Source organism: Pseudomonas sp. N40(2020), assembly GCF_014472415.1.
GTDB lineage: Bacteria > Pseudomonadota > Gammaproteobacteria > Pseudomonadales > Pseudomonadaceae > Aquipseudomonas.
Genome location: NZ_JACSZV010000013.1, coordinates 1 through 57671, shown reverse-complemented (window position 1 = coordinate 57671; position 57671 = coordinate 1). Strand labels below are relative to the sequence as shown.

At 60.2% G+C, this 57671-nt stretch carries 43 protein-coding genes (1 of these 43 running past the window's edge); 24 read left to right on the top strand and 19 right to left on the bottom strand.

The genetic code is table 11. The annotated features are described in order from the left end of the window. Both IAI51_RS11115 and IAI51_RS11110 read left to right on the top strand, forming a co-directional pair. On the top strand, positions 1–5728 hold the 3' portion of the coding sequence (locus IAI51_RS11115; protein WP_316249763.1) for a TcdA/TcdB pore-forming domain-containing protein. It extends 1238 nt beyond the left edge of the window; the window shows 5728 of its 6966 coding nt (coding positions 1239–6966); its start codon lies beyond the left edge, outside the window; it ends in the stop codon at positions 5726–5728. Positions 5729–6013: 285 nt separating this feature from the next. Continuing rightward, positions 6014–13075, top strand: coding sequence for a TcdA/TcdB pore-forming domain-containing protein (locus tag IAI51_RS11110; protein ID WP_187678527.1), 7062 nt, complete (start codon positions 6014–6016; stop codon positions 13073–13075). Positions 13076–13154: 79 nt separating this feature from the next. On the opposite strand, the gene IAI51_RS11105 is transcribed toward IAI51_RS11110, so the two are convergent. The 13 genes from IAI51_RS11105 to gcbA form a co-directional block, all read right to left on the bottom strand. Then, a complete protein-coding gene (locus IAI51_RS11105) occupies positions 13155–13751 on the bottom strand; it encodes a MarC family protein (protein ID WP_187678526.1) in 597 nt (198 codons plus the stop codon). Between the two features lie 64 nt (positions 13752–13815). After that, entirely contained in the window at positions 13816–16593 is a 2778-nt protein-coding gene (locus tag IAI51_RS11100) for a hybrid sensor histidine kinase/response regulator (protein WP_187678525.1), read from the bottom strand. Between the two features lie 99 nt (positions 16594–16692). Next, a complete protein-coding gene (gene purD, locus IAI51_RS11095) occupies positions 16693–17988 on the bottom strand; it encodes a phosphoribosylamine--glycine ligase (protein WP_187678524.1) in 1296 nt (431 codons plus the stop codon). 147 nt (positions 17989–18135) lie between these two features. Beyond that, positions 18136–19743, bottom strand: a complete 1608-nt coding sequence (purH, locus tag IAI51_RS11090; protein ID WP_187678523.1) for a bifunctional phosphoribosylaminoimidazolecarboxamide formyltransferase/IMP cyclohydrolase — start codon at positions 19741–19743, stop codon at positions 18136–18138. A gap of 82 nt (positions 19744–19825) precedes the next feature. Beyond that, positions 19826–20146 (bottom strand): DNA-binding transcriptional regulator Fis, encoded by a 321-nt coding sequence (fis, locus tag IAI51_RS11085; protein WP_003221275.1) that lies wholly within the window; start codon positions 20144–20146, stop codon positions 19826–19828. Then, positions 20143–21153: a tRNA dihydrouridine synthase DusB gene (dusB, locus tag IAI51_RS11080; protein WP_187678522.1), complete on the bottom strand. Its 1011-nt coding sequence runs from the start codon at positions 21151–21153 to the stop codon at positions 20143–20145. Before dusB ends, fis begins: the two co-directional genes overlap by 4 nt. 185 nt (positions 21154–21338) lie before the next feature. Continuing rightward, a complete protein-coding gene (locus IAI51_RS11075; RefSeq protein WP_187678521.1) occupies positions 21339–22619 on the bottom strand; it encodes a DUF3426 domain-containing protein in 1281 nt (426 codons plus the stop codon). Positions 22620–22649: 30 nt separating this feature from the next. Continuing rightward, positions 22650–23528, bottom strand: a complete 879-nt coding sequence (gene prmA / locus IAI51_RS11070) for a 50S ribosomal protein L11 methyltransferase (protein ID WP_187678520.1) — start codon at positions 23526–23528, stop codon at positions 22650–22652. A 239-nt stretch (positions 23529–23767) separates the two neighbouring features. Next, complete coding sequence (gene accC, locus IAI51_RS11065; protein ID WP_159813513.1) at positions 23768–25126, bottom strand: acetyl-CoA carboxylase biotin carboxylase subunit; 1359 nt, start codon at positions 25124–25126, stop codon at positions 23768–23770. Between the two features lie 17 nt (positions 25127–25143). Next, positions 25144–25605, bottom strand: coding sequence for an acetyl-CoA carboxylase biotin carboxyl carrier protein (gene accB / locus IAI51_RS11060; protein ID WP_187678519.1), 462 nt, complete (start codon positions 25603–25605; stop codon positions 25144–25146). A gap of 24 nt (positions 25606–25629) precedes the next feature. Beyond that, positions 25630–26085, bottom strand: coding sequence for a type II 3-dehydroquinate dehydratase (gene aroQ, locus IAI51_RS11055; protein ID WP_064585783.1), 456 nt, complete (start codon positions 26083–26085; stop codon positions 25630–25632). A 239-nt stretch (positions 26086–26324) separates the two neighbouring features. Further along, positions 26325–27368, bottom strand: coding sequence for a methyl-accepting chemotaxis protein (locus IAI51_RS28235; protein WP_410457999.1), 1044 nt, complete (start codon positions 27366–27368; stop codon positions 26325–26327). 954 nt (positions 27369–28322) lie between these two features. After that, positions 28323–29993: a diguanylate cyclase GcbA gene (gene gcbA, locus IAI51_RS11045; RefSeq protein ID WP_187678517.1), complete on the bottom strand. Its 1671-nt coding sequence runs from the start codon at positions 29991–29993 to the stop codon at positions 28323–28325. A 435-nt stretch (positions 29994–30428) separates the two neighbouring features. Here gcbA and IAI51_RS11040 point away from each other — a divergent pair, with 435 nt between their 5' ends. From IAI51_RS11040 to IAI51_RS11010, 7 genes are all read left to right on the top strand, one after another. Further along, positions 30429–31496, top strand: a complete 1068-nt coding sequence (locus IAI51_RS11040) for a DUF2333 family protein (protein WP_187678516.1) — start codon at positions 30429–30431, stop codon at positions 31494–31496. 3 nt (positions 31497–31499) lie between these two features. Continuing rightward, positions 31500–32057, top strand: a complete 558-nt coding sequence (locus IAI51_RS11035; protein WP_187678515.1) for an NUDIX hydrolase — start codon at positions 31500–31502, stop codon at positions 32055–32057. Between the two features lie 187 nt (positions 32058–32244). Beyond that, positions 32245–32616 carry a translation initiation factor Sui1 gene (locus tag IAI51_RS11030; protein WP_007914613.1) on the top strand — a complete coding sequence of 124 codons (372 nt, stop codon included), beginning with the start codon at positions 32245–32247 and terminating at the stop codon, positions 32614–32616. Positions 32617–32836: 220 nt separating this feature from the next. Then, on the top strand, positions 32837–34750 hold the full coding sequence (gene speA / locus IAI51_RS11025) for an arginine decarboxylase (RefSeq protein ID WP_093430253.1): 1914 nt from the start codon (positions 32837–32839) through the stop codon (positions 34748–34750). Between the two features lie 233 nt (positions 34751–34983). Beyond that, entirely contained in the window at positions 34984–36333 is a 1350-nt protein-coding gene (locus IAI51_RS11020) for a type VI secretion system Vgr family protein (protein WP_187678514.1), read from the top strand. Next, positions 36330–37118 (top strand): DUF4123 domain-containing protein, encoded by a 789-nt coding sequence (locus IAI51_RS11015; protein WP_187678513.1) that lies wholly within the window; start codon positions 36330–36332, stop codon positions 37116–37118. Before IAI51_RS11020 ends, IAI51_RS11015 begins: the two co-directional genes overlap by 4 nt. Before the next feature lie 17 nt (positions 37119–37135). Further along, positions 37136–38011 carry an alpha/beta hydrolase gene (locus IAI51_RS11010; protein ID WP_187678512.1) on the top strand — a complete coding sequence of 292 codons (876 nt, stop codon included), beginning with the start codon at positions 37136–37138 and terminating at the stop codon, positions 38009–38011. On the opposite strand, the gene IAI51_RS11005 is transcribed toward IAI51_RS11010, so the two are convergent. Next, the gene (locus IAI51_RS11005; RefSeq protein ID WP_187678511.1) at positions 38005–39354 is read right to left on the bottom strand and encodes an MATE family efflux transporter; all 1350 of its coding nucleotides are present in this window, start codon (positions 39352–39354) and stop codon (positions 38005–38007) included. The genes IAI51_RS11010 and IAI51_RS11005 overlap by 7 nt on opposite strands. A gap of 215 nt (positions 39355–39569) precedes the next feature. Further along, positions 39570–39863 carry a hypothetical protein gene (locus IAI51_RS11000; RefSeq protein ID WP_126359744.1) on the bottom strand — a complete coding sequence of 98 codons (294 nt, stop codon included), beginning with the start codon at positions 39861–39863 and terminating at the stop codon, positions 39570–39572. A gap of 134 nt (positions 39864–39997) precedes the next feature. On the opposite strand from IAI51_RS11000, the gene IAI51_RS10995 reads away from it, so the two are divergent. The 5 genes from IAI51_RS10995 (at position 39998) to IAI51_RS10975 (ending at position 44393) form a co-directional block, all read left to right on the top strand. After that, positions 39998–40300: a MazG-like family protein gene (locus tag IAI51_RS10995; RefSeq protein WP_187678510.1), complete on the top strand. Its 303-nt coding sequence runs from the start codon at positions 39998–40000 to the stop codon at positions 40298–40300. Next, positions 40300–41049, top strand: a complete 750-nt coding sequence (locus tag IAI51_RS10990; RefSeq protein ID WP_187678509.1) for a methyltransferase — start codon at positions 40300–40302, stop codon at positions 41047–41049. Before IAI51_RS10995 ends, IAI51_RS10990 begins: the two co-directional genes overlap by 1 nt. A gap of 12 nt (positions 41050–41061) precedes the next feature. Continuing rightward, complete coding sequence (locus IAI51_RS10985; protein WP_187678508.1) at positions 41062–41676, top strand: DUF4136 domain-containing protein; 615 nt, start codon at positions 41062–41064, stop codon at positions 41674–41676. 54 nt (positions 41677–41730) lie between these two features. Next, a complete protein-coding gene (locus IAI51_RS10980; protein WP_187678507.1) occupies positions 41731–42288 on the top strand; it encodes a DUF4136 domain-containing protein in 558 nt (185 codons plus the stop codon). A 116-nt stretch (positions 42289–42404) separates the two neighbouring features. Further along, entirely contained in the window at positions 42405–44393 is a 1989-nt protein-coding gene (locus IAI51_RS10975) for a TadG family pilus assembly protein (protein WP_187678506.1), read from the top strand. On the opposite strand, the gene IAI51_RS10970 is transcribed toward IAI51_RS10975, so the two are convergent. Together IAI51_RS10970 and IAI51_RS10965 are read right to left on the bottom strand one after the other, a co-directional pair. Further along, positions 44390–47125, bottom strand: coding sequence for a PAS domain-containing protein (locus tag IAI51_RS10970; RefSeq protein ID WP_187678505.1), 2736 nt, complete (start codon positions 47123–47125; stop codon positions 44390–44392). The genes IAI51_RS10975 and IAI51_RS10970 overlap by 4 nt on opposite strands. Further along, positions 47122–47562 (bottom strand): TadE/TadG family type IV pilus assembly protein, encoded by a 441-nt coding sequence (locus tag IAI51_RS10965; RefSeq protein ID WP_187678504.1) that lies wholly within the window; start codon positions 47560–47562, stop codon positions 47122–47124. Before IAI51_RS10965 ends, IAI51_RS10970 begins: the two co-directional genes overlap by 4 nt. Positions 47563–47637: 75 nt before the next feature. On the opposite strand from IAI51_RS10965, the gene IAI51_RS10960 reads away from it, so the two are divergent. Both IAI51_RS10960 and IAI51_RS10955 read left to right on the top strand, forming a co-directional pair. Further along, positions 47638–48108, top strand: a complete 471-nt coding sequence (locus IAI51_RS10960; RefSeq protein ID WP_187678503.1) for a prepilin peptidase — start codon at positions 47638–47640, stop codon at positions 48106–48108. 124 nt (positions 48109–48232) lie between these two features. Next, entirely contained in the window at positions 48233–49012 is a 780-nt protein-coding gene (locus IAI51_RS10955) for a response regulator (protein ID WP_187678502.1), read from the top strand. 38 nt (positions 49013–49050) lie between these two features. On the opposite strand, the gene IAI51_RS10950 is transcribed toward IAI51_RS10955, so the two are convergent. After that, positions 49051–49458: a response regulator gene (locus tag IAI51_RS10950; RefSeq protein ID WP_187678501.1), complete on the bottom strand. Its 408-nt coding sequence runs from the start codon at positions 49456–49458 to the stop codon at positions 49051–49053. Between the two features lie 59 nt (positions 49459–49517). Next, positions 49518–49721 (bottom strand): Flp family type IVb pilin, encoded by a 204-nt coding sequence (locus IAI51_RS10945; protein WP_187678500.1) that lies wholly within the window; start codon positions 49719–49721, stop codon positions 49518–49520. Positions 49722–50059: 338 nt separating this feature from the next. Here IAI51_RS10945 and cpaB point away from each other — a divergent pair, with 338 nt between their 5' ends. The 8 genes from cpaB to IAI51_RS10905 are packed head-to-tail and all read left to right on the top strand — an operon-like array spanning position 50060 to position 57521. After that, positions 50060–51007, top strand: a complete 948-nt coding sequence (cpaB, locus tag IAI51_RS10940) for a Flp pilus assembly protein CpaB (protein ID WP_187678499.1) — start codon at positions 50060–50062, stop codon at positions 51005–51007. A 21-nt stretch (positions 51008–51028) separates the two neighbouring features. Continuing rightward, complete coding sequence (locus IAI51_RS10935; RefSeq protein WP_187678498.1) at positions 51029–52300, top strand: type II and III secretion system protein family protein; 1272 nt, start codon at positions 51029–51031, stop codon at positions 52298–52300. Further along, a complete protein-coding gene (locus IAI51_RS10930; RefSeq protein ID WP_187678497.1) occupies positions 52297–53487 on the top strand; it encodes a pilus assembly protein in 1191 nt (396 codons plus the stop codon). The genes IAI51_RS10935 and IAI51_RS10930 overlap by 4 nt, the downstream gene beginning before the upstream one ends. Continuing rightward, on the top strand, positions 53484–54755 hold the full coding sequence (locus IAI51_RS10925; RefSeq protein ID WP_187678496.1) for a CpaF family protein: 1272 nt from the start codon (positions 53484–53486) through the stop codon (positions 54753–54755). Before IAI51_RS10930 ends, IAI51_RS10925 begins: the two co-directional genes overlap by 4 nt. Positions 54756–54765: 10 nt before the next feature. After that, a complete protein-coding gene (locus tag IAI51_RS10920; protein ID WP_187678495.1) occupies positions 54766–55650 on the top strand; it encodes a type II secretion system F family protein in 885 nt (294 codons plus the stop codon). After that, on the top strand, positions 55647–56537 hold the full coding sequence (locus tag IAI51_RS10915; RefSeq protein WP_187678494.1) for a type II secretion system F family protein: 891 nt from the start codon (positions 55647–55649) through the stop codon (positions 56535–56537). Before IAI51_RS10920 ends, IAI51_RS10915 begins: the two co-directional genes overlap by 4 nt. Before the next feature lie 10 nt (positions 56538–56547). Beyond that, positions 56548–57237, top strand: coding sequence for a tetratricopeptide repeat protein (locus tag IAI51_RS10910; protein WP_187678493.1), 690 nt, complete (start codon positions 56548–56550; stop codon positions 57235–57237). An 11-nt stretch (positions 57238–57248) separates the two neighbouring features. Next, entirely contained in the window at positions 57249–57521 is a 273-nt protein-coding gene (locus IAI51_RS10905) for a DUF3613 domain-containing protein (RefSeq protein ID WP_187678492.1), read from the top strand. Positions 57522–57671 lie beyond the last annotated feature (150 nt).

The window sequence follows — 57671 nt, the reverse complement described above, 5'->3', positions numbered from 1 at the left end:
GGTCAACGAAATGCAGGCGCTGGGCAAGTTGCCTGACTCGAAGATTCATTTTTCGTCATTGAAACTGATCGATGCGATCCGAACGTATTACCAGGATGGCATTCGCGTCGATGCCCGCGGCACCATCGCTCTTACCGGTCCGGGCGCCGCTGCCGCAGGACTGACCAAATACATCGAGCAGTCGCTGCAACCCGAGCATATTGATGACGTTCGCAATCGTCTGAAGTTGGTCGAGGGCTATAACGTTTCCACTGAAGAGGAAATGATCTCCGGCTGGACCGTCAACGATGATCCCGAGCAATGGCTGGCCAAAGAGCGGGAAAAATGGCAAACCGGCAAACTCAAGTCACGTTATGCCGGCGATCTGAATGACCTGCTCAAAGGGCAGACACTGACCTTCAAACAAGGCTGGCCGCTCATCGAAGGCAGGCCGGTGCTGTTGACCTCCGTCCTGCAACAACTGATGGAGGCGCTGGGCGATCCGTTCATTCGTGCAATGAAGGACAAGTTGAGTGGTGACATCACGTTCGATAAACCAGTGGCCATCGGTTTCGACGTCCGCCAGCAAATTATCGCTCAACCCGTCAGCGAGCTGCCGCTGTCTCACGGTGCCGAATCCACCAGCCACTTGAACGAACTGTTTACCCGGGTTGCACACGGGTCGCTGACTGTCGAGCAACTCAGCCCGTTGTTGCGCGTGATGCTGGGCGGGATGTTTGGCGCTACGCGTCTGGACACCAGCGGTTTTGCCGGTGCTTGGCAGCAGGCCATGGACCTGGCAACGCAAACCGCCGAAGGTGGCCTGTTCGCCCGTTACAACGCGATCGAAAAAGCCTTGCGCCAACACGCGTCCCCGGCGTTTGAAGTGGGTCTTGCGAACGCTCGTCAGCCTGGCACGCACACAGCGCGCGAACTCAAGGTATTGGCTCTGACAGATCCCTTGACGTTGCACCAGTGGGGTGAGCGCATCGGGCAAATCAACAGCACCGCACAACGTGAATATCACACGCAGATCCTCAGGCGCGGTGCGCAGGTTCGTGCCGAACTGTTCATGGCCGGGGCGATTTCCGCCAGGCAAATGCCGCAGGATCTACTGATGCGTACGCCGGGCGATCCCGGCCGTCGGTGCTATCCGCTGGCACTGTTGATGGCGGCGGCACTGACCCATGGCGACTCGGCCGAACGCGCGCTGATCGGTCGAGTGGCCAATGCCAGTCTGACCCCCGAAGACGCCGACTCGCGGGCGTTGCTGTTGGCGCTGGACGAATTGCAAGCGCTGCCGTTGAACGATGTCGGCAAGCCCCAAGGCACTCACAGCCTGGAAAGCATCGCACAAACGCTTGAGGCGAAAACGGCTCCGAGCGTGATGCTGCTCGACACCGGCAATCACGCGATGCTGGTGGCAAAAATGCTCATTGGCAGTCAGACGGTCTACCGTTTTTATGAGCCTAACTTCGCGATCTACGGATTTTCACGGGTTGAAGAGCTCAAGCAAGGCATGCAGCGCTACCTCGCCGGCGATAACGGCGCGATGGCCAGACTTTACGGTCTCGCGGATGGAGAGGCAGCGCGGTTCAACGTCATTGAACTGAACACCACAGAGCTCGCCGGCAAAGTGCTTGCGTCGAATACGCAGCTCGACAGTTTTTTGCAGAGTGGGCCAATAGTCGAGGCCAAAACGGCTTCGGTCTGGGAAAAACAAGCGGTGGGGCGCCAGCGCTCGCTGAACGAAAACGCGCGGATGGGGGCTGGTCTGGCGCAACTGGACGCCCGTTACTGGGCGCAGGAATTCGATCAGGCCAGCAGCAATCTACGAACCGAGCACTCGCTGGGCAGTGAATATTTGCCGCTGTTGGATACGCTTGAGCAAAAGCCAGACGCGGGTTACAGCGTGACGCTGGTGGATGCGCACAATCCGCAGAACACCCGAGTGGTGACCACCCATGATGTCCGTTTCAGCAAGGTCAAACAGCATATTCAGCGTCTGGTGAAGACGCTGGCAGGCAAACCAACCGCCGTGGGTGAAGCCGACGGCGGCAGTCGATTGAGTTTTGCCTTTGCGATCCAGACCCTGATCACCGAAATGCGCAATCGCGAATATCAGGCCGGGGAAGGTCAGGTACCGGCGTTGTCGATCGCACTTCAGGTGCAGGTCTATGTCAGCTATGCCCAGTTGGGTTTTGGCGTGTTGAGTGATTCGGTGCAGTTGATCAACCTGGTTCGGCAGGTGGCGGCCAGTGAGCAAGCGCTGGCCCTGCGCCAGTCATCGCTGTCGGCACGGCTGCTGGGCAAGGCTTCGATCGTGGGCGGGATCGGCTTTTCAATCATCAATATCGGCTTCGACATTTATGGCCTGACGGTGGCGGAAAACCAGGAGCAGCGCTCGCGGCTTGCCACTCAATTGACCTTCAATGTGGCGGCGCTGGGGCTGGACATCGTGGCGCTGGCTGTTGGCGGAACGGTGGGTGCCGCTGCGGCGTTTCTGTCGGTGCCGTTGCTGGGCGTCGGCATTGGCGTGACGGCCATCGCCAGTAATCTGGGGCAGATCAGCGACAAGGCCAAAGGCGTGGGCGCACATTTGCGCAAGGTTAAAAACGCCTACGGGACCGCCGGTTACTCCCGCAAGGACGGGGTGCTGCGATTCGAACCCGAGGCCGTCATCACGCTGCTGGATCTGCAAAAGAATCAGGTCAGCTTTGATAGTCAGAAGTTCTATCCCATGATTGGCGGCTCGGGGTTGCCGCAATACAACGACGATCCCAAGCAAATTCACCGGGCAATCGATATCCGTAAGGCGCTGGAGCTTCCCTGCAAGATTGGCCTGATCCGGGTCGTCCCCGACGATATCCAGACCGTGGTGCTGCCGTGTACGCCCATCTGCTATTACGGTTACGATTACCAACTGGGAACGCCAGGATATATCTATCAGACCCTGCCGGGAGAGCGGCACGAACCTCGGGCCTGGAGTGAGGTTCCCACATCGTTAGCCTCCGGTTTTTTCCCCGTCCAGGCGCTGGCCAATCACTTCGACGAGCGGATCGAAACCCGGTATCCGGAATTGCGCAACAGCGCTGTGGAGAAGCTGGAGTATGACGAGCTAGGTAACCGGCGGTTCTATTTCACCGTCAACACACCGTTCCCGTACATCCTGTACAAGTTGTATCCGATCTATAAGCCGACCCATATCGAGGTGCGGCTGGATGAGCATGTGCGTCAGCTACTGATCCCGGAGCTGCCGCCGGAATGGAAAAAACTGATCTCCTATGCGATTACCGCTCAGTCAGGGCTTTATCAGCTCTGGCTGACGCCCGGGGTTAAAGCGGTGACGCTTGATGATGTCAGCTACGCGAAATGGGTCATTCACGCACCTTGGGCAGCCCTTGAACGCGTCACTTTCGACGGCGCGAACCTGATCGTCGACGGCATTGTGCTCAATGCCTTCGAAGGAATGATTGAACTGGCCAAGGGTGAGCTGTTCCAGGTGGACTGGCAGGAAAAAAGATTGCTTCTGCTGTCTGTCTCGCTCGAAGCCAAGAGCACCGTAGCGCAGGTGCTCTCGCACCTGCGTAAACGGGCCAGGGAAAAGCGTTTGGTATCGGCATACGTGCCGCTTTACAAGTACACGGTGCCTTGTACTTCTGCCAATCAACCGGTCGTCACCACCGCGTTCTATGAGGTAGCGCGTGATCGCTTGCTCTACGCCCGCGACCTGCCTGAAACCGTCAATGAGGGTGTCGTTCTGGCAGGCGCCAACGCGCAGCACGCATGGTTCTACCATCCGGATCATGCAACGGTCTGGCGCGTCGATGCGGTGACCGGCACGGTCATCCACCGTTATCGACTGATGAACCCGGCGAGCGGTGCAAAGATCATTGGCTGTGTTCAGGATGCGCACAGCACTCTGCGGATATCGCAACGAATGCTGGAGCAGAGCGAGGTCGAAACGACCCTGGAGTATCGGATAACGGGTTGGGCCATCGAGTTGACGGGTATCAAGACCTCATCCCGGCAGCACGACTACGTCCACAAGCCCGGTGCGGTTTACTGGTCCTCCTTGATACGTCACTTTGCCACGTCGCGCCCTTTCAAGGATGCAACGCCTGGCATGGGGGGCGCGATCAGCACCGGGGGGCTCGCCAGATTTGTGCATGCGCGTGCCTACGTTCTTGAAGGGCTGCGTGAACAGGCCTGGCTTGGCCTGAGCAGCGGCCGCTATTTCCGTGCGGGGCTGGGCAGTCAGCCGGACATGGTGATGCTGGTGCCGCATAAACTCCAGGACTTCGCGATGCTCTTTTACAGTAAAGAAAACGGGGAAATCAGCCGTGGTATCGAACCTCGAACAGCAGAAGCCGAGTATAGAAATGAAGTGATCGAAAGGGGCGTCAGCGAGGTTACCCAGGCAGGCGAACGTTACATTGCCACCAAGAGCGATGGCCGTTTGTTCGAGATCGACCCGTTGGGGACGTTGAAGTTTGTCGGCCTTGGTCAGCGTTGGCTGCAACGCCACCCGGATTGGCTAAGCGCATTACCTGCGCTGGCCGCCACCTATCGAGGGGCGCCTTTCCCGATCATTGGTTTGGGCAGTGTTTCCGGCAGCGCGTTGCTCGCGGTGTGGTGTATCGAGGAGCAGGTGCTGCTGGCCGATGTCGCTGGCGGCAAAGAGCTGGCGTTGCTTGGGCTGACCCCGGACAAACAAGCGGCCTGGCTATTGGATGTCTCGGCCGGGCAACTCTATCGCCAAGCGCTGGTGTCGATCGAGGCATTACGCGGGGCATTTGCCACGGGCACCCGGCTGCTGGACCCCGAGCAGTTGCCGATGGCGAAAAAAGTCTGGGACCCATGGTCATTTGCCGAGGTGCTGGTGCAGGGGCAAGGCTTGCTCGGGCGTACCCGCGAAGGCGTCAACCTGGAACTGCTGGATCAGCACCCGGCACGTATCGTCGGCGTCGAAAAACAATGGGCGTCTATTGCCGGACAGACTCCGGAGCAATTGCAGGCCCGCTTGAAGGCGTTGCTCAAAGGACAGTCCCATGCACCGTTTCTGCACGTCGAAAACTCTTCGGATCGCTATACGTACTTTGTGCCGGAACTGGACCAACTGTTCGATATTTCCGGTCGGGCTGATGGCCAGTGGGCGGTGTTTCTTGGCACGCGCAACCAGTCGATAGCGATGCTCTTCGATCCGCTGGATAGCCTGAACTCCAGTCGAGAGTCGGAACATGCCGTTTGGGTGCCTGGCCAATACGCCCGGCGCGAGGGTGAAGTGCTGTCGCTTGAGATGAGCGGTGAGGTCACTGATGTCCTGGACATGTTGCCTGACGGGGTCGACAAGTTGATCCTGGGGTTTGGGGCGCAGGCGTTGAGTTATCAAGTGTCGGAGCAAGCCTGGCAACGGCTGGATTGCATTGTGGTCGATCCCCGGCGGCCGTTGGGAGCAGAAACCACCGGCGTCTGCACGCTGATGCTGGACATGGACGCCAATGAACGCTTGTTGGTGTCGTTGGTCGACGGACAATTGGTGTTCACTGACTCGGACAACGCTCACAGCCTGATCGTGCGGGATGTCGTGACGCAAGGTGAAGAGCAGGGCGTAGCGATGCAGATCGGCATCAAGATTCGCGCAAAGCAATACCTGCGGGGAACCGGGGAGTGGCTCAACGCATTGTCAGCAGCGCGAGGCGATGAAGGACATGCCTCCGTGGAAACACTGATAAAGCAGTTACATTGAAATATCAGGTCAAACTGAAAGTGCAGGGCCGCGAATATATATTCGCGGCCCTTTTTATTTTTAATTGGTTTTAATTTGTGTTCTGTTGCTCAGGTTTTATTGGTGTTCTCCCCATGAGAGGTTGCAGTGAAATATACAGAGTGAAATTTATTATTGTTTCGTGCTGATGCGTTGTTTGGTGTTTCTGGTCTTTGAAAGAAATTGAGTTTTATCTCGTTTGAGTTTTGCTTTTGTTGGTGGCTAGCTTGGCCCTGGAATGTTCTGTGAAAGTCATTGGGGTCAGTTATGTCAAATGTTGAAGGTGTAAGTAATGATAACTACGTTAACTTTTCTGAGCTGTTCAAACGTGCGGATTTCGAGCGCACATTGTCGCTGCATAAAGAAAGTAAGCATTATGAAGCGCTGTTGCGCTATTACTCCGCCTGTGTGAGTGCCACCGATACGCAGCAGTTGATTGAACCACTGAGATTATTGCGTCAGACACTGGAACAACTGTTGGGCAATAGTCGAGTGCGGCGGGAGTTGGAACCGCCGGTGGCGACGATTGAAAAACCGGCCGCAGAGCTTTCGCGGATTTACGACAAGGTTGAAGCCTTCGAATCACGCGTTCATCTCGGCGTCGAACTGATTAGAACTGTGCCAACACCCGTTCCAAAGACCCTGCACTTCGTCTGGCTCGGTGGTGGCGTCGGCCCCATCCAGCGTGACTACCTCAATGTCTGGAAACAGGTACTCACCGGGCAGGGTTACACCCTTAATCTCTGGTTCGACAGTGACGCGTTACTGGCGTATCAGACCAATAAACTGATTGTCGAGGCGGCCAAGGCGGATGCCTTGGCGCAGGTCGCAGGTAAAACAATTGCCGAAGATGCACTGGCCGATCTTTACGAAGCGCGCGCCATTGTGCTTAAGCAGCAGATGCAGGCGCACATCGATGCCGCCGTGGCTAACGGTAAATCCGCCGATGACGCTCGCATCGATTTGCTGGTTAGCGCCTATGGCCAGGACGAGGCGCAACTGCAAGCACTCAGAGAACAAAATCGCAGCAGCTTGCAAGGCATGCTGGGTGGTGATCTGCAGTTGCGTGATCTCGACAAAGCGACAACGCCATTACAACTGCAAGATATCTATGAACGGGAAATCCGCTTGCGCGGCAATCTGGCGGCCGCATCGGATGTCGTGCGTGCCGAAGTCCTGCACGGGGAAGGTGGCAGCTATGCCGATGTCGACAACTTGCCGCCTCTGGTGGAAAACCTGAGCGGTGTCGACCTCAGTGTTTTGAGCGTCGACGCCCGTCTGGGCATTCTGCAGTTGCTGCTCAATCACAACCCCGAATGGATGCCGGGCCGTCAGTCGTCCAACAGTTACGCCAAAAGCATTCCGGCAGAGCATCTTGCGACGCTTGAAGCGTTCGCTAAAAGCGGCCCGGCACTGAGTCAGGTTTTCCAGGCGCCGACCGATTTGCTGGCGCGACCGTTCATGTTGCGTGCGGTGGCTGAAGGCAGTTCGACGACCAATGCTTTCTTGATGGCGCATGCCGGGTCGGCGACGCTGCAAGCGGTGATCGAGCGCATCCGCTTCAATTACCGGTTGGTCGACGAGACACTTCAGATGGCTGCGCAACGCAATGTCGCACTGACCGACTTCGACGGTGTGCTGCCACTGGCTCTGACCGTTTTGGAAAAAACCTACGGCCCGCTGCGCGAACTGCCGAATCAGGAGGAGATCCTCGCAGGCTTTCTCGCCAGTGCCGCCGCCAGCTACTTCAGTGACGGCATCCGTCCTCAGAGTGAAGGCACCATCTATCTGACGGGCCCCGGCGCGATACGCGACGGCATGGTCGATTACGCCAAGGCACACCTGACCCCCAGGCAGGCCGAGATGATCCGCGCCGAGGCGGCCATTGCGCGCTATGCGTCGGTCAACCGTGCTACCGAAGAAGAGCTGGATCACTCCTGGAAAGACAACGCGAACGATCCGGTGAAATGGGTGGAGGACGAGCAGGCGCGCTGGCAGCAAGGTCAGTATACGACCCGCTACAACGGCGATATCGCACAGTTGCTCAAGGGCTCGACCATTGAGTTCGAACAAGGCTGGCCGTTGATTGAAGGTAGAGCGGTGCTATTGACTGACGTATTACAGCGTCTGGTCGACGGGCTTGGCGAACCGTTCACTGAGGCCATGCGACAGGGGCATGATGGTGCAATCAGGTTCGAGAAGCTGTTGCCGTTGAGTTTTGCCGACCGTCAGTTGATCAGGAATCAGCCACTCAATGCGCGGCCTCCGGTTTTTCTCAACGATCAGCGATTCCGGAGGCTGGGGCTGGATGAAGTGTTGAGTGCGCTGGCCCATGGCGAACTGTCTCTCGTCGAGACAACGCCACTGCAACGTCTGTCACTGGGCGTGTTGCTGGGGATTGATTCACTGCATAGCCAGAACTTCGACCGCTTCAGTGGCGAACTGGACAACCTGGCCAACAGCGTCCGTGAGTTGGGAGCTTCGAATCGTTATGCAGTCATTGAAAGACGACTCTACAGCCGCCGTGATGCGCCGTTTCTTAGCGGTCTTGCCGGCGATATCGCAGAGTCGGCCGCATCGATCAGCGCGCTGGATCTGAAAAAAGCCGCACTGATGAAGGCACAAACACTTCAGCAGTGGGGCCGATACGCCGCGCAAATTCAACAGACAGCCACCCTTGAGCATCGCTTGCAGATCAGCGAACGGATGGATCAGGTGCTCGGCCAGATCGAGGCCAACAGCGTAAAACCGGTGCCGCAGGATTTGTTACTGGGTGGCGCCGGCGAAGCCATCGGTGGGCGTTGTTATCCCTTGGCACTGATGATGGCCGCCGCTTTCGCAACCGGGGAAGTGGCTTCACATCGGTTGCGTGAACGTTTTTATCTGTCCGTCATTGAGCCGCAACAGAGTGATTCGCAGGCTTTCGTGCAAGTGCTGGAGGAGCTGCGAAGCGCTCAACTGAGCGAAGTGGGAACGACGCTCAGTCGTGCTGATCTGACACAGGTCACCGCTGCACTGGAGAACCATGCCAGCCCCCGAACATTAATGCTCAACTCTGACAACCACTCGATGCTGGTGGCGAAAACCGTTGTGGGTACGCAAGCCCTCTATCATTTTTACGACCCCAACTTCGGTCTGTTCGAATTTGAAAGCCCCGCCATGTTCAAGCGGGCGCTCGAGCACTTTTTTCTGAAAGTGGGCATGGCCAAATACTATGCCGCGTACGATGGCAGCGTCCGCCCGACCTTCGATCTGATTGAACTGGATGGCGCAAAAGTAGCGGCCTTGCCATTGTCCGGCGGGATCGATGTGGCGAAAGTGCTGACGAACGATCCGCTCCCGGGTCAACCGCCAGGCAAGCTGCGTCAGCGCCTGAACAGTGCCCATGGTCGATCGCTGGTCGACAATTCGCATTTGGGTGCCAGCTTGCTTGGGCTGGATGGCCATTGGTGGGGGCAGCAGATCGCCGGCGCTACCACTGCGCTGCAAGAGCTGCATCCCTCGGTCACGCCGTTGGTGCCGTTGTTCGAAACGCTGGAGATCACCGCCGAAGGCAAATATCGGCTGAGCCTCGTCGACCCCTCGATGCCCGAACACGTGGTTCAAGTGGTCAGTGATGACCACCGATTATTGCGGATCAAGAACTGGCTGTCCGAGCAGTTCTCCACTCTGGCACGCAAACCGATCGACAGCGTCGGTGTACTGGACCCTACCGAGGCCGGCGCTGTTCATACCCTGAACGCAGGGTTTTCGATTCAGGCACTGATGAATGCCTTGCGTGGACGTGAAGGCGAGGATCGGACGCTGACCACAGCGGTGCGCCTGCACGCCTACCTCAATTACGCGCAGTTGGTGCATGGCAATGTCGTAGACGTAGTCGGTCTGATTCAACTGGTCAAAACTGCGCTGGGGGAGGAGAAGATCATCGCCCGCACCTGTGCCTCGGTCGTCACCGAAGCGTTGGGACATGCGGCCAATGAAGGTGTCGGCGCCGTGCTGGGGCTGGCAAACGTTGGTTTTGATATCTACCAGTTGGCGAGCGCACAGAACGACGTCGAAAAAGCACAGTTTGGGACACAGTTGGCCTTTGACTCGGCCAGCCTGGCATTGACTGCCGGGGGTGTTGGTGCCGCCGTGGCAGGCGCATCCACTGCCGCTGCAGTGTTGGGTGGTGCCGGCGTGATTCTGGGCGGGCTGGCGGTCGGTGTCGCGGCGCTGGCCCAAGGGTTTGCCGGTATTGCGCGCAACGCCCAGGATGTCGGGGCGTTTTTTGCAGACATGGAAGGCGCCTATCGCGGGCTCGGTTACCGCTTCGATGACGCGCTGGGGGCGTGGGTTGCGCACCCGTCTCTGATTGTCAAAAGCATTGATCTGACCGCTGGCAAGGTGCTGTTCGACAGCCAGAAGCTCTACCCATTGCGCGACCATTTCGGCGTCCCGGATTTCGACTCCGATTACGATCGGGCGATCAATATCCGTCAGCAATTAGGCTTGCCCGGACAGGTCGAATTTTTACCGGCTGCCAGACAAACCATCGTCCTGCCTTGTACGCCTCAGACTTGTTATGGGTATGAGTACAAGGCGCTACCATTTGCCTCTTGGCGGCATGATCGCGGTTTCGATACCGCCCGGCGCCTGGAGAGAAAACTGGCAGACGGTCAATGGCTGTTTCTGTTTTCGTTTTACTCGTTTCCTTCGCATTACATTGTTCATCGTCTGTTTCCCCAGTATCGCGACACCGTCATCGACGTTCACCTCGATGCGGTCGAACGCACCTTGGTAGTGCCGTCGCTGCCGACTGCCTGGCGGGGCAAGGTGTCGTATCGGATCTCCAGCGCCGGTGCGTCCTGTTCCGTGCTGCTCAATCACGGCGCCAGCATCGAATTGCACACGCCGAGTCAGAAGCAGAGCCGCTGGGTGCTTCAGGCTGGCTGGGCCAATGAAGAGAACATCCGGGTCGAGCTGTATGGCGAGCTGTACATCGGCGATGTTCACGTGAAGATATCCGGCCATGGACGCCACTCGGTGTTGATCCGTACGGCCAATCAGCAACTCTTCAGCGTTGACCTCGGCAAGCGTCAGTTGAACATCATTGAACAAAGCGCGCATGAAGGGCTCGATGAACAAGCGTTGCTCGAACACTACAAAACCCTCGCCCGAGAGCATCGTCTGGTGCTGCCGTATACACCGGTTCATAACTGGTTGATCCCGTTCGAATCGCCGCAGGAGCCGCGTTACACCACCGCCTGGTATGACGCCCGGGAAGAGCGCTTTATCTACATTCGCAACGAGAAAATCGCCGATACCGAGGACGCGCAACTGGCCTTGGTGGCCAATGGTTTTGCCTATTTCTACCTGGCGGACAGCTATGACATCTGGCAGGTCGATGTGGTCAGCGGGCTGCTCAAGGTTCAATACCGGTTGCTGGTGCCGGAGGGCGAAAGTGCGATTGGCCCCGTCGAAGTCGATGAGCACGGCGTGATTCATTTGATACAAACCGTCAGCAGCCCTTATGGCACTCGCCGGTTCAATTACCTGATTTATCAGGAGCAGTTGCTGCTGAGTTCCGTCACCCATGCAATGGCGCGGGAGCTGCAAGCGAGCGTGTTCGCCCACGAGTCGCTGGCCGACTGGTCGACGGTGCTGGGCAAATACACGATGGCTCGTCCCAGTGCCGAACGGGACGGTGCGACGACGGTTGACTGGCAGCCGGCGACTTACGTTTCGGTCAGTTGGAAATTCGAACCGGACAGACGTGACATCGTATGGGTTCGCAGCCGTGATCGATTGTTGATCCACCCGTTGCCGCTTCCTCGCCATGCCCGTGGCTGGCCCGACTCGATCAAGAATCTGACCGACCTGGTGCTGCTGCCGATGACGGGCGCAAGCGATGTGTATTTCATCTATAACCGCCTCGACCAGGTTCTTTGCCGACTGCAGCGCGATGTGGCGCAGGGCAAGCAACAGTGGTCGCATCGTTGGGTCGAACCAGAAGGGCTCAAGCAGATTGTGGCGGTGGAGAACGGCTACCTGATACTGGATGAAGAGGGCCGACTCTTTAACCTGACCACACAAGGTGAGGCGCAATTGCACGGTGTCGGCGAGCAGTGGCTCAAGGGGCGTGCGCATTGGTGGCAGGCACTGGAACCGATTGCCAAACGTTACCCGGTGGAGCGTTTTGCGATTGTCGGATTACGCAATGCCGCCGGTGACGGCCAACTGAGTGCCTGGCATATGAGCAACCGCGTGCTGTTATGCGATCCGGGGCGCGACAAGCCCGTGCGCGTGCTTGGCATGACGCCGGATAATCGAACGGCCTGGTTGTTCAGTGTTTCCGATGGTGAAATCTGGCGTCAGGCGTTCGTCGATCCGCAGCAGCTTGATCGCGCGTTTGGCGAGGGTCAGCAGCTATTGCACCGCGATGCTTTACCGGTTCCCGAGCGGGTGTGGAGCGCCTGGCATTTTGCCGAGGTGACAGTCGATGGCGCCGGGTTACAGGGCACCACTGTTGAGGGTGTCACGCTGCAACTGGGTCATCAGCAGGCGCCGGTGGTCATCGGTGTTGAAAGTCGCTGGGTGACTGCGCAGGGCGCGCATCTGATCGAACGCCTGCAAGCCTTGTTGGCTGGGGCCGATCATGGTGACTTTGTATCCGTGGCGTCCGGGCCAGACCATTTGCAATGGTATGACGTGAAAAGCGCCCGACTGGTGAGTATTGCCGCCATCGATTTACCCACGGACTTTGTAATGCTGGGCACCCAGAATCAGTTCAAGGTGTTGTTGCATCAGCGCCGGGAGGGAACGGTGCAGGTTTATCCGGGCAAGCACAGCATCGGGCCGTTCGATTACATCCAGCGCGATGGGCAAGTCTTGACCGTTGAAGGCCATAACAGAATGAATGATCTGCTACCGCTGCTTCCCGATGACATCAATACGTTGGTTGTGCGACTGGGGCAGGGCGGCGTGACCTGTCATTTGTCAAAGGCTGTCTGGCAGAGACTGGATACTGTCATCGTCGACTGCCGGCATGCGCTGGGAGAAGTGCCGGCAGTGCCGGGCAAGTTGCTTTGGGATTTTGAATCGCCGGAAAAGCTGCTGTTCGAGATCGTTGAGGAGCATCTGGTGATCGTTGACCCTGAGAGTGAACACACGCTGATTTTCCGTGATGTGTGTTCCCCTGATCCGGCGTTGCGCGGTGAAGTGTTCCTGGCATTTGGCAAGCAGCAATCCCACGCCATTTCTGCGTGGGTGCAGCGGTTGCAGGCTAGGACGGCACGCATGGCCAACGTCACCCCGCAGACGCTACTCGCAGAGCCGGCCGCCCGCTAAAACCGGCGGATAACAAAACGCCGCGAACGGTATCGTTCGCGGCGTTTTACTGTCAGGCGACTCTCGCAGGCGCCGAGGCTCAGGGCACCAGATAGCCTTTGACCCCGGTGAAGATGATCTGCGCCGCCAGTGCGCAAACGAACAATCCCATCAAGCGACTGACAATCTGCAAACCCTGGTCGCCGAGAATCCGTTCGATGCGGTTGGACAAGTACAGCACCACACCCACGGTAAAACTGGCCAGCGCAATACTCATGATTGCCGTGAGCTTGTCGTCCCAGTGCGGCTGGCTGACGCCCATCACCAGCAAGGCGCCGATGGTGCCGGGGCCGACGGTCAGCGGAATGGTCAGCGGCACGATCGTCACGTCCTGCTGCACGTTGTCGCTTTGCACCACCGACTTGCCTTGCGCCATGCCCAGCGCCGAGATGAACAGCACACTGCCGGCGCCGATGCGGAACGCATCCACAGTGATGCCGAACACATCGAAAATCACCCGCCCGAACAAATACAGTAAAACGCTGGAGACCAGCGTGGCGATGGCCACTTTCCAGGCCAGGCGGCGTTGCTCCTTGCGCGAATAACCACGGGTCAGGCTGATAAAACAGGACAACACGAAGAACGGGCTGTATAGCACCAGCATCTTCAGGTAAACGCTGAATAACACGTGGAGCATGGTGCAAGCTCACTGGCGAGGGAAGTCGTGGGGGAGTCTATCAGGCGCTACCGGGTCTGTCGGCTCACGACGGTTGCGTGGTCGTCCGATTCTGCTCGTCACGCTGGGCGACCCAATGTTCGATCAACTCGCGCAGTTGCGACAACTCGACCGGCTTGGACATATGCCCATCCATCCCCGCCTGGCGTGCGCGTTCCTTGTGTTCGGCGAGGATGTGCGCCGTCAGCGCAACGATCGGCGTGCGGATGCGTTGGTTGCTGACTTCCCAGGCGCGCAATTGCTGGGTCGCGGAGAAACCGTCGAGGATCGGCATTTCGCAGTCCATCAACACCAGGTCGTAACGCTGGGCTTTCATCGCTTGCAGCGCTTCTTCGCCGTTGCTGGCGGTGTCCGGTTGCAGGTTGAGCTTGCCGAGCATGCCGCGAATCACTTTGGTCGAAATCGTGTTGTCCTCGGCGACGAGGATGCGGAAGTCGCTCGGCACTTTGGCCGCTGTGGCCGGGGTGAGCACTTGCGGCTGGAACACCACCTGGCCTTTGTTGCGCTGGTTGAGTTCGTCCGCCAGGGTGGTCTTGAGGGTGTAGCCGGCCACGGGTTTGGCGAGGATGCGTTTGATTCCCGAGTTGCGCGCAATGATCTTGCTCGGCGCGTTGCTGATGCCGGTGAGCATGATCAGCAGGATGTCGTGGTTCAGGCTCGGGTCTTCCTTGATCTTGGCCGCGAGCTGCATGCCGGTCATGCCGGGCATGTTCTGGTCGAGCAACACCACATCGAAGTAATCGCGCAGGTGCGCCTTGGTGCGCAGCAGGGCCAGCGCTTCCTTGCCCGATGGCACGGCGCTGACGTTCAGGCCCCAGGCGCTGCACTGCTGCACCAGCACTTTGCGGCAGGTGTCGTTGTCATCGACCACCAGCACCCGCGCGCCTTGCAGTGGACTGTCCAGATCAGAGGTCGGGTGTTCGAGGCGATCAGGGTCGAGCGGCAGGGTCAGCCACAAGGTGCTGCCCTGATTGGCGCCGCTCTTGATGCCGAATTCACCGTTCATCAAGCGGATCAATTGCCGCGCGATCACCAGCCCCAGATTGCCGCCCAGACGATTGGCCGAGAGGAAGTGCTTGCTGTGAAGTTCGGCGTGCATGAGCGCATCACGCTCCTCCTGTTCCATCGGCACGCCGCTGTCCTGCACGGCAATGCGCAGACGCGGTTTGCTGCTGCGCTCATCGAGGGCGACGACGATCAACACTTCGCCCTCGGCGGTTTTCTTGAGGGCATTTTCCAAAAGGCTTAACAGGGTTTGACGCAGGCGGGTCGGATCGCCACTGATGACGCGCGGCACTTGCGGCTGAATGAAGCTGATCAGCTCGACGTTCTGCTGTTCGGCCTTGGCGCGGTAGATGCTCAGGCAATCGTCGATCAGCGCGTTGAGGTCGAATTGCACGTCGTCCAGTTCGATCTGCCCGGACTCGAGCTTGGAGATGTCGAGGATCTCGTTGATCAACGTCAGCAGTTCGTTGCCGGCGCTGTGGATGGTCTGCACGTAGTCGCGTTGCTTGACCGACAAAGGCGTGCCGAGCAGCAGTTCGGTCATGCCCAATACGCCGTTCATCGGCGTGCGGATCTCGTGGCTGATCTTGGCGAGGAATTCGGCCTTGGCGTTGATCTCGGCATTGCTGGCGGCGAGGTCGCGGCTGATGCTGAAGCGGCTTTCGGTGATGCTGCGCTGACGCTCGCCCAGCGCGATGCTCATCAACAGGCCGCTGATGCAGATGAACGCCATCAACGTCATGATCAGGCCTTGCGGTGCGACCAGTGTCAGCCCCAGCAAGGCCGGAAGAATGATCAGCGTACCGATGTTGAACACCACCATCGCCGCGACGAACAGGCGTGCCGGGCGGTAGCCTTTCTGCCAGTGATAGAACGCGACAAACAACATGCTCAGGCCGGCCAGTGCCACCAGCGCGTAAGTGATGATGTTCAGCGGCAGGGTGTTGACGAACAACAGCAACAGGCTGCAAATCACGATGAACAGAATGTCGCCCAGCAGCAGTTTGTTCAGCGGATGCGGGCCGAGTGGGGCGAAGAAGCGCAGTGCAAACATCAGCCCGGCCGGGGCTGTCAGCAGCAATGCCAGATAAGCGCCCGGGGTCTGGATCGCGTGCCAGTTCGGCAGCCACGGGCCAGCGAGATTGAGCAGCAGTAACAGGCTGAGCCCCAACAGGCCTTCGCAGACGGCCAGCCACAGGCTGCTGCGCGAACGCGAGTAGGCATAGCGCACGAGGTTGTGCAGCAGCAGCATGCCGAGGCAGCCGAACAGCAAACCGAAGATCAGCGTTTGATTGTGATTGGCCGCGCTCATCACGGCGGATTGCAAGGTGATGTGCGGGCGCAACTGATGGTCGGAGACCATCCGCAGATAGATGTCGAGGGGTTTGTCGCTCTGGGGCAGTGGCAACAGGAAATCACTGCTTGGCAGCGGCCGTTCGGCTTGGGGCTGGTCGGTGCCGGTTTTGCGTTGCTCGATCAGCTTGTCGCCGTCCAGCACGTACAAATTCAGGTGGGACAGATCCGGGGCGAAGATGCGCAGCACTTGTTCGTGCTGGCCGGGTGCGAGCTTGAAACGCAGCCACAAAGCACCCTCGGGACCGGCCGAGGTGAGGCGGTCAAGGTCGATAGGGCTGAATTGATTGATGTAGCGGGCAGAGCGGATGTCGCTCAGCTGAAGGTCGCCCTGATCGTCGAGCAATACCGACCAGCCACTGCCTTGCGTGGCCTGGGCCGGGAGCATGCAGAGCAAGGTCAGCAACGTGACGGTGAAGCTTATGGCAATCCTGAGCCAGCGCACGGCGAAATCCCTTCGTAGGTTGATGCCAGAATATAACGATGCGCGGCAGCGGAACAGCCCGGCGAGGGACTGCATCCCGCGCCGAACCTGAGCGACAGCTTACTCCTGGGTTTCGCCACGTTCACGGGCAATGGCGCGGTAGCCAATGTCCTTGCGGTAGAAGCAGCCTTCCCAGTCGATCGCTGCGGCGAGCTTGTAAGCCTGCTGCTGCGCTGCACCAACGCTGGCGCCCATCGCGGTGGCGCAGAGCACGCGACCACCGGCGGTCACGACCTGACCGTCCTTCAGCGCAGTACCGGCGTGGAAGACTTTACCTTCCAGGTTTGCCGCTGCGTCCAGACCGTTGATCGCCGCGCCCTTGGCGTAGTCGCCCGGGTAGCCGCCAGCGGCCAACACGATGCCGACGCTCGGACGTGGATCCCACTGCGCTTCAACCTTGTCCAGCGCCTGCGCCAACGCCGCTTCAACCAGCAGCACCAGGCTCGACTGCAGACGCAGCATCACTGGTTGGGTTTCCGGATCACCGAAACGGCAGTTGAACTCGATGACTTTCGGGTTGCCGGCCTTGTCGATCATCAGACCGGCGTACAGGAAGCCAGTGTAGACGTTGCCTTCTTCGGCCATGCCGCGAACGGTCGGCCAGATCACCAGATCCATCACGCGCTTGTGCACGTCGGCAGTGACCACCGGGGCAGGGGAGTAAGCACCCATGCCGCCGGTGTTCGGGCCGCTGTCGCCGTCGCCGACGCGTTTGTGGTCCTGGCTGGTGGCCATCGGCAGTACGTTCTTGCCGTCGACCATGACGATGAACGACGCTTCTTCACCGTCGAGGAACTCTTCGATCACCACGCGCGAACCGGCGTCACCGAAAGCATTGCCGGCAAGCATGTCGCGCACGGCGTCTTCGGCTTCGGCCAGGGTCATCGCAACGATCACGCCTTTACCGGCCGCGAGGCCGTCGGCCTTGATCACGATCGGTGCGCCTTTTTCACGCAGATAAGCCAGGGCCGGCTCGATCTCGGTGAAGTTCTGGTAATCGGCGGTCGGGATCTTGTGGCGTGCCAGGAAGTCCTTGGTGAAGGCTTTCGAACCTTCCAGTTGCGCAGCACCCGCGGTCGGGCCAAAGCAGTCCAGGCCACGGGAACGAAACAGGTCGACGACGCCAGCGACCAGCGGCACTTCCGGGCCGACGATGGTCAGGGAAACGTTTTTCTCGGCGAAGTCCGCGAGCTGCTCAAGGGCCAGCACGTCGATGGCGACGTTCTCGCACTTGGCTTCAATCGCGGTACCGGCGTTGCCCGGTGCGACGAAAACCTTCTGCACGCGCGGATCCTGAGCCACTTTCCAGGCCAGGGCGTGTTCACGGCCACCGCTGCCAATGATCAAAACATTCATTTCAAAAACCTCAAAATTCTGTCAGGCGCTGCTGGAGCGCTTTATGTGGGAGCGAGCCTGCTCGCGAAAGCGGTGTGTCAGTCAAAACAGCTATGACTGACAGATTGCATTCGCGAGCAGGCTCGCTCCCACATTTGAACCGGTGTATCAGTGACGGAAGTGGCGCATGCCGGTGAATACCATCGCGATGCCGGCCTCATCAGCCGCAGCAATCACCTCAGCATCACGCATCGAACCACCTGGCTGGATCACCGCAGTGATACCGACCTTGGCCGCGTTGTCCAGACCGTCGCGGAACGGGAAGAACGCGTCCGATGCCATCACCGAACCTGCTACTTGCAGGCCAGCGTGTTCTGCCTTGATCGCGGCGATACGCGCGGAGTTGACCCGGCTCATCTGGCCAGCGCCGACACCGATGGTCTGACGGTTCCTGGCGTAAACGATCGCGTTGGATTTAACGTACTTGGCGACTTTCCAGGCGAAGATCAGGTCGTTGATTTCCTGTTCGGTCGGTGCGCGCTTGGTCACGACTTTCAGGTCTTCACTGCCGATCATGCCGATGTCGCGGCTCTGCACCAGCAGGCCACCGTTGACACGCTTGTAGTCCCACGCCGCAGCGCGGTCAGCCGACCACTCGCCACACGCCAGCAGGCGCACGTTGGCTTTGGCCGCAACGATGGCACGGGCTTCTTCGCTCACGCTTGGCGCAATGATCACTTCCACGAACTGACGCTCGACGATCGCCTTGGCGGTCTCGGCATCCAGTTCACGGTTGAAGGCGATGATGCCGCCGAACGCCGATTCGGTGTCGGTGGCGTAGGCCAGTTCGTAGGCCTGACGGATGCCGCCTTCGGCGTCCGGGCTCACGGCCACGCCGCACGGGTTGGCATGCTTGACGATTACGCAGGCAGGCTTGACGAAGCTCTTTACGCATTCCAGCGCGGCGTCGGTGTCGGCCACGTTGTTGTACGAGAGTTCCTTGCCCTGCAGTTGGGTCGCGGTGGCGATGCCGACTTCGGCCGGTTTGGCTTCAACGTAGAACGCCGCGCTCTGGTGCGGGTTCTCGCCGTAGCGCATTTCCTGAGCCTTGATGAACTGGCTGTTGAAGGTGCGCGGGAATTCACTGCGGCCTTCAGTGCTCAGTGTCTCGGCAGCCTGATTCACGGTGCCCATGTAGTTGGCGATCATGCCGTCGTAGGCGGCGGTGTGTTCGAACGCCTTGAGCATCAGGTCGAAACGCTGTGCGTAGGTCAGGCCGCCGGCTTTCAAGCCTTCCAGGACGTTGGCGTAATCGCTGGCATTCACCACGATCGCAACGTCTTTATGGTTTTTCGCCGCCGAACGCACCATGGTCGGGCCGCCGATGTCGATGTTTTCGATGGCGGTCGGCAGGTCGCAGCCTGGCTTGTTGATGGTGGCTTCGAACGGGTACAGGTTGACCGCGACCAGATCGATCGGCTTGATGCCGTGTTCGCTCATGATCGCGTCGTCGATACCGCGACGACCGAGGATACCGCCGTGGATTTTCGGGTGCAGGGTTTTCACCCGACCGTCCATCATTTCAGCGAAACCGGTGTAATCCGCGACTTCCACTGCGGCAACGCCGTTGTCGCGCAGCAGCTTGAACGTTCCGCCGGTGGAGAGGATCTCGACGCCCAGCGCTTCAAGCTCCTTGGCGAATTCGAGGATCCCGGTCTTGTCGGAAACGCTGATCAAGGCGCGGCGGATCGGCAGGCGGGTAGTCTGGTCGGTCATCTCAATTTCCATCAAAAGCAAAGGAAGTCAGCAAAAAAGGCGACCGGTTTTACGCGGGCGCCTTTCTGGTTTGATTGAATGCTTACAGCAGATCGTACTGCTTGAGTTTCTTGCGCAGCGTGCCGCGGTTGAGTCCCAGCAGCTCACTGGCCTTGGTCTGGTTGCCCTTGACGTAGTTCATCACGCTTTCGAGCAGGGGAGCCTCGACTTCGGAGAGCACCAGGTTGTACACATCCGTGACGGACGCGCCCTCAAGGTGGGCGAAATAATTGTGCAGCGCCTTCTCGACACTCCCGCGAAGGGTCTGGCCTTCTTCGCTCGGAGTATTGAGGTGCTGTTTCAAATTCACGTTGTCGCTCACGGGTGCTGTTCCACTCACTAAAGTCTCGGTCATCATCGTCATGCGGCCACCCCTTCTTCGTCCCCTGTCAGGCTTTTGTAACGCTCGGCGAAGAACTCCCGAACGTTGGCGCATTGTGTTTCCGTACCATCCAAACGATTGAAGTGGGCGCGAAACTCCCTGGCGCCCGGCAAGGTTGCGAGATACCAGCCCACATGCTTTCGAGCAATGCGCACGCCCATCACGTCCCCATAGAAAGCGTGAAGTGCGGCCAGATGCTCTAGCAGTATGCGTTCCACTTCGATCAGTTGCGGGGCCGGCAATTTCTCGCCGGTACGCAGGTAATGATCGATCTCGCGAAAAATCCATGGCCGCCCTTGGGCGGCACGGCCTACCAACAGGCCATCGGCACCGGTCGCGTCGAGCACGTAGCGGGCCTTTTCCGGCGAATCGATATCGCCATTGGCAAACACCGGGATCGACACAGCCTGCTTGATCGCGGCAATCGTGTCGTATTCGGCTTCGCCGGTGTACAGATCGGCGCGAGTGCGGCCATGCACTGCCAGCGCGGTGATCCCGGCCTGCTCGGCGATCTTTGCCACGGTCAGGCCGTTCTTGTTGTCGCGATCCCATCCGGTGCGGATCTTCAGGGTCACCGGCACATCAACCGCAGCCACGACGGCCTGCAGGATCTCGGTGACCAGTGCTTCATCCTTCAGCAACGCAGAGCCGGCGGCCTTGTTGCAGACTTTTTTTGCCGGGCAACCCATGTTGATATCAATAATCTGTGCGCCCAGTTCGACGTTGGCCCGTGCTGCATCCGCCAGCATCTGCGCGTCGCCACCGGCGATCTGTACCGAGCGTGGTTCGGGATCGCCTTCGTGAATCATGCGCATGCGCGACTTGCGGGTGTTCCACAGGCTCATGTCACTGGTGACCATTTCCGAGACTACAAGCCCCGCGCCCAGACGCTTGCACAGCTGACGAAAGGGCTGGTCGGTGACGCCCGCCATCGGGGCGAGAATCAAGCCGTTCTGTAATGTATATGGGCCGATGCGTACCGCCGACATAGGACTTCCCTGAAGTGGGGCCGGATCATGAGAGTTCGAAAAAGGGTGGGCATGATACCCGCTCTCGATGACTGGATAAAGGCTGAATTGAACAAAATCTGAACAGTTATTCCGTTATCGCCAGCGGTTTGGTTGTGCAGCGCGAAGTCAGAAAATTGCCGTCAATCAAGAAGCGGTGAAGCAATTCACTCGGGCGAGTGAAAACTCAGGCTGTAATTCACCGCTTTCGGGCCTGGATCGAGAATATCCAGAGCGATGTGAATCGGCGTTTGCGGCGGCATCTCCGCCAGACCTTCGAGGTCGCCGTTGAGGTATTCGCCGGGTTTGAAGCGGCGACTGGCGATCAGATGGCCGTTAAGGTCGGCAAAACGCAGTTCCAGCAGCGGAAACGGCTGGGAGAACGTCGCGCGGTTATAGATGATCGCGTCGACCACCAGCGCACCGCTGAACTCCGGATGGCTGCGCACCACCAGATTGCTGCTCTTGATTTTGGCGATGTCGACCTTGGACGGCACTGTGCAACCGATCTGCGGGCAGACTTGCTGGAACCATGGACGATACTGATCCTGACGTGCCAGTTCATCAAAATGATAGGCGATGTACTGGAAAGCCAAACCACCGGCGGCCAGCAGCACCAGCGTCAGCCATAGCAGGCGTCGACCCCACGGCGAGCGGCGTTTTTGCCAGTCCAGTTGCAGCGGGTCGTCAGTCAGGTCCTGCAACACTTCGGCGCGCACGCCGGGTTCTGCGCGTTCGCGTTTTTTGCGCGATGGCTCGATTGCAGGCAGATCGTCGTCATCGGCTTCGTCACTGGCGGACAGGTGCTCGCGACGGGCATTCGGATCAATCGGATCGTGCAGACGCAGTTGCGGGATCGCCGGCTCGTCGTCCAGATCCACCGGTTCCAGCGACAGGGAGGGCTCGGTGCGCGTGGTTTTTACCTGTTCGACGTCAAGGATTTGCGGATCGGCTTCGTCTTCTGCCTCGGGCGTGGGCGTGTGCTCGTCGTCACGCGCACTGAACAGACTGTCGCGCCACACGGTTTCATCGGCTTCGGGGCTATCGCGCCGGGCGCTCAGGGAATCTTCGCGCGGACGACCGAATTCGGTGGTCGGCTGGATTTCCCGTTGTTCGAGACGGGCGAGTTCTTCGTCCAGATCGAGGCTGTCGAGGTCCAGCTCCGAGGCGCTCCACTGTTTTTGGCTGATGGCGCGCGGTGCCGGCGGCTCGACGATGGCCGGGGGTTCGACAAGCGGTAGCTCCTCGACGGGCAGCGTTTCAATCGGCGGCGCGACCGGCGTCACCGCGTCCTTGCCAGCGTGTTGCTCAAGCAGCTGTTTGGCGGCGTTGAACACTTGCAGGCAAGAGCCGCAGCGAACCACCCCGCGGGCCACGCTCAATTGAGCATGGCTGACACGGAAACTGGTTTGGCAATGCGGGCACTGAGTGACGAAACTGTCGGTCATGCGGCGATCCGGATTATGCAGGCGGCCATTCTAGCGCCGACGCCCGGTAATGCGCACCCAGCCATCGCGATTGGCGATCGGGTCGAGATCGAAGTCCTGAGCATAAGCGGCAGCGACTTCTTCACCTTGTTCGGCGAGGATGCCAGACAGCGCCAGACGCCCCCCGGACTTGACCAGGCTGGACAGTTGCGGAGCCAGCGAAACCAGCGGGCCGGCCAGAATATTGGCGACCAGCACGTCGGCTTTGACCTGAGGCAGATCTTCCGGCAGATACAGCGGGAACAGCTCGTCGGCAATGTTGTTGCGACCGGCATTGTCACGCGAGGCTTCCAGCGCCTGCACATCGATGTCGGTACCGACTGCTTCTTTAGCGCCGAGCAACAGGGCGGCGATGGCCAGAATCCCCGAGCCGCAGCCGAAGTCCAGCACGTTGCAGTCTTTCAGATCCTGGCCGTCGAGCCATTCCAGGCACAGCGCGGTGGTCGGGTGAGTACCGGTGCCGAAAGCCAGGCCCGGATCGAGCAGCAGGTTGACCGCGTCAGGCTCCGGAGCGGCGTGCCAGCTCGGCACAATCCACAGGCGCTGGCCGAAACGCATTGGCTGGAAACCGTCCATCCAGCTGCGTTCCCAATCCTGGTCTTCGATGACTTCGCTGTGATGCTCCGGCAGCGGGCTGCCGGTCAGCAACTCCAGATGGGCCAGTACCGGTGCGGCTTCAGTGCCGCCCTCGAACAGGGCCAGCAGGTGCGTGTGCGCCCACAGCGGTGTGGTGTTGAGTTCCGGCTCGAAGATCGGCTGATCTTCGGCGTCCATGAATGTCACCGATACGGCGCCCACTTCAAGGAAAGCGTCTTCGTAGGTTTCGGCTTGTTCCGGGCTGATGGCGAGTCGTACTTGCAGCCAAGGCATGGCGGGCACCTTTGAAAAAATATGATTGCAGCCTAGCGGCCAGCGAGAAGCGCGCAAGTTTACGCGAGCGCGCCGCAGAACACGACTATGGTCGAAGATCAAAAGATCGCAGTCTGCGGCAGCTCCTGCAGGGGAATGCATTACACATGTAGGAGCTGCCGAAGGCTGCGATCTTTTGATCTTTACTGCAGAAACAACAAAGCCGCCCGAAGGCGGCTTTGTCTGGTGCGGGCTGAAGCTTAGTGCTTCTCGCCAGCCAGCTTGTGCTCGAGGTAGTGAATGTTCACGCCCCCTTTGCAGAAGCCTTCGTCACGAACCAGATCACGGTGCAGCGGGATGTTGGTCTTGATCCCGTCAACCACGATTTCGTCCAGGGCATTGCGCATGCGCGCCATGGCTTCGTCGCGGGTAGCGCCGTAAGTGATCAGCTTGCCGATCAGCGAGTCGTAGTTCGGCGGAACCGCATAACCGCTGTACAGGTGCGAATCGACGCGAACGCCGTTGCCGCCTGGGGCATGGAAATGCTTGACCGTGCCCGGGCTCGGCATGAAGGTTTTCGGGTCTTCAGCGTTGATCCGGCATTCCAGCGAGTGACCGCGGATCACCACGTCATCCTGCGTGAACGACAGCTTGTTGCCAGCGGCGATGCTGAGCATCTCCTTGACGATGTCGATACCGGTAACCATTTCCGAAACCGGGTGCTCCACCTGAACACGGGTGTTCATTTCGATGAAGTAGAAACGACCGTTCTCGTACAGGAACTCGAAAGTGCCGGCGCCACGGTAGCCGATGTCGATGCACGCCTTGACGCAGCGAGCCAGAACTTCCTGGCGCGCCTGCTCGTCGATGCCCGGTGCCGGCGCTTCTTCGAGAACCTTCTGGTGACGACGTTGCAGCGAGCAATCGCGGTCGCCCAGGTGGATGGCGTGGCCCTGGCCGTCGGAAAGAACCTGGACTTCCACGTGACGAGGGTTGGTCAGGAATTTTTCCAGATACACCATCGGGTTGCCGAACGCCGCGCCTGCTTCGGTGCGGGTCAGTTTGGCGAAGGAGATCAGGTCTTCTTCCTTGTGAACCACGCGCATGCCGCGACCACCACCGCCGCCAGCGGCTTTGATGATCACCGGGTAGCCGACTTCACGACCGATACGCAGCGCCGTTTCTTCGTCTTCCGGCAGTGGGCCGTCAGAACCTGGAACGGTTGGCACACCCGCTTCGATCATCGCGTGCTTGGCCGATACCTTGTCGCCCATCAGGCGAATGGTGTCGGCTTTCGGGCCGATGAAGGCGAAGCCGGAGTTCTCGACCTGCTCGGCAAAATCGGCGTTTTCCGCGAGGAAACCGTAGCCCGGGTGAATGGCGGTAGCGCCAGTCACTTCAGCCGCAGCGATGATGGCCGGGATGTGCAGGTAAGACTGAGCGGCAGACGCCGGGCCGATGCAGACGGATTCGTCTGCCAGACCCAGGTGCATCAGCTCTTTGTCGGCCTTGGAGTAAACGGCGACGGTCTTGATGCCCATCTCTTTGCAGGCACGCAGAATCCGCAGGGCGATCTCACCGCGGTTAGCGATCAGAACTTTTTCCAACTTCGCAGTCATCAAAGGCTCTCCGCAGTTCAAACGATGGTGAACAGCGGTTGGTCGTACTCAACCGGCTGGCCGTCTTCGACGAGGATGGACTCGATCACACCGCTGGTTTCAGCTTCGATGTGGTTCATCATCTTCATGGCTTCAACGATGCACAGGGTGTCGCCTTTCTTCACGGTCTGGCCGACTTCAACGAAGGACGGCGAGGCTGGCGAAGACTTGCGATAGAACGTGCCAACCATCGGCGAACGGGCAACAGTGCCATTCAACGCTGGAGCAGCAGCGGCAGCCGGTGCTGCAGCAGCGACAGGAGCGGCGGCAACAGGTGCGGCAGCCGGTGCTTGCATCGGTGCAGGTGCGTAGTACTGCTGAGCCGGGGTCTTGCTGTGACGGCTGATGCGTACGGACTCTTCGCCTTCCTTGATCTCGAGCTCGTCGATGCCGGACTCTTCCAGCAATTCGATCAGTTTCTTAACTTTACGGATATCCATTAATCATCAACTCCCAAGGGTCGGTCAGGGGCGTATAGCTTGTTGTTCAAGCTGCTCTAGTGCAGCCTCCAGGGCCAGTCGGTAACCGCTGGCGCCAAGGCCGCAGATCACTCCTACCGCTACATCGGAGAAGTAAGAGTGATGGCGGAAAGGTTCGCGTTTGTGCACGTTGGACAAATGCACTTCGATGAATGGGATGCTCACTCCCAGCAGCGCGTCACGTAATGCAACACTTGTATGTGTAAAAGCTGCTGGATTGATCAGGATGAAATCCACACCTTCGCCGCGCGCGGCGTGGATGCGATCGATCAATTCGTACTCGGCATTGCTTTGCAGATGCAACAGATGATGGCCGGCTTCACGGGCGCGGCGCTCCAGGTCCTGATTGATCTGTGCCAGGGTCGTCGACCCATAGGTGCCCGGTTCGCGGGTGCCGAGCAGGTTCAGGTTGGGGCCGTGCAGCACCAGTAGGGTTGCCATCTGCGTGTCCTTGTTATGAATAAGCAGTCGTCAGAACCCGGCGACTATGCCGCAAAGACTTTGTGACTGTCCAGTTCTATGCAATAGCCAGCACGATGGCCGATGTTTGCGCAAAATTTGTGACCGAGTGATCTGATCCGGTCATTGTGGTGATTGATCTGGCGTTATCGCGAGCAGGCTCGCTCCCACATTGGAATGCACACCCCTGTGGGAGCGAGCCTGCTCGCGAAGGCGATTTATCAGACACGGAAGGCCTGAACGGCCGTATGCAACTGCCCGCCCAATACCAGGAGGTTCTCGCCCTGTTCACGGCCCTGGCCGATGCGCAGCAAGTTATCCCCGCCCAATTGATGAATCCGCTCGCTGTGATCGCGAATCTCGCTGACCGCGCCGCTCTGCTGCGCGGTGATATCGGCGATGCGGATCGCCGTGTCGGAAATGGTTTGGATCGCCCCGACGATCTTGTCCAGCGCGCCGTCCGCCGCTTGCGCCTGATTGGCCGTGGCTTCGGCGTGCTCGACCTGTGCACGCATGCCTTCGACAGATTGCCGGGCGGCGGTTTGCAGGCCGGCGATCAGGGTTTGAATCTCCGCTGTCGCCCCGGCGGTGCGCTGCGCCAGCGAACGCACTTCCTCGGCCACCACGGCAAATCCACGGCCCATTTCCCCGGCGCGTGCCGCTTCAATCGCCGCGTTCAGCGCCAGCAGGTTGGTCTGATCGGCAATCGAGCGGATCACCGTCAGTACGCCGCCAATGGTCGCCGACTCTTCGGCCAGATGTTCGATCATCTGCGCGTTGCCTTGCACCTCGCCGACCAAAGCGTGCAGTCCGGTGAGGCTCTGGCCGATGACGGTTTGGCCATGTTCGACGGCCAAACCTGCATGACGGCTGGCATCGGCCGCCTGACGGGCATCCCCGGCGACTTGCTGAATAGTGGCCTCCAGTTCGCCGAGGGAATCGCGAATCAATGCCGTATCCCCGGCCTGATGCTCGGCGCCGCTGTGCAAATCGTTGCTCAGTTCGGCAAGGGTGCGGCTGCTGCCCGCCACTTGCTCGGCATTGCCGCGAATCGTACCGACCAGATCTACCAGATACGCGCGCAAGCGATTGAGCGACGCTTCGATGTCGTGCAATTCGCGGTTGGTCTTGCCCAGTTGAATGTCTTGACTGAAATCGCCTTCGGCCCAGGTCGACAATGCTGGCGCAAGATTGGTCAAGGTGCGGGCCAGGCGGCGCTGCAGGGTGTCGATAAGCAGTGCGATCAGCAGAATCAGGCCGATCATCACGCCTTGCATCAGTCGTACTTCGCCCTGAATTTGCCCGTGCTGGGCGCGCACCACCGGTTCAAGACCTGCGATGGCTTGCTGCACGGCAGCGATTTTCAGGTGGGTCGCGGTGCTCAGATCGGTGCGTTTCTGAATCTGCTCGCGGGTGCGTTGCAATTCTGCCGGGTAGCGGCCGAGCAGGCTGTTGAGTTCACGTTTGAGGCCGACACCAGCGTCTTCGGCGACGGCTTTTTCCGTGCTTTCGATACCCATCATCGCCGCGAAGTCATCACTGCTCGATTCGTTGCTGGCGATCACGCCGAGAAGGGGCAGGGCATCAATCGCCTGCGCCTGAGTGCGAATGTTGTCGACTTCGCGCTCGACGTCAGCGGCCAGTTCGCTGCGGCCGCTGCTGACCAGTTTGTCCCGTGCCAGCGACAGCTTGCCCAGATGCTGCGATGCGGCGAGCAGTGGCGCGAGCCAAGTCGCGTTGCCATTGGCATAGGTGCTGAGTTGGTCGAGGCTGGCGCTGAGTTCGCGTTCGGCCTGCAACAGCAATGCCTGCGGATCACCGGCGAGTTTGCCGGCGGCGAGCAAGTCGGTTTTGCTGAATTCTTCCAGGCCTGAGATGCTCGGACGCAGGGTGTCGGCCAGAGCGGGCGGCAGTTCGCCGAGTTCTTTCTGCACGCTATCGATGGCCTGACTGGCGCTGCTCAGACGCAGGGCATCACCGCTGGCGAGGTAATCCTCGACGTTGCGCGCCACCTCGTTCTGAAATTGCTGCGACAGCCCCAAATAACGCTCCATCAACAGATAAGGACGTTCCAGAGCTTTTTGCGACCACCACAGCGTGGCGCCGAGTGCCAGGCACACGGCGACCAGCAGCAGAGTATTGAGATTGGTGAGCAACTTCAGGCGCATGACGGCTACCAACGGCAGAAATGGTAAGCGTCTGAATTTATTGCGGTTCTGTTACAGGGTTATGACCGAATCAGTGGATTCCGATGAAAAAGTGGCACTTTGCTTTGTGTCCCGCGCGGTCTGCACCCGATTGCGTCCGGCACCCTTGGCACGGTAAAGCGCCTCGTCGGCCTGGCTCGCCATCATCAGGCTATCGGAGTCATCGCGCATCTCCACAACCCCGGCGCTAAAGGTGCACCACAAGTCTTGCGGCTGGGCCGGGTAATGGATTTCGGCAAAACGCTGGCGAATCTCATCGAGCACTTTGTGCGCGGCTTCGATATCAGTGTCGGGCATGACGATGGCGAACTCCTCGCCACCGTATCGGCCAATGAAATCGGTCTTGCGCAGACGCTGTTTGAGAAACAGTGCCAGGCTTTTGATCACTCGGTCGCCCATCGGATGGCCGTGGCTGTCGTTGACCCGCTTGAAGTGGTCAATGTCGAGCATCGCGAAGCTCAGCGGCTTGTTTTCTCGACGGGCACGGAACGAGCAGTCTTCGAGCAATTGCAGGATGTGCGTGTGGTTGTACAAGCCGGTGAGGCTGTCGCGCACCATCCGCGCCTTGAGGTTGCGCGCACGGGCGGCGCGGTTGCGCACGGTGGTAATCAGATGCCGTGGCTTGATCGGTTTGGTGAGGAAGTCGTCGCCGCCTTCGCTCATGGCGTCGAGCTGTTTATCCAGATCGTCCTCGGCCGACAGGTAAATGATCGGCACGCTGACGTAGCGGTCGTTGTGGCGGATCACCTTGGCCAATTCGGTGCCGGTACAGGCCGGCATGTACATGTCGAGGATGATCAGGTCCGGCTGGAAGTCCGCCAGTTCGGCCATCGCCTGAATCGGTTCGATCAAGGTACGGGTGACGATCCCGGCGCTGTTGAGCAGGCGCTCGGTGTGCAAGGCCTGGGCGCGGGAGTCATCGATGATCAGCACTTTATAAGGTTCGTACTGGGCGACGCAGGTCAGGACTTCGATCTTCTCCAGCAGGCTCGATGCTTCGAGGGTGCCGGTGAGGAATTCCTGGCCCCCGGCGCGCACTGCGGCGAGACGGGTCGGCGTGTCGGTTTCGTGCAGGCTGAAGAACAACAGCGGCAGCGGCTCATCCAAACCGACCTGAGCTTCGGCGGCGAGCTTCAGGCCTACGCCGGCGCCGCTGAAGTCCACGTCCATGACGATTGCGGCGGGCAAGCGCTCGACCATCGATGAGCGAAACGCCGCCACGCTGTCCAGCGCCTGCGCGCTCAAGCCGAAGAATTCCAGTTGTTTGGCCAGCCGTTCGGCGCGGTCGTAATCCTGCAGCATCACGTAGATCGGTTTGCGCAGCGGCGGCAGGAAAGTCTGATCGAGCTGATCGCCATGGCGCAGGCCGGTACGCGACAAGCGCTGCATCAAACGATTGAGGTCGGTGATCAGGCCGCTACTGAGGCGACCGCGATTGGCGTCCACTGCTTCCAGCGACTGGCCGATGTGGCGCGCGAGCTGGGTGTGCTCAGGCTGTTCGAAGCGCTCGGCAAAACGCAACAGACGCAGGTTGGCCTCGCTCAGTTCGGCGAGGTCGACGGTGGACCATTCACTGCGTTGCAGGCGCTGCCATATCTCAAGAATCTGACGTGCCTGATGAATTACCCGCTGGGCAAAGTGGTGCTTGAGACGCTCACGGCTGGGGTCTTCTGGCTCGGTCATATCCTGACTACTAGTTAGGCTGCATGCTGAGGTCGACTGGTGGCTCTATGCTAGCACCTCTTTTCCCTTAGACGAGTGTCACACGTCAATAATCTGCAATGCGTCACTATTCAGTTTCTGACCGAGTGGTTTTGTTTTTGACCTGTTCGTCGGGCATGTGCCCGAGAGTCAGGGGCTTGCCGCCAAGGCCGGGTAGATTCGGGAAGATTTGCAGCGCCGCTCACATCAGTGTGGTGAATATGCTTTTCGATTGTTTTCAATACTCTGCGCTGATGCGTCAGAGGAGACGACATCAGGGATTCCCCTAGTTCTGACAGATGCGTCAAGCGTCCACACGATTTGCGGCTTATCTTTACTGGCGGGTGCCGGCCCAAGGCACGTTGTTGTATGGTTGTGGTCGAATCGTTGAACCCAAGTGATTGAAAGGATATCGCCATGCTGGACTGGAAAAACCGCGCGGGCGCCGCGCCTGAACGTGCCGCCGAGCCCAAGTCGGCCACCCGCAGCTATGTTGGCGGGCTGTTGTTCAGCCGCGCGCTGGCCACCCTGGTCGGCATTTACCTGTTGGTAACCATCGGTCTTGGTTGGTACTGGAGCCAGGAACCGGCGCTGTTTCCCGTGGCGCAGAACGCACAAGTGGCTGCCGAGAAAGAAGGCAAGCAGATGGTCATCGGCTACACCACGGTGGAAACCCTGAAATCCGTCGCCGGCACCCTGCTCGACAAGCCGGGCGGCTACATTTCCAACGACCGCTTCCCGCCGGGCTTGTGGATGGACAACACGCCGAGCTGGGAATACGGCGTGCTGGTGCAGGTGCGTGACCTGACCCGCGCCCTGCGCAAAGACTTTGCCCGTTCGCAATCGCAATCGGCCGAAGACGCCGATCTGGCCAAGGCCGAACCGCGCTTCAACTTCGACAACAAGAGCTGGATCCTGCCGTCCAGCGAGTCGGAGTATCAGGAAGGCATCAATTCCCTGAGCCGCTATCAGGCACGTCTGTCTGATCCATCGCAGAAAAACGCGCTGTTCTATGCCCGCGCCGACAACCTGAACAACTGGCTGGGCGATGTCGGCACCCGTCTGGGTTCGTTGTCCCAGCGACTGTCGGCCAGTGTCGGTCGAGTCAAACTCAATACGGCGCTGAAAACCGAAACACCGGCTGTGGGTGAAGTACCGCAGGTTGATGAAGAAATCGTCGAAACCCCGTGGATGCAGATCGACAACGTGTTCTACGAAGCGCGTGGTCAGGCCTGGGCACTGTCGCATCTGCTGCGTGCCATCGAAGTCGACTTCGCCGACGTACTGGCGAAGAAGAACGCTACGGTCAGCGTGCGTCAGATCATTCGTGAACTGGAGGCTTCGCAAGAGCCCGTCTGGAGCCCGATGATTCTCAACGGCAGCGGCTTCGGCGTGCTGGCCAACCACTCGCTGGTCATGGCCAACTATATTTCCCGGGCCAACGCGGCAGTCATCGACTTGCGTCAACTGCTCAACCAGGGTTGATTCATGAGCCACAACGCCAAAGAGGCGGCCCATCGCGCCGCCTCGGATGCCGAACAGATCGCCTGGGTCGACGAGCAGGACAACCTGCTCGGCGCCTTGGTGCGTGCCGATTTGCGCGAACGCGGGCTGATCGGGCGGGGCACTTACATCATGTTGTTCAATTCCGCTGGTGAGCTTTGTGTGCATCGGCGCACCTTGAGCAAAGCCATTTATCCCGGTTACTGGGACGTGGCAGCGGGCGGCATGGTGCAGGCCGATGAAACCTACGCCGAATCGGCGGCCCGTGAGCTGGAAGAAGAGTTGGGCGTCAGTGGCGTGGAACTCACCGCTCATGACCATTTCTACTTCGAGGACACCGGCAACCGCCTGTGGTGCTCGGCGTTTTCCGCCGTGTGGGACGGGCCTCTGAAACTGCAACCGGAAGAAGTGCTGGAAGCGCGCTTTATCCCGGTCGAGCAAGTCATGCAGGAAATCGAGCGAAAGCCTTATTGCCCGGACTCTTTGGCAGCGTTGCAGCGCTATCTCAAGGCTCAACAAAACGACGTCGCAAAGAACACATAAATTGGCGCCGATTGGCACTTAGCAATTGGGTTTTTTGCCGTTACACTGCGCGACCTTTTCAAGCTGTACCGGCCTGCGTTTGTTGAAGCATCGGTGCAGTAGCGCTGCCCCTGCCTGAGTGGGGCTTCGCGGTCGATGACCTTGCCCAAGGTCGCGATCAGTCTTTGTCCTCCCAAGAGGATTGCCGGTGGCCAAAAAAGCCGCATCCTTCGCCGCCCTGGGCGGTCTGGTATTTTCCACCGACGCAGGTCGTCATTGCCCGGAATGCAGTAAGCCGGTTGACGCCTGTATCTGCAAACAAACCGTGATCCCGGCCGGAGACGGCATTGCCCGCGTGCGTCGCGAAAGCAAAGGCCGTGGCGGCAAGACGGTGACCACCATCACCGGCGTGCCCCTGGCCGAAGACGCACTCAAGGAGCTGGCGACAACGTTGAAGAAACGTTGCGGCACCGGCGGAGCCTTGAAAGACGGGATCATCGAAATCCAGGGCGATCATGTCGAGCTACTCTTGGCTGAACTGATCAAGCACGGTTTCAAAGCGAAGAAGTCCGGCGGCTAGCAGCCTCTGTGAAAACCACCTGCGGCTTGATCCGGTGCTGATGGTTGTCAGTTCCGGCGTCGTCTCCATGGTTTTCACAGAGCCTGTTCATGACCGGTTTCTAAACTCCACGCGGTCAGCGCGGTCTACCGCCGCGCTGACGAACCGTCATTTTCATTCTTTAGACTGCGCCAGCCTGCATTTCAGGTAACGCACTATGACTTCTTTATAGGGGACTTCGATGTCCGTACGACGCACACGCAAAGACGATGGCAGCCAATGGACAGTTGCGGACAGCCGCAGTGTTTACGGGATTCGCCATTGGGGGGCCGGGTATTTCGCGATCAATGACGCCGGTCGCGTCGAAGTTCGTCCGAACGGCCCGAGCAGCTCGCCTATCGACCTGTTCGAGCAAGTCGACCAACTGCGCAAAAGCGGTTTGTCCTTGCCGTTGCTGGTTCGTTTCCCCGACATCCTGCAAGACCGCGTACGTCAGCTGACCGGCGCCTTCGATTCGAACATCGAGCGCCTGGAATACCAGAGCAAGTACACCGCGCTTTACCCGATCAAGGTTAACCAGCAAGAAGCGGTGATCGAGAACATCATCGCCACCCAGGACGTTTCCATCGGTCTGGAAGCCGGCTCCAAGCCTGAGCTGCTGGCGGTGCTGGCACTGGCGCCGAAGGGCGGCACCATCGTCTGCAACGGCTACAAGGACCGCGAGTTCATCCGTCTGGCGCTGATGGGCCAGAAGCTCGGCCACAACGTGTTCATCGTGATCGAGAAAGAATCCGAAGTCGGTCTGGTGATCGAAGAAGCTGCCTCGCTGAAGGTCAAGCCACAGGTCGGCCTGCGCGTGCGCCTGTCGTCGCTGGCGTCGTCGAAGTGGGCGGACACCGGTGGCGAGAAATCCAAGTTCGGTCTGTCGGCGGCGCAGTTGCTGTCGGTGGTCGAGCGCTTCCGCGCGGCCGGTCTGGATCAGGGCATTCGCCTGCTGCACTTCCATATGGGTTCGCAGATTGCCAACCTGGCTGACTATCAGCACGGCTTCAAAGAAGCGATCCGTTACTACGGCGAGCTGCGTAATCTCGGTCTGCCGGTCGATCACATCGACGTCGGTGGCGGTCTGGGCGTTGACTACGACGGCACCCACTCGCGCAACGCCAGTTCGATCAACTACGACATGGACGATTACGCCGGTGTCGTGGTCGGCATGCTCAAGGAATTCTGCGACGCGCAGAGCCTGCCGCATCCGCACATCTTCTCCGAAAGCGGCCGTTCGCTGACCGCGCACCACGCCATGCTGGTGGTGCAGGTGACCGACGTCGAGAAACACAACGACGAAATCCCGCTGATCGAAAACAAGGAAAACCTGCCGGAAACCGTGCAGTGGCTGGTTGACCTGCTCGGCCCTACAGATATTGAAATGGTCACCGAGACCTACTGGCGCGCCACCCACTACATGAGCGACGTGGCTGCACAGTACGCCGACGGCAAACTGACACTGGCTGAAAAAGCCCTGGCCGAGCAGTGCTACTTCGCCGTCTGCCGTCGCCTGCACAACTCGCTCAAAGCACGTCAGCGTTCGCATCGCCAAGTGCTCGACGAACTCAACGACAAACTGGCCGACAAGTACATCTGCAACTTCTCGGTGTTCCAGAGCCTGCCGGACACCTGGGCAATCGATCAGGTGCTGCCGATCATCCCGCTGCACCGTCTCGACGAAGAGCCGCTGCGTCGCGCGGTGCTGCAGGATCTGACCTGCGACTCCGACGGCAAGATCAACCAGTACGTCGACGAGCAGAGCATCGAGACCAGTCTGCCGGTGCACGGTTTGAACGAAGGTGAAGACTACCTGCTGGGCGTGTTCCTGGTCGGCGCCTATCAGGAAATCCTCGGCGACATGCACAACCTGTTCGGTGACACCGACTCGGTGAACATCTATCAGAACGCCGATGGCAGCGTGTACCACGCCGGCATCGAAACCCACGACACCATCGAAGACATGCTGCGTTACGTGCACTTGTCGCCGGAAGAACTGATGACTCACTATCGCGACAAATGCGCCAGTGCTCGTATCAGTGCCAGCGAGCGCACGCAATTTCTCGATGCCTTGCGTCTGGGCTTGACCCGCTCCTCCTACCTGTCTTCCTGAGGCCAGGTAGCGATCTCGCCGGGTCGTCTGAAATTTTCCCGCAGGCTGTGGAAAATTCGGATGACCCGGTGGGATACATCCCAAAATCTTCGCGAAATGCTTGGCTATCCTGGCCAGCAAAGTCATCCGGTCTGCTTTTCGCGTAGGTCATTTCCTAAGTTGTACTTCAGCTCTCTACTCGGCCATGGCTCTCGGCGAGAATCCCCGACCGCCCCTCCTGTAGAGATCCGCCTATGTTCGATCCAGTCAACGAGTCGTCGTTTCGTCTCGATGTAGCGGGCCTGTCTGACCCTTTCGAAGTCCTGGCCTTTACCGGTAGCGAAGCCCTCAACGAACCCTTTGCGTTCGAGATCGATGTGTTGATCGACGATCCGCAACTGGACCTTGCCGGCCTGCTTTACCGTTCGGCTTTCCTGTGTTTCGGCCCGTCGGGGGAGGGCGTGCACGGTCAATTGCAGAGCCTCGTCCAGCATGAGCAGGGGCACGGTTCCAGACTGAGCCGGATCCGCCTGGGGCCGAAACTTGGCTGCCTCGATCTGCGGATCAGTCAACGGATTTTCAGTGGCCGTTCGGTGCCACAGATCATTGAGCAAGTGCTCAGGGAGCACGGCATCGTCGGCGCGCAGCGCCGCTTCGAGTTGCGTGGCGACTACCCGGCGCGCACGTTCTGCACGCAATACCGTGAATCGGATCTGCAACTGCTGCAACGCTTGTGCGCGCAGGCGCGGATTCACTATTTCTTCGAGCACCAGCGCGGCGGCCATTGCCTGGTATTCGGCGATGATCCGGCGCAGTTGCCGTTGGCTGACGCCGCGTTGTATCAGGGCGAGGCGGCCGATCCTTTTGCTGGCCCCTCGGTACACCATTGGCAATTGCAGGAAACGTGTCAGGCCGAAGGCACCTCGCTGGCACCACAGGCCGAAGGACGCAGTGACCTGGCGGCGTTGCGTAGCGGCCAATGGCTGCGTCTGGTCGGGCATCCCTTCGCCGAATGCAATCGCCATTGGTTGCTGACCAAGGTGGAACATAGCGCCGATCCGGCCCTTGATCTGCCTTATGCCAACCGGTTGTTCGGTGCGCAGCAGGTGCCAGCGTGTGCGTCGGCCGCCGAGCCGTCGAGACTGCGCATGCACAGTCTGCAACGGGCCTGGGTGGTGGCGGTCGACGAACCGCAGCCCGATCATTTCCGCCCGGTGGCGGTGCAGTTCGACTGGCTCTATCAGGGTGAAGGTGCGGCGCCGAGTCACTGTTGGCTGCCGCTCGCGCCAGCCTTGGCTGATGCGCCGCTGGCGGCGCTGGGCGATGGCGTCGAGGTAGTGGTGAGCTTCTTTGAAGGCGATCCGGATCAGCCGATGATCAGCGGGGTTCTGCAACCACCGGTTGCCGCCCCGAACATCACCGATGACCCGCCACCACCATTGCCGGAGAAATTGGTCAGTGAAGGCTTGCAGCAATTGCTGACGTCCGGCGAGCCGCTTTTGTTGCTATGCCTGATGCCCGGAGGCGGCAGTTTCAGCCACTGCACAGAGGTCGTCTGCAGTTGTCGGTTACTCACCGCGCTTGAACAGAGCGGCGCAACATGAGCGGCGCGGCGCTGGAGCCGATGGCGCAATGGCTGTTGCTCGACGGCCCGGATGCAGCGCGGGCCTTGACGTTACTGCGACAGGCTTTCGCCGACGTGCGGCGCTTCTGGCTGTTTGACGGTACCGAGTTCGAGCCGGTCAGCGAGCATGGCCCGGTGCTGATCGACCTGCGTGATAGCCAGGCGCTGGGGTCGTTGTGTCAACGCGATCCGGATACCTGGCGCGGCTTGCTGCTGGGCAGCGAGGCGCCGGCGCCTGAACTGCTGAGCCACTTGCAACGCATGCTCACAGTCTCGTTCGGATTGAACCACCGGGCCTTGCTCAGTTATTACAATCGCCAGACCGCCAGCTATTTCTTCGACGCCTGTGACGCTGGCGAATTGAGTCGCTGGCTTGGCCCGATCCGCCAATTGCGCTGGTTCGGCGGCACCTGGGCCGATCGTGCGATTGGCAGTCAGGGCTGGCAGCAGTTGCGCAACCCCGGGCTTGCCGTAGAACCATTGAACATCGAAGAAAGCCTTACGCGACGGCAGCGCGAACGCCTGCAAACTTGCCTGTTGGAGCAGCACATCTGGCGCTGGTGCCAATCATTCGGAACCGATTACGCAACGATGGCCTCCCATGTTCAACAGGGTCTGGCGCTGGGCTTCAGCGACCGCAGTGTGCTCGATGGCTGGTTGTGGCTACGCTTGCTGCATCCGCGTGCCGTGCTGGTGCCGCCGCCGGTGGGGCTGACCCAGCAGGAACGGCTCGACCATGTGCGTCGCCAATGGGGTGGCGATTAATCGTGAGGTTCACGCGTATGGCAGGTTTTTTCCGGCAAGGGTTCGGCGCAATGATCGGCGCTGTAGTGCTGTTGCTGCTCAGCGCGTGTTCGCCGGTAAAACTGCTCAATGCGCTGACCCCGGATAGCACGTTCGAAAAAACCACGGGCATTGCCTACGGTGACGATCCTCGGCAGAAGCTCGATGTCTACGTGCCGCGTCATGCATTGGCCGATGCGCCGGTCGTGGTGTTTTTCTACGGTGGCAGCTGGAACAGCGGCGCGCGCGAGGATTACGCTTTTGTTGGCGAGGCGCTGGCGTCCCGGGGAATTGTCGCGGTCGTGGCGGATTATCGGTTGTATCCGCAGGTGCGTTATCCACTGTTTCTTGAAGACAACGCGCGGGCGGTGGCGTGGACCCGTGCGCACATTCGCGAGTTTTCCGGTAATCCGCAGCGCTTGTATCTGATGGGGCACAGCTCCGGTGGCTACAACGCGGCGATGCTGGCGCTGGATGGCGACTTGCTCGCAGCGGTGGGGATGTCGCCCAAGGACATCAGTGGCTGGATCGGTCTGGCCGGGCCGTACGATTTTCTGCCAATCGTGAATCCTGATGTGCGCCCGGTGTTTTTCTGGCCGCACTCACCGCCGCAATCGCAGCCGATCAACCATGTCAATCGCGGCGCGCCGCCAGCGCTGCTGATTGCTGCGAGCAAGGATAATCTGGTCAACCCGACGCGAAACACCGGCGGTCTCGCCCATAAACTGCGCGAGGCGGGTGTGCCGGTGCAGGACTTGTATTACTCGCGACCCAATCACATCACGCTGGTGGCGACATTGTCACGGCCACTGCGGCGGCTGGCGCCGGTGCTCGATCAAGTGGTCGGCTTTATCGAGCACACGCCGGCTCAGTGAGCCGCGCCGTTAAACCAGCCGTCATTACGCTTGAGCCACAGGGCCTGTGCGCCGAGCGTCAGGCTGCGCAGCACCATGAACAGCAGGAACGTAATCCACAGGCCGTGATTGCCCAGACCTTGCAATGCCCAGGCGAATGGCACCAGCAGAACCACCGTCAGCAGCATGCCATTGCGCATTTCCCGGGCGCGGGTGGCGCCGATGAACAGGCCGTCGAGCAGGTAGCTCCAGACCGCAATCAATGGCAGCACGGCGAGGTAAGGCAGGTAGACGAACGCGGTGTCGCGCACGCTCTGGATGTTGGTCTGCATCTCGATGAACAAATGCCCGGCCAGTAAAAACAGCAGGGCAAAGCCAAGGCTGGCGATCAGCGACCAGCCACCGGACACCACCAGCGAGCGGCGCAAGGCCAGGCGATCACGGGCGCCGATGGCATGTCCGCACAGGGCTTCGACCGCGTGAGCCAGACCGTCCAGCGCGTGCGCCGTCAGCAGCAAGCCGTTGAGCAACAGCGCGTTGGCGGCGACCGTCGCATCACCGAGTCGCGCGCCTTGCACGGTGATCAGGAAAAACACCGATTGCAGGGCCAGACTGCGGATGAAAATGTCGCGGTTGACCGCCAGCAGCGGGCGCCAGCTCTGCCACACTTTCAGCGCAGCCCAGGCGATGTGCCCGGGATAGGCGCGCAACGCTTTGCGGGTCAGCAGCAGACCGAGCAGGGCGCCGCTCCATTCGGCAATCACCGAGGCCCGGGCCGAGCCGACCACGCCCCAGTCCAGACCGATGACGAACCACAGATTCAGCGCAATGTTGATCAGGTTGGTGGTCAGCAGAATCGCCAGCGGCGCCCGGGCGTTCTGGGTGCCGAGAAACCAGCCGACCAGCGCATAACTGGCCAGTGCGGCAGGCAGCCCGAACAGTCGGGTGTGGAAGAAGTCGCGAGTGAGCTGATCGAGTTCCGCCGACGGCTGCATAAAGTGCAGCGCAACGCCGCTTAGCGGCACGCCCAGGGTGCCGAGAACCAGCGCCAGCCCCATTGCCAGCAGCAGCCCTTGCAAGAGAATCTGCCGCAACGCCGCGCCATCGCTGCGCCCGGCCGCTTGCGCGGCGAAACCGGTGGTGCCCATGCGCAGAAAACCCATGGCCCAGGCGAGAAAGGTGTACAGACTGGCGCCAACCGCCACGGCGCCCAATTGATGGGCGTGGGGCAAGTGGCCGATGACGGTGCTGTCGACCAGCGCTACCAGCGGCACGGAAATATTGGAGAGGATCATCGGCGCGGCAAGCACCCAGACCTTGCGGTGAGTCGGGCGGTCGCGCCAGTCGGCAATCAGGTTGGACATGCGGGCTCCTTGGGGGAGCGGGGATTGTAGCGGTTCGTTGGGGATTTGCTTTGCTCGGATAACCAGCCCCTCACCCCAACTCTCTCCCGAGGGAGAGGGAGCCGATCTTCATGCTGCTCAACCCTGAAGTTTCAGGTCGGCGTATAGCTGAAGAACAACTCGGTCGGCCCCCTCTCCCCTTGGGAGAGGGCTGGGGTGAGGGGTTTTATGTGAGGTCAGTGAATAATCCAGCTCAAAAGCCACAACCCCAGCAGCAACCAGATAATCCCGGCAATGATCGACGCATTCATGAATGCGCGAATCGCCGACCACAGCAGCATCAACCCGACGATCAGCGCAATGATGCTGATGATCGACGTATCCATTCCCAACGTCTTGGCCAACCCATCGACAAAGTTGCCCCCGGCATTGCTCAGCATGTTGAACAAGCCACTGAGGCCATCGACGATAAAGCGGATGACCGAACCGAGTGCCTGGCCGAGCCATTCGAAAAAGCTTTCTACCTGCATGTGTGCATCCTGATGAAAGAGCTGAGCCTTGGGCCACAACGCAGGTGGCCGAGTTCCCTGCAAGCATAGAGCTTTCTTTGGCCCTTGCCTTCAACCGGCAACCCCCCGAAGCTATACGACTTCAGGAGAGCCCGATGAACCTTGTTGAACTGACCGAACGCCTGCATGCCATTCGCGACCGCAATGACTGGCGGCAATTTCACAGCCCGAAAAACCTCGCCATGGCCGCCAGCGTCGAGATGTCTGAACTGGTGGAGATTTTCCAGTGGCTGACGGAAGACCAGTCGCGCCAGTTGCCGGCGGACAAACTCGCCCACGCCGGGCAGGAAGTCGGCGATATCGTCCTGTATCTGTTGCTGCTGTGCAGCGAATTGGGGTTGGACATGAATGAAGTGGTGCGCAGCAAGCTCGCCGACAGCGAACGGCGGTTCGGCTGATGAGCGACCGGCATTTCGATCAGTTGGCGACCCGTTTCGCCGAAAAAATCTACGGCGGTGCCAAAGGCGCGATTCGCCTCGCGGTATTGCAGGCTGACCTCGCCGAGGCGCTGCCGGATCGTCCGTTGCGGGTGCTCGACATCGGTGGCGGTCTGGGCCACATGTCGTTGTGGCTGGCCGAGCGCGGGCACGACGTGACCTTTACCGAGCCGGCCGAGCCGATGCTCGAAGGCGCCCGCCAGCGGTTCGCCGAAGCGGGGCAGACGGCGACGTTTATTCAGGCGCCGTGGCAGGAACTGCTCGGGCAACTCACCGAACCCTACGATCTGGTGATCTGCCACGCTGTGCTGGAATGGCTGGCCGAACCCCACGCAATCCTGCCGGTGCTGCATCAATTGACCAAACCCGGTGGCTGGCTGTCGCTGGCGTTCTACAACCGCGACGCGCTGATCTACCGCAATCTGCTCAAGGGCCATTTCAAGAAAATGCGCAAGAACGTCATGGCCGGCGAGAAGCAGAGCCTGACCCCGCAGCAGCCCCTCGACCCACGGGAATTGGCAACGCAACTCGAAGGCTTGTGGCAGGTCGAAAGCCAAAGCGGGGTGCGGGTTTTCCACGACTACATGCCGGTGGAATTCCAGGCCCGCGCCGAACTCGTGGATTTGCTCGAGATGGAACTCGCCCACCGTCGTCACCCAAGCTTCGCCGGGCTTGGGCGCTACCTGCACTGGATCTGCCGGCCGATCTGATCGGAGCGCAAAATGAAAGCACAATCGGGGTTACTGCTGATCTGTCTGGGGTTAGCCGCCTGCCAGGGCAGCAACCCCTACGTGGCGCAATCGCGGCCCTTGCCGCCGGCGCCAGCGCAAGCCGCCAACACCTTTGACCGCAGCGCGTATCCGGCGCCGCCGCGTGATTACGGGCGCTACCGCAGTTGGGCCTGGCTCAACGGCCAACTGCCGCCAGGCACCGCTTGGGCGGATTCGGCGCAAGTGGCTGAAGCGGTGAGCAACGCGCTGGATCAACGCGGCTTGCGTCCGCTGCATGACAATCGCCCGGCTGACCTGTTCGTCACCGCCAATCTGCGTCTGGAAACCCGCTTGCGTCAGGTCCAGGACGATTACGGATACGGCTACGGCGGATACAGTGGCTATGATCGTTATGGTCGCGGTTACGGCATGTACAACAGCGTGCCGGTCGTGCGCACCTATCAGGAACAGGTTGTGGTGGTGCGAGTCGACCTGTTCGACGCCGGCACCGGCCAACCGGTGTGGAGTGCGAGCGCCGAAACCGCCAACAAGGGCAGCCAGATCGATCGCACCGATGCGATTCGCGAGGCTGTGGAAAAGGCCATGTCGGCGTATCCTCCGAGCTAGCTTCGGTTAATCGAGAAGCTCTAGCAGGTTCATGTCTTCAACCGGAGAAAAACCATGTACCGCCGTCTTGCTTTATTAGCCATGGTTGCGCTGCTCAGCGGGTGTGCCGCCAACCGGGTCAATCACGACTTCGACGCCAGCCGCGACTTTGCCGGCTATCGCAACTGGAGCTGGAAAGACCCCGCCCTGCAATACCGTCCCGATGATCCACGGATCAAAAGCGACCTGACCGAGCAACGCATCCGTCAGGCCGTCACCGATCAACTGGACCAGCGCGGTTTGCGCCCGGCGCCTGCCGGCGCCAAAGGTGACTTGAGCGTGCAGACCTACCTGATCGTCGAGGATCGTCAGCAACAAGTGACGACCAACTACGGCGGCGGTTGGGGTGGCCCGTGGAATGGTTACTGGGGCGCGCCGATGTACAACGAGACGCGCAACATTACCTACAAGGTGGCGACAATCCAGATCGACCTGCTCGATGGCAAGGACGGCAAACTGGTGTGGCGCGGCAGCGATGAGCAGATGCTCAGCAGCACGCCGAACCCGACGGATCGCAGCAATGCCATTCGCGAGACGGTGGCGCGTATCCTCACCAACTACCCACCGCGCTAGCATCCACCCCTTGTTGTTTTGTGGCGCACGAAATGGCGCGTTGCCACCAGCCCCGTCTACACTCAAAACCACCCACGGAGGTAGCGCTCGGCAGTGCGCCGGCAAAGGAGTGCGCGATGTCACCTCGTTCGCAATTCAATGGCCCGGCCCGCCAGCGCGGGGCGATCGGTTTGGTGGCGGCGCTGACCCTCGGCCTGGCCTTGGTGTGCATGGTGCTGGTGGTCGACAGCGGTCGTTTGTACATGGAGCAACGCAGCTTGCAGCGCGTGGTCGATGTGGCCGCGCTGGAGGCGATCTCGCGCGGTGGCGATTGCCTGACAGGCGCCAGCGCAAACGGCTACGCCACGACCAGTGCAGCACGCAACAGTTTTACCGTGGCGCAGGGCAGGACCCTGACCGTAACGTGCGGCACCGTGCAAACCGGTGCAAACAACCTGCGAGCCTTCGCCGCCGACGCCTCGAAAAAAGAAGCCATCAGTGTGGTCGCCACCCATGTTGTGCCCACCAGTGTGGCCGCCGCGCTCTACGCCTTGTTTTCGCCGGGCAGCGTGTCCCCGACCACGCGGCTCTCGGCCACGGCGGTTGGTGCCTCGGCTATTCTGCCGCCGCAAGCCCAATTGACCATCGGCACCACGGCGCTGACCATCGATGCCAGTAAGTCGGCTGCTTTGAATTCGTTGATCGGGCAGATGCTCGGCGGCAGCCTCAACCTCAGCGTCGCTGGCTGGCAGGGGCTGGTCGAGACCCATATCAATCTGCTCAGTTACCTCAATCAACTGGCGGTCGACGTTAATGTGGACGCGGGCAACTACACCCAATTGCTGAGCAAGAACATCCAGATCACCCAACTGATCGATACCGCCATCACCGTACTGACCAAGGGCGGTACCACCACCAGCGTGGCGGTCAACGGTCTGCTCGGGCTGAAGGGGGCGGTTGGCAGCACTTCGGTGGCGCTCGGGCAATTGCTGCAATTGCAGACCGGGGCCACGTCGGCGGCGCTCAATGCCAATCTGCAAGTGTTCCAGTTGATCGAAGCCGTCGTGCAAGTGGCTAACAGTCAAAACGCGCTGGTAGCGAGCGTGCCGTTGAGCATTCCGGGACTGGTCAATGGCTCGGTCAAAACCAAAGTCATCCAGCCGCCGCAATTGTCGGCCGTGGGCAATCCGCTGCTGGCCAAGGCTGATCCCATGGGCGCCAACCGGATCTACGTGAAAACCGCGCAGGTGCGCACGCTGATCTCGCTGAATCTGCCGGTGCTGTCTGGCGTGGCCGGGCTTGCCAATGCCATTGTCAGTACGCCGCTGGTGGGCGGGCTGACCGATACCTTGAACAATGTGCTGAGCCTGAACATTGCCGGGGCATTGAACTCGGTGTTCTGTGCCTTGGGTGGCACCTGCCAGCGCACCGATCTGAAGATTCTGCCCACCTCGACCATCGACATTTTGCTGGAGGCCGCCGCCGCCGACAGCCATGTCACCGATTATAGCTGCACAAGCGATGCGACCAAGACCCTGACCACCCAGACCAACTCCTCGGTGGTCAAACTCAAGGTCGGGAAGATCGACGCCACCAACGCGTTTTCATCCTCGGGGGATGTCACCGTGCAGCCGCTGGCGTTGATTGATGTCGGCGTTATTACCTGCACCATTCCACTGCTGGGCCTGGGCCAGCCAACTTGCGATCCCAACTCGCGCAAACCGTTCTACGGCGGTGGCCTCGGGGTGATGGTGGATACCTCGGTGGCCAGTATGCAGAGCATCCACACCTACAACCAGCCACCGGAAATCAAGCAAACGCCGCAGAACTACAGCTTCGGCACGCAAGGGGTCGTCAATAGCCTCAAAGGCACCTTGAGCGGGGTTCAGGTTCAGGCTTACAAACCCACCGGTTCGAGCCTGCTGGGTGGCTTGCTCACTACTACCGCCGACGTGCTGGCCGGCGTCAACAGCACGCTGGGCGTGGTCATCGGTAACTTGCTCAGCCCAGTGCTCGACCCGATTCTTGACGGTTTGCTCGCCAACCTCGGCATCACCCTGAACAAGGTCGACGTCGGCGCCAACCTCAGCTGTCGACCACCGGGGCAACCGATCCTGGTGATCTAGTCGGTCAGCGCAATCGGTAACTCGATACAGAATCGCGCGCCCTCGTCGCCATTGCGCACGCTCAGGCGTCCCCCCATGTTTTCGACGATGCCGTAACTCACTGACAAGCCCAGACCGGTGCCGACACCGACCGGTTTGGTGGTGAAGAACGGCTCGAAAATCCGCTCCAGCAGTCGCGGATCAATGCCGCCACCGTTGTCTTCGACCCATAGCCGCACCACATGCTCGTCGCACTCGGCGTACAGGGCGATCCACGGCTGGAAGTCGCGATCGGCCTCGCGCTTGCCGAGCAAGGCATCGCGGGCATTGACCATCAGGTTGATCAGCACCTGCTCAAGCTGATCGACGTAACCGCGCACCTGAACCGCAAAACCGGCCTCTTTGATGCGCAGCTCGACGCCTTTGCCACGCAGCCCCTCAGACAACAGCGACAACGTGCCTTCGATTGCATCGAGGGGGTTGAACGGATGCTGTTCGATTTCCGAACGTCGGCCGAACACGCGCATGTGATCCACCACTCGCGCCGCCCGTTGGACTTGCGCGTCGATGCGATTGAGCTTGTCGGTCAGGTAGTCGATCTGCACATCGCCGTTGCTCAAGCGCTTGAGCACATTGACGATGGCCATGCGCATCACATTCAGCGGCTGATTGATCTCGTGAGCCAGGCCGGTGGCCATTTCGCCGAGGGTGGCCATTTTCGCGCTTTGGGTCAGCTGTTGTTGCGAGCGGCGTACCTCGGTGTTGTCACGGCCCACCGCCTGCACCTCGATCAGTTGCCCGTGCTCATCGAACACCCCGCGATCCGACCAGACCCACCATGCATGTTCGCGACCGGGCAGGCGCAGATTGATTTCGGCGGTGCTCACCGGCAGTTCCGGGGTCAGTTGCGCCAAGCGCTGGACGAACGCCTGGCGCTGTTCGTCGGACATCCAGCTGCCCAGGTTCACGCCGGGCAATTGCTCCGGCGCGCACTCCAGATAAGTTGCCAAGGGCCGGTTGCCGAAGGTCAGGGTCAAGTCCGGACGATAGCGGCAAATCATCGCCGGCGAATCTTCCACCAGCATCCGGTAGCGCTCTTCACTGGCCTTGACCTGCTCGGCGGCGAGGGTCGCTTCGGTGACGTCCAGCCACAGCCCGACAGCTTCCACCGGCAGGCCGAGATCGTCGCGCAGCAATTTGGCTTCGTCGAGCAACCAGTGTGCATGGCCTTGGCGGTCGAGCACCCGATAACGCGCGCTCACCGAGCCTTCGCGCAGCAACTGCCGCGTGCGTTCGAAATAGCGAGGGCGGTCTTCGGGGTGGACGTGTTCCACCAGTCGGCCGCCGTCACAATCGGCCAGATTCCAGCCCAGCAACGGTTGCAGACTGGCGCTGAAAAACGTCGGTTGCAGCGCCCCTTCGACGTAGCGTTGCACGTAGATCACCGCGGGTGAGCTGGCGATCAGATTGTCCAGTCGCGCATGGGCAGCGGCCGCCTGTTGCTGCTGATTCTCGATGTCGCTGATGTCGAGCATGAACCCCACCAGCCGCCGCTCGGCGCCGATGCCCAAAGACCGGCCTTGCAAGCGAAACCACAGCGGCAACGATTGATCGCTGCGTTGCCAGCGCGCGTTCAACTCCAGCGGTGCGCCTTCATCCTGCAAAGCTCGCAGACGACTGCGCAGCTCATCACGGTCGGCAGGGTGCACCTGGTTGAACCAGTCCTGAATCGGCAACCGCGCAGTCGTCAAACCCAAGCTGTCAGCCAGAGTCGGGGCCAGTTGCACTGCGGTGCTGTCGCTGCTCATTTCCCACCATCCACTGCCGAGCAGCGCTTGCAGACTTTCCAGACGTTCCAATTGCAGATGATGGTGATGCTCGCGCAGGCGCTCCAGCAGGGGCGCGGCCACGGCAGCGGCCAGCAACAGCCAGTCGTGATCGCCGAGATCGGGTGCCTGCTGCTGCGCGTTATAGCCGGCGCACAGCAACCACGCGGCCACGCCCTGGGCATCGCGGTAAGGCACGGCGAAACCCTCATTCGGGCCGAGCAGCGCGCTCAGGCGTGGCTGCTCGCCAGCCAGTAAACGTTGCGGCAATGCGCCGTTCAGGCTGTCGAGGCCCGTGCCCAGTTGCTGTTGATCACGCCACACCTGCGGCGCGTTCAGCGCCGCGTAATGCTGATGAATCTGCCAGCCCTGACCTTGCTCATCCAGCAACGCCACTGCCAGGCAGGGGATGTGCAAGTGCTGGCTCAAGCGCTGCAACTGTTCGCCCAGCACCTCGGGCAGGCGTGCGAGGCTGCCCAGGCGCAATTGATCGCGAATCTGCGTGGCCAGCCACTGGCATTGCTCGCGGCTGTGCGCCTGACGTCGTTCGCTGAGCAGATCACCGATGTCCAACAATTGCAAAATCCAGCCGTCACCCTGCGCCTGCACCCAACCGCGCAGGTGCAGCGGCGGGCCGCTCAGGCTGAAAAAATCCAGGTCGAGCAATTGTCCTTGCCAGTCCGCAGGCTGTCCCTCTAGTGCGAGGCTGCTGTGGGGCAACACATACTCCAGCAGAGGTGCGGGATGGCTGGTGGATATCCGCTGCGCCAGCACATGCCGCAACGGCCCGCTCATATGATTGACCCGGCCTTCGCCATCCAGATAGAGCTGCAGGCCGGCGCTCGGCACCAGAGGACTGTCCATTGGCTGGACCGTTTCGGGGTGTCGATTGAGCAGGCGGCCGAACAGCTTGTCACCGGAACTCAAAATTGCAGGCTCGACGAGGCGCGCAAAGTCGCAGGCAGGCGCGGCACCGTACCGATGCCCGGCAGCACCAGAAACGGCAGCGCCTGATTCAATTTGCTGGTGGGATAGTTGATGGTCACCGTTAGCACGCCACCGACATAGGTAATGTTGCTGTCCGTGGCGGTGTTGAAGTTCAGTGCCCCGGGCAGCCAGGCCAATTGCCGGCCCAGTTCGGTTCGGGCCGTGGCGGTGACCGCCGTGGAGTAATTGGCCGTGGCCGGGTCAAGCGCCACGCTGCGGCGCACGGCTTCGGCCGTCGACTCATTGAACGACTGCATCAACAACAGCGGCAGGCTGTAGCTGACCAAACCATAAAACACGGCGAAGAAGGTGACGAACACCAAGGCGAACTCGATGGCCACGGCACCTTTTTGCTTGCGGGGGAGGGCGGTTTTCATGAGTGCGTCTACCCTGACAATCACTACGTAATCTCAGCATAGAATCAATCGGCCAAAACGGACGTTTTTTACCGCATGCACAGCTTTGTTCTACTGATTTGGCTGACCCTTTGCGCGGCACAGGATGCCCGCCAACGGCATATCGGCAACGGGCTGACCCTGGGCGTTGGCGGGTTGGCGTTGGGGTATTTGCTGATCACCGGCACTACCTGGCTCGGCGCTGAAGCCACGCAGGCGGGCTGGGCTGTCCTGCTGGCCCTGGCGATATCCCTTCCTGGTTACGTGTTGAAACATTTTGGCGCCGGTGATGTGAAACTAATGACAGCCTTGGCACTGGCGACGGACGGTGCACACCTGCTTGGCGCGTTTATCGGCGCAGCGCTGACCAGTGCAATCTGGTTATTGCTGGTGCCAAAACTCTGGCTGCATATGAGTCAAGGGCTTAGAGAACGTCTTCGATATATGGCCCCTGAAAAGTCAAAAAATCTGCCATTTGCACCGTTCGTGCTGGTTGGGACAATCCTGGCGTTGCTTTGGATCCGCTAGTCGCCACCTGTCACTACTGCTATGTACATAGTCGGAAAGTGCGTCTACTTTCAAATCAACGTTGTACAGCCTCGCGCTGTAAGTACAGGAACGGTCAGCCTTTGGCCTGGGCATGGAGTGGCAAGTGGACAAGCTTACGTCTGCGGTAAAAGTTCTGGTGGTCGATGATCAGCCGCTGATTGTCGAAGAACTCTGCGAATTCATTGAGAGCAGCGGCTACCGTTGTGTGCCTTGCGTATCGAGCAAGCAGGCGATCGAGCAATTTATCGAAGACACCGCCATCGGTCTGGTGCTGTGTGACCTGCATATGCCGGACATGGACGGCATTGAGCTTGTGCAGGAGCTGCAACTGTTGTCCGGCAAGCATCGGGCCTTCGAAGCCATCATGCTCACCGGGCGTGCCGACAAGCAGGACGTGATCAAAGCTTTGCGCGCCGGGATTGCCGACTACTACCAGAAACCTATTGATCTGAACGAACTGCTCCAGGGTTTGCAGCGCCAGGAAGTGGCGTTGCAGGAACGGCAGAAAACCCTGCAACTGGGCAACCTGAATCAGAAGCTGCAATTCCTCTCCGAGTCGATCGACGATCTTTACCAGGACCTCGACAAAGTCCGCCGCGGCCCTGCGCCTGTGAGTGACGAGGGGGCGGGTGATGCTGAAGGGGCGGTGGAGATACCGACGATTTTCAATCAGTTGTCGCCGCGTCAGCTGGACGTTGCCCGGTTGGTGGGCAAGGGCCAGACCAACTATCAGATTGCCTGTGAACTGGGGATCACCGAGAACACCGTCAAGCTGTATGTCTCGCAGGTCTTGCGCCTGACGCACATGCATAACCGCACCCAGTTAGCCCTTGCGTTGTCGCCGAGCAATTCAGGACTGCGTCAACGGGTGACTGCGCACTGATTGCTGATGACCCCGCCCATTGAGCGGGGTCAAACCCCTCAACCGATGTTGGTCTTGGACTTGGGAAACAGGTTGTCCAGGGTTTCCAGCAAGCGCACGTGATAGATCGGTTTACGGAACAGGTCCAGCACCTGCAGGCGCAGCATATCGCTGACGTCTTCCATGTCTGCATGCCCCGAAGTGACGATCACCGGAAGATGCTGGCGCGAGGTGTGTTCACGCAGGCGCTTGATCAGCGAGATGCCGCTTTCTTCCGGCATGCGCAGATCGGTAATCACCAGGGCGATATCGGGATGGCGGGTCAGGTGATGCAGGGCGAGTTTCACCGACGTTGCCGTATGACAGATGAACCCTTCGCCCTCCAGCAACTCCGCAAGCTCCAGCAGTGCGTCCTCTTCATCGTCGACGAGGAGCAACTGCTGGCGCGGAGTATGTGAGGAGTTCATGGGCAACACCTGCAATGGACTGAGTGCTGACGTTAGAACTCAATGGCCGCATTGACAAGTTATCCACCGAGCGCGGTCTGGATCTGGGTGAGGATCGCGGTGACCCGAGTGCCGATGCCTGTACCGAATGCGGCAATCACCAGCGCGACCAGACCGACGACCAATGCGTACTCGATGGCGGACGCGCCGTCGGTGTCTTTTGCCAGACCTTTGACAAACGCGGTCGTGGATTTGATCTTTTGAACTACGCGGGAATACGACATGAGAATTCTCCTTGAGCACGCCAGGTGTTGCGCGTTCGCAACATGATCTCCCTGTGCCAGCATCAGCATTGTTGGCAAATCCCGAGCCTACAACTGTAAGAACAGATTAATACCTAAGTAGTAGTGAGCCGTTTAACGGCAGAAAACGACATTTGGCGCTTCAAGCCGCTACTTTCGTTGGATTTTTTGCTGTTCGTAATGGCGTTTTGTTCTGGCTGCGCTACCGTCAAATAGCGAAATAGTTGCTTGTTCATAGCTGCCTGATTGCGAAGTTATCTCGTTGGAAGTCACGGGTCATTGCATGAGAGACAAAACGCAGCGGGAAAGGGAGAGCCGTCATGAACAGTCGCGTCACTCTGGGTCTGGCCGGGTTGTTTCTGGTAGGCGCCATCATTGCCGGGTATTGGGGGCTCACCTTGAGCCGGCCGCCGGTGGCCGAACCGGTTGCGGCTCCCGCCGTGGCGCCAGCCGCAACGCCTGTCGCCAGCACTGAACCTGTTGAAGATCCAACGCGTCAGCCCGTCGTTGTGTTGCTGCGCGACATCCCGCCCTTCGTGAAAATCACCGCCGCCGACGTGGCCGTGGAAAAACTGCGCACCGCGCCGGCCGGCAGCCTGGGCAATGTCGATCAGGTCATCGGCCGCACACCGTGGCGGCCCTTGAGCGCCGGCAGTTGGCTCAGTGATGAAAGCTTCCAGCCGGGCAGCCCTTTGGCGCGGATGATCCGCCCCGGTGAGCGGGCACTGGCGGTGGCGGTGGATGAAGTGATCAACGCCGGCGGGCAATTGGCCCCCGGCGATTACGTCGATGTGTTGCTGTTCTTGCGCAAGGACGAAAACCATCCGCATGCCTCGGCGCAACGAGTGGTGACGGCTGTGCGCGTACTCGGCGTCGGCAGCCAGATGGGCCTGACCAACGACGGCCAATCCGCCGGCCCGGCGCGCAGTGATGACGAGCGACTCAAACAGGAACAACAGCGAATGGCCGCCCGCAGTGTGGTGCTGGCAGTGCCGGAACCACTGGTCAGCCGCTTGATGCTGGCGTCCAGCGCCGGGGTGTTGCGCCTCGCGGTGCGCAGTGCCGATGAACAGCAACTGGCGAAATATTGGGCCGGCGAAAACGATGTCGCCACTCAACTCGACACGCCTCGGCGCGAGCTGGTCGAGTTCAGTCAATTGTCCCTCACCGCTCCACCCAAACCCATGGCCGTGGCCGGTCAACCGGCGGCGCGCAAACCGACCGTGGAAGTTATCCGCGGTGCTGAAACCGCACAACCCACTCCCTGAATCGAGCAAGGACGCCTTTACATGCGCACATGCTTCACGCCCCTGTTCAACGGCTTGTTCCGGGCCTCGCTGCTGAGTGTTGCCTCGATCGGCAGTGCCGTCGCCGCCGCCGGCAATTGCGCCGCGCTCGGCCCGTTGCCTTCGGTGCTGGAGGTCGGCGAAGGTTTGCAACAGGCGTTGCAATCGCCGGTCGCGATCACCCGGGTGGCAGTGGGCGATCCGAAAATCGCCGACGTGCGGGTGACCGGCGATAACGCGGTGTTGCTCACGGGTGTCGGCCCCGGCGCCACCACGCTGATGATCTGGAGCGCCTGTGCCAGCGCCCCGCGCCAAAGCATGGTGTTCGTGCAGGGCAAGGCCAGTGCGGCCATGACCACGGTCTCGCTGCCGGCCTCCGGAGACCCGAACTTGCCGTCGCAAGTACAGACCGATATCCGCTTCGTCGAAGTCAGTCGTACCAAACTCAAGGAGGCGGGCACGTCGATTTACGGCAAAGGCTCGAACAACTTTCTGTTCGGCGCACCGGGTACCGTGCCTAACACCGGCGTCACCCCCGGCGTTGTGCCGTTGGCCAACATCGACCCGCGTATCGCAGTGCCCGGCATCCCGTTGGCCAACGACATGTTCAACATCGTCTGGGGCGGCGGCAGCAGTAAATTCCTCGGCATCGTCAATGCGCTGGAGGGCAGCGGTTTTGCCTACACCCTGGCGCGGCCGAGCCTGGTGGCGTTGAGCGGGCAGAGCGCAAGTTTTCTCGCCGGCGGCGAAATCCCGATCCCGGTGCCGAGCGCCAACAGCAACAGCTACTCCATCGAATACAAGGAATTCGGTATCCGCCTGACACTGACCCCGACCGTGGTCAGCCGTGATCGCATCGCCCTCAAGGTCGCCCCGGAAGTCAGCGAGCTCGACTACAACAACGGCGTCACCATCGGCGGCACCACGGTGCCGGCGTTCACCATCCGCCGCACCGACACCAGCATCTCCCTGGCCGATGGCGAGAGTTTCGTGATCAGCGGTTTGATCAGCACGCAGAACGCTTCTCAGGTGAACAAATTTCCCGGGCTGGGCGACATACCGGTCATCGGCGCGTTCTTTCGCAACTCCTCGATCAACCGTGAAGAGCGCGAGTTGCTGATGATCGTTACGCCGCACCTGGTCCAGCCGCTGGCCGCCAATGCGCCGCTGCCGTCGCTGCCCGGCGAAAAACTGCGCAACTACGACCCGAACTGGTATCGCCTGTACTTCCTCGAAAACGGCAACTTCGATAAACGCAGCGGATTATCGCAATGAGCCAGAACCTGAGTCAGACCTTCCTCGCCATCACCCGCAACGACACTGATCTTGAGTGGCTGCAAGGGTCGCTGGCGCCGCTGGGGCAAGTGGTCAGCGCTGGCGGCGGCAGTCTTGACGAGCTGTTGGCGCTGGTAGACGTGACCTTTGCCAGCCTGGTTTTCGTCGGTCTCGACCGCGAGCATCTGGTGGCCCAGAGCGCACTGATCGAAGGCGTGCTGGAAGCCAAACCCATGCTCGCCATCGTCGCCCTCGGTGACGGTATGGACAATCAACTTGTGCTGAATGCAATGCGCGCCGGGGCACGGGATTTTGTCGCCTACGGTTCGCGCTCCAGCGAAGTCGCCGGGCTGGTGCGACGCCTGAGTAAACGCCTGCCGGCGGTCACACCAAACACCCAACTCGGCGGTTTGACCGTGCTCTACGGGGTACAGAGCGACGCCGACGGCGCGCTACTCGCCAACCACATGGCGCTGGTGGTGCAGAAGAGCGGGCAGCAAACCCTGTTGCTCGATCTGGGCCTGCCGCGCGGTGACAGTCTGGCGCTGTTGGGGCTGGAGAGCTCGTTTCATTTCGGCGATGCGTTGCGCCACCTGCGGCGCCTCGACGCGACCCTCATCGACAGCGCCTTCACCAGCGCCGAAGCAGGGCTGCGCATCCTCGCCTACGCCGGTTCCGACGAGCCACTGGAACGCACCAGCGCCGCCGAGTTGTACATGTTGCTCAGCGCCCTGCGCCAACACTTCCAGCACATCGTGGTCAATCTCACCGGACAACCCGACAGCGAAGCGCTGCGCACCTTCGTCAGTCACTGCGACAAACTCCTGTGGTACACCGATCAGAACGTGCTCGACTGTCGGCGCAATCTCGCCGTGCTCAATCTGTGGCGCGAGAAGGGCATGAAACTCGATCACGGTCGCCTGCTGGTGGATCGCTATCTACGCAACGTTGCGCCCGATTCCGACACCCTCGGCAAGACCTTCGGCCTGGAGGTGATTGCCGTACTCGCCTACAGCCCGGAAGTTCGACTCAACGCCAAGAATCAGGGCGTGACCCTGTTCGAACTGGCCCCGCGTGAAGCCCTCAGCCAAAGTCTGCGCACCCTTGGCGAACGCTTGGCGAAACGCTCGGAAAGTCTGGCCAAACCGAAGGTCACCTGGTTCGACCGCTTGCGAGGCACCTCATGAACGGCGAGCAATTGTTCGGCGGCCCTCAGCGCCACGCCACCGGCAACACCGATCACGACGGCCTGAAACTGGTGCTGCACCGCTACATCATCGATGCCATCGAAGAGTCCGGGAAAAACCTGCTGGAGGGTTCGCGGCAGGTGCTTTCGCAATTCGTCATCGACAAGGTCGCCGAATACATCGCACGCCTGCACCTGGCGATTTCCCGTTATGAAATGGAGCGTCTGGCCGAAGAGATCGTCGATGAACTGACCGGTTTCGGCCCGCTGGAAGTGCTGCTGCGCGACACAGCGGTGACCGAGATTCTGGTCAACGGCCCGCACCGGGTGTTTATCGAACGCGACGGCGTATTGCACCTGAGCGACTTGCGCTTCATCGATGCCCACCACGTCGAGCGGGTCATGCAGCGCATTCTTGCACCGCTGGGTCGACGTCTCGACGAGTCCTCGCCGATGGTCGATGCGCGCCTGCCCGATGGCAGTCGGGTCAACGCGATCATCCCGCCGATTGCTCTTGATGGGCCGTGCCTGTCGATCCGTAAGTTTCGCAAGGACATGCTTAAAAGCACCGACCTGATGGCCATGCAAACCATCGATCAGGCGATCTACGACTTCATAAAAGAGGCGGTCGGCAAGCGCTGCAACATTCTTGTCAGCGGCGGTACCGGTACCGGCAAGACCACGCTGCTGAACATCCTCAGCCAGTTGATCAACCCCCACGAACGCCTCGTCACCATCGAAGACGTTGCCGAATTGCAACTCGGCCACCCGCACGTCGTGCGCCTGGAAACCCGTCCGCCGAATGCCGAGGGCCACGGTGAGGTCAAGGCCAGCGATCTGATCCGCAACGCCCTGCGCATGCGCCCTGACCGGATCATCCTTGGCGAAATCCGCGGCGTCGAAGTGGTCGACGTGCTGACCGCCATGAACACCGGTCACGACGGTTCGATGAGCACCGTACACGCCAACAACGCCCAGGACGCCTTGTTGCGCCTGGAAACCCTGGTCGGCCTGACCGGGCGCACCATCGCCGAACGCACCCTGCGCCAGATGATCTGCGCGGCACTGGATGTGGTGATTCAACTGACCCGCATGCCCGATGGCCGCCGCTGCGTCAGCGAAGTGGTGGAAGTGGTTGGCGTGCGTGATGACGTTTACGTCACCAACACCTTGTTCCGCCTCGACCGCCGCACAGGTTTCGGTTTCCTGCGCGAAGCAGTGAACCCGGCCGGCGACAAGTTGCGCCGCGAACCGACGCTGGCGCACTGAGGGCCACGGCATGCTCAAACCGCTGCTGCTAATCGTAATTTGCCTGGGCCTGCTCGGTTTGTCGCTGCGCCTGTTCTACAACGGCTGGCGCCAGAGTGGCGCCGAACGGGTACTGGATCGACTGAATCAGGGCCAGCCGCAACTGACGGTGGATTCGCCCCGTTGGGCCAGTCTTGAGCGGGCCTTTTTGCGGGCAGGACTGGGCCGTCCGACCGAGCGCATCGGTATCTGGCTGCTGCTCTGGGCCTTTGCGATCCTGATCGGTTTTGCCTTGGCCGGGTGGGTCGGTTTGCTGGTTTTGCTGGTGTTGCCGCCAGTGATGCTGCGCCTGTATGTCAGTTGGCGCTATCAACGGCGCTTGCGGCGGATGATCGAACAATTGCCGCAACTGCTCGACCACACTGTGCGCAGTCTGAAATCCGGTCGCACCTTGGCCGATGCGGTGCTCGGCGGCATCGAGGCCAGCGAAGATCCACTGAAAAACGCCATGGGCCGTGTGCAGCGCAACGTCCAGTTGGGCGTGAGTTTGCCGGACGCGATGTCAGACATGGCCGAGCTCTACGAGAAGGACGAATTTCGCCTGTTCGCCCTCGGCCTCAAGGTCAATCACCGCTATGGCGGCAACGCCAGTGAACTGCTGGAAAACCTGATCAAGATGATCCGCGAGCGCGATCAGGCCTCGCGCCAGTTGCGCGCCATGACTGGCGAAACCCGCCTTACCGCGTGGGTGCTGGGCTTGCTGCCGATTGCCATGGCCGGGTATTTCCTGATGGCCAATCCGATTTATCTGGTCGCCATGTGGCACGACCCGTCCGGACAGCGAATGCTGGCCACGGCGTTCGGCATGCAGGTGATTGGCAGTCTGTTGCTCTGGCGGATGTTGCGCAGCCTATGACCACACCCCTGATGATCAGCGCCGTGTTGTTGCTCGGCGCCGCCCTGTTACTGATCGCCAGCCTGCTGGAGCAACGCCGCCGCGCGCGGCAGATCAGTCGGCGACTGGACGGTGACCTGATCCGCGAAAACCGTTTCGGCAACCTGTTGCACGTGCTCGGCGAGAGCCAGGTCGGCCAGCGCAGCGTCAAGCTCGACAACGAAACCCAGACGTTACTCAACCGTCTCGGCTGGCGCAGCGCTCGTCAGCGCTCGCTGTTCGCCGCCTGCCAGATCGGTACGCCGTTGTTACTGCTGGCGCTGACGGTGTTGCTGCAATCGGTGTTCTTTCCGACCGTAGAAAAACAATGGATCGCGCCGTTGTTCGCCCTCGGTGTCGGCTACTTGTTGCCCAAACGGTTGCTGGTGATGGCGGTGGCGCGGCGGCAAAAACAACTGTCGACCGAGATCGGCACCTTCCTGCCACTGCTGCGCATCCTCTTCGAATCCGGCATGGCCGTGGAGCAGGCGCTGCGCGTGTTGAGCCACGAAAGTCAGGCATTGCTGCCAGTGCTGACTCAGGAATTGCGTCTGGTGCTGGCGCGGGTCGACTCCGGTCTTGAGCTGGGAGAGGAACTGAACAAAGCCACGCAATTGCTGGCGGTGGACGAGTTCACCGACACCTGCGTGATTCTTCAGCAGTTGCTGCATCAGGGCGGCGGGGCGATGAAGTCGCTGCTCTCGCTCAAGCAACTGCTTGATGACCGGCGCCTCACGCGCCTGCAGGAATACATCTCGAAGATGTCCGCAAAAATGTCCGTCGTGATGATGCTGTTTCTCTTCCCGGCGTTATTGATCGTCCTCGCCGGCCCGGGCTTTACCGCCCTGGCCAAGGCCTTGGGGGCTTGAAGGAGTGGTGATGAAAGCAATGATTGCCGGTGCATGTCTGTTGTTGCTCGGTGGCTGTGCCAGCACCGGGCAGAACCCCTGGGAAGCGCTGACCAACAGCGCCAGTTGCGGCAAGCTCAGTTCAGATCAGCAACTGTCGTTGAACCTGGCCGATGACATGGCCAAAGACGGCAAGCTCCACGCCAGCCTGGCCAACCTGCAAAGCCTGCCGGACAACCTCGCCGATGTGCGGTTGCGCAAGGCCAAGGTTTACCGTTTGCTCGGTCGCAGCGAGGCCGAACCGTTGTATCGCAGCCTGCTCGGCACCTGCCTGGCCGCCGAGGCCGAACATGGTCTGGGCCAGCTCGCGGCGGCCAGATCCGATTACGGTCAGGCACAGGCGCACCTGCAACGCGCCGCACGATTGGCGCCCACCGACGAAAAAATCCGCAACGATCTGGGCGTGGTTTACCTCAATCAATTGCGCATCGAAGACGCGCGTTTTGAATTCCTCACTGCCATGGAGCTCAAGCAAAGCGACAAATTGGCCGCGCTGAATCTGGTCACGCTGTTGCTGTATCAGGACGATTGGAACCGCGCCGCCGAACTGGTCAGCCGCTTCGGGTTGAGCCCCACGCAATTCAGCGAAGCTCAAAGTCGCGCGGAAAAACTCAAAGTCCCGAGCCCTGCCACTGCCGCCGTCACAGCGATGCTCAAGTAAGGAGAGCCGCGATGAAAACCGCGATTTTTTGTCTTGCTCTGTTGGCTCTGCCGCTCACCGGTCATGCCATCGACGCCGGCCCGGCCTCGGCCCAGCAACAGGAAACCGAGGGCTGGCTGCAACTGCAAAGCCGCAACAAAGTGGCCTCGCCGAAAGTACAGACGGTGACGCCGACTGAACGGGAATTGGCGATGCAGCGCTGGCTGAAAAGCTACGAGCATCAGATACCGCAGTTTTTTGATCAGGATCAGGGTGGCGAGGTCGATAGCGGTTCGGGGGGCTAGCAGGTTCACCGCGTTATCGTTCATCGCGAGCAGGCTCGCTCCCACAGGTTCTACATGGGCTTGAAAATCGCGCATACCTTTGTAGGAGCTGCCGCAGGCTGCGATCTTTTGACTTTGATTTTTGAAGGTCAAGATCAAAAGATCGCAGCC

Excerpts from the sequence above, each read along its gene's own strand:
- IAI51_RS11110 (WP_187678527.1), top strand. The coding sequence starts at position 6,014 with ATGTCAAATGTTGAAGGTGTAAGTAATGATAACTACGTTAACTTTTCT.
- IAI51_RS11105 (WP_187678526.1), bottom strand. The coding sequence starts at position 13,751 with ATGCTCCACGTGTTATTCAGCGTTTACCTGAAGATGCTGGTGCTATAC.
- purD (WP_187678524.1), bottom strand. The coding sequence starts at position 17,988 with ATGAATGTTTTGATCATTGGCAGCGGTGGCCGTGAACACGCCCTGGCC.
- purH (WP_187678523.1), bottom strand. The coding sequence starts at position 19,743 with ATGACCGACCAGACTACCCGCCTGCCGATCCGCCGCGCCTTGATCAGC.
- fis (WP_003221275.1), bottom strand. The coding sequence starts at position 20,146 with ATGACGATGATGACCGAGACTTTAGTGAGTGGAACAGCACCCGTGAGC.
- dusB (WP_187678522.1), bottom strand. The coding sequence starts at position 21,153 with ATGTCGGCGGTACGCATCGGCCCATATACATTACAGAACGGCTTGATT.
- IAI51_RS11075 (WP_187678521.1), bottom strand. The coding sequence starts at position 22,619 with ATGACCGACAGTTTCGTCACTCAGTGCCCGCATTGCCAAACCAGTTTC.
- prmA (WP_187678520.1), bottom strand. The coding sequence starts at position 23,528 with ATGCCTTGGCTGCAAGTACGACTCGCCATCAGCCCGGAACAAGCCGAA.
- accC (WP_159813513.1), bottom strand. The coding sequence starts at position 25,126 with ATGACTGCGAAGTTGGAAAAAGTTCTGATCGCTAACCGCGGTGAGATC.
- accB (WP_187678519.1), bottom strand. The coding sequence starts at position 25,605 with ATGGATATCCGTAAAGTTAAGAAACTGATCGAATTGCTGGAAGAGTCC.
- aroQ (WP_064585783.1), bottom strand. The coding sequence starts at position 26,085 with ATGGCAACCCTACTGGTGCTGCACGGCCCCAACCTGAACCTGCTCGGC.
- IAI51_RS28235 (WP_410457999.1), bottom strand. The coding sequence starts at position 27,368 with ATGATCGGCCTGATTCTGCTGATCGCACTGCTTATCGACACCCTGCAG.
- gcbA (WP_187678517.1), bottom strand. The coding sequence starts at position 29,993 with ATGACCGAGCCAGAAGACCCCAGCCGTGAGCGTCTCAAGCACCACTTT.
- IAI51_RS11040 (WP_187678516.1), top strand. The coding sequence starts at position 30,429 with ATGCTGGACTGGAAAAACCGCGCGGGCGCCGCGCCTGAACGTGCCGCC.
- IAI51_RS11035 (WP_187678515.1), top strand. The coding sequence starts at position 31,500 with ATGAGCCACAACGCCAAAGAGGCGGCCCATCGCGCCGCCTCGGATGCC.
- speA (WP_093430253.1), top strand. The coding sequence starts at position 32,837 with ATGTCCGTACGACGCACACGCAAAGACGATGGCAGCCAATGGACAGTT.
- IAI51_RS11020 (WP_187678514.1), top strand. The coding sequence starts at position 34,984 with ATGTTCGATCCAGTCAACGAGTCGTCGTTTCGTCTCGATGTAGCGGGC.
- IAI51_RS11015 (WP_187678513.1), top strand. The coding sequence starts at position 36,330 with ATGAGCGGCGCGGCGCTGGAGCCGATGGCGCAATGGCTGTTGCTCGAC.
- IAI51_RS11010 (WP_187678512.1), top strand. The coding sequence starts at position 37,136 with ATGGCAGGTTTTTTCCGGCAAGGGTTCGGCGCAATGATCGGCGCTGTA.
- IAI51_RS11005 (WP_187678511.1), bottom strand. The coding sequence starts at position 39,354 with ATGTCCAACCTGATTGCCGACTGGCGCGACCGCCCGACTCACCGCAAG.
- IAI51_RS11000 (WP_126359744.1), bottom strand. The coding sequence starts at position 39,863 with ATGCAGGTAGAAAGCTTTTTCGAATGGCTCGGCCAGGCACTCGGTTCG.
- IAI51_RS10995 (WP_187678510.1), top strand. The coding sequence starts at position 39,998 with ATGAACCTTGTTGAACTGACCGAACGCCTGCATGCCATTCGCGACCGC.
- IAI51_RS10990 (WP_187678509.1), top strand. The coding sequence starts at position 40,300 with ATGAGCGACCGGCATTTCGATCAGTTGGCGACCCGTTTCGCCGAAAAA.
- IAI51_RS10985 (WP_187678508.1), top strand. The coding sequence starts at position 41,062 with ATGAAAGCACAATCGGGGTTACTGCTGATCTGTCTGGGGTTAGCCGCC.
- IAI51_RS10980 (WP_187678507.1), top strand. The coding sequence starts at position 41,731 with ATGTACCGCCGTCTTGCTTTATTAGCCATGGTTGCGCTGCTCAGCGGG.
- IAI51_RS10975 (WP_187678506.1), top strand. The coding sequence starts at position 42,405 with ATGTCACCTCGTTCGCAATTCAATGGCCCGGCCCGCCAGCGCGGGGCG.
- IAI51_RS10965 (WP_187678504.1), bottom strand. The coding sequence starts at position 47,562 with ATGAAAACCGCCCTCCCCCGCAAGCAAAAAGGTGCCGTGGCCATCGAG.
- IAI51_RS10960 (WP_187678503.1), top strand. The coding sequence starts at position 47,638 with ATGCACAGCTTTGTTCTACTGATTTGGCTGACCCTTTGCGCGGCACAG.
- IAI51_RS10950 (WP_187678501.1), bottom strand. The coding sequence starts at position 49,458 with ATGAACTCCTCACATACTCCGCGCCAGCAGTTGCTCCTCGTCGACGAT.
- IAI51_RS10945 (WP_187678500.1), bottom strand. The coding sequence starts at position 49,721 with ATGTCGTATTCCCGCGTAGTTCAAAAGATCAAATCCACGACCGCGTTT.
- cpaB (WP_187678499.1), top strand. The coding sequence starts at position 50,060 with ATGAACAGTCGCGTCACTCTGGGTCTGGCCGGGTTGTTTCTGGTAGGC.
- IAI51_RS10935 (WP_187678498.1), top strand. The coding sequence starts at position 51,029 with ATGCGCACATGCTTCACGCCCCTGTTCAACGGCTTGTTCCGGGCCTCG.
- IAI51_RS10930 (WP_187678497.1), top strand. The coding sequence starts at position 52,297 with ATGAGCCAGAACCTGAGTCAGACCTTCCTCGCCATCACCCGCAACGAC.
- IAI51_RS10925 (WP_187678496.1), top strand. The coding sequence starts at position 53,484 with ATGAACGGCGAGCAATTGTTCGGCGGCCCTCAGCGCCACGCCACCGGC.
- IAI51_RS10920 (WP_187678495.1), top strand. The coding sequence starts at position 54,766 with ATGCTCAAACCGCTGCTGCTAATCGTAATTTGCCTGGGCCTGCTCGGT.
- IAI51_RS10915 (WP_187678494.1), top strand. The coding sequence starts at position 55,647 with ATGACCACACCCCTGATGATCAGCGCCGTGTTGTTGCTCGGCGCCGCC.
- IAI51_RS10910 (WP_187678493.1), top strand. The coding sequence starts at position 56,548 with ATGAAAGCAATGATTGCCGGTGCATGTCTGTTGTTGCTCGGTGGCTGT.
- IAI51_RS10905 (WP_187678492.1), top strand. The coding sequence starts at position 57,249 with ATGAAAACCGCGATTTTTTGTCTTGCTCTGTTGGCTCTGCCGCTCACC.